The sequence below is a fragment of the Bacillus cereus group sp. BfR-BA-01311 genome, from assembly GCF_022664295.1.
GTDB classification, from domain to species: domain Bacteria; phylum Bacillota; class Bacilli; order Bacillales; family Bacillaceae_G; genus Bacillus_A; species Bacillus_A cereus.
Window position 1 is genome coordinate 230,687 of the sequence record NZ_JAKUHC010000006.1, and the last position, 56,687, is coordinate 287,373.

Below are 56,687 nucleotides of genomic sequence, written 5' to 3' on the forward strand. Positions count from 1 at the left end.
ACGATGTATTTACTGTCATTTGGTTTAATATCGACCAATTTGATACAGAAAAGGGAAACTTAAAATCTTGGATGATTGGTATTACTAAATTGAAGGCATTGGAATATAAAAAGAAAGTATATAAAGAGAATACAATCGATAAAGACGTAGAAATAGATACAGGTGTACATGATAGGTATGAAATAGAACAAGAAGAAGAGATTATGGAAATAGTTCAAGATTTAAATAAGAAAGATCGATATATTTTTTTAAAGAGGTATATTGATGGATATTCCATTGACGATATTGCGAAAGAATTAAAAGTAACGGCGGATTATATATACAATCGAATTTCTCGTGGGAAGAGGAAACTTCAAAAACTGTGGAAAGGGAGTGTGTAATATGGATAAAAGATTATTATCGATGTTAAATGAGCTCCAATATTCAGAGGAAGAAATTACACGTTTAGAGAAAGAAGCAAATGAGTCCATCAATATAGATAAGTATTATGTGAAAAACGGGGAGTTATTGAAGAAATTAACGATGCAAATGTTGGAAGAATTAGTTCGTAAAGAGTTACAAGAAGGAGAAAAAATCGAATGTGAAATATTAGTAGAAGAGGGGAGTCTTGTAAATTCTAAAGTTATACCGAATATATTCACGACAGGTGCTACTTTTTATTATTACATTGTTTTAACGAATACAAGATTACGAATTAAATCGTTAGATTGTTATTTCAAAAAAATAAATGAGTACAATGTGCTAATTAGCTCAATTCAAGCAGTTTCGAGACATAAAAAAATGAAGAATGTATATGGAATTACTATAGATAATAACTATATACAATTAGGAAGTACCGAGCATGAACAAGAATTAAAAAACGTAATTGAGAAGCTAAAACAACGTGGAGTGAAAGAAGAGAGATATAAAGATATTGAAAAAAGTTGGCTGATTTTTTTCAATATGTTTGTAATAGCGATAGGTGGGCTTCTAGTTTTAAAATATTTAATTTGAAAATAAAAAGCGGCATAATAGCCGCTTTTTATCGTTATCATGTTTAAAAATATAACGATACTTCATTTGAAACCTATCTGTTATGGCACAAACTAAAGCACCTTTTATAACAAATGCAAACTTTCAATAAGAAGATATATACCTGTGCAGCTCAAAAGAATATACGTAAATATTTTAAAAATTCGTTGATTAAGCCATTTGAAAATAATTTGACCTATAAACAAACCTAAAAATACAATTGGAATGGCATAAAGACTTGATTCCCAAATGGTTTTGTTTGTGCCAGTAAAGAGTATTTGGGTTACTAGACTAATGAAATATATAAACAAATAAAAAGCTAATGTAGTTGCTCTTAACTTCTCTTTTTCAGTATCAGTTCCTGTAAAATAAAGTAACAGGGGTGGGCCGGGCATACCGATACTTGTCGTTAAAAGACCAGATAATCCACCAACTATGAAATCTCTAGATTGTGTTGATCTAATCTTAACGTTGCATATTAGCAATAATGTTAATAGTAAGAGTAGGATGCTAACTGCTAATTTAAAAGTGTTTATGTTAACGGAAATGAAAATTAAAATGCCAAAAGGAACACCAACTATACTTCCAAAAATAAACCTTTTCAGTAGAACAAAATCAACGTCCATTCTTATTTTCCAAATGAGTGAAATGGAAATAATTAAAGATAAAATAATGTTTATTTGTATAGCTTCTTGTGGTAGAAATAACATAAGTAAGAAAGGGGTTGCCATTATGGAAAAGCCAAAACCTGTACTTGCTTGCAGAATAGAAGCCACTAATATAATACATACGAAAATGAATGTGATACCCAAAACAGCCCTCCTATTTAATCAAGTTTAACTAGTTAAAGTCTATTATTTAAGTGCAATATTTCACAAACTCATTTGTATTTTAACATAAATATCTAGTTTTTTCTCAAATAGTATTGCCATATAAGGCTCTTTAACTAAAAAATCCGACTTACATTTTGAAACAATTTTATTATGGGGAAACAAATAATGAATGGGATCCAAATGTATTGATTATCATTAAATTATTCACTGAGATCCCCGCGATAAAATAAGAACATCCATATAAAACTTACAAAAATACAGCATGTAGCTAATAAACTGCCAATCATTTGAGGAGAAAGAATTTCTAACAGCCCTCCTGTAAAAAACATCGATAACTGAATAAGAGATCCGTAAATAGAATAATGGAATGAAAAAACTTTACCTATCATATTTTCGTGTGTGTAAGTTTGAAGTAATGTCGTATCAAGTGGAACGATGATTCCTCCTGCTATACGCATACAGAATAAAGTAATGATACCGATAATAAGTTGATCGGATAGAATGAATCCGAGAAAGAAAATTCCTTGTAATAAGTAGGCCCAACCGAATACTTTTTTCATTTTTTCTTTATTATGGGATATATAAAGATTAACGAGAAGGCTTCCTATCATAAGCCCAGCCCCTTGAACCGTATATAAAATCCCAATGTTCGTATGGAAAATTTTTTCGGCATAGATCGTTAGAAGTAGTTGATAAGCGCCTCCAATAATGCCCCATGAAATGCCGACAAGAATTAATGTTAAAATGATTTTTGTTTGTAATATGTATGTATAACCACCTTTTATATCAGTGAAAAATGCTTTGTTCTTGTTACAAGTATCATGAGCAGGAATACTCATGTTATAAATAAAATAGGCTGAAATAAAGTATGATAGGCTATTTACTAAAAAAGCGAACTCAATATGTAAAGATTGTGTAAGTATCCCGCCCAAAGAAGCACCTATAATAGACATAAAACCAGTAATTGTACTAGAAAGAGAGTTAGCAGTTACGAAATGATTTTGGTGTACGATATTTTTTAAGGTTGCTTGTTTAGCTGGTTCAAATAAACAAGCAAGTACAGATAAACATATATTAGCAATGAAAATAATCTCAATTTTATAGCCTGCGAGTAAGTATGTAAGAACTAGAATTCCCCGTGTAATATCGGTGAAAATCATAATATTCTTTTTAGAGAAACGATCTACAATTCCGCCTATGAATGGACTAAGAAGAAGCTGTGGTAAACTTTTACTTATAAAAGTAAGTGCGATCATAAACGGCGATTCCGTTATGCTGTAGACAAATGTTAATAAAGCTACCGTATGGAACCAATCCCCAAGTACACTTAATGTTTGCCCATAAAATAGTTTATTGAAGTTTTTATTTGTTTTAAGAAGTGTGGAATAAGAAACTGACATAAATAGATTATTCCTTATGTAATGACGATGTTTGAATTTGTTCTTTCCACTCACTTAAATACACTTTTTCCGCTGTAGGAAGTCCAACAGGTAATTGTGCAATCAATTCTAAACTATTTCCATCAGGGTCGTTAAAGTATACGGCTGCATGTGCTAATTCCGGAAAAACAATCGGTTCAATTGGTTCCATTCCAAAGTCTTTTCGTGCTGAAATTCTTTTTTGATTTAGCCAATGAATCGCATTTTCTAAATCATGTAAACTTACTTGAAAGGCGATATGTCGTAAAGAGGGGTGATAATTCACTTTGTATTCTGTACCTTCCCAAAGGCCGAGCCAACTCTCATTTTCTTTAATCCAAAAGAAAGCAATATTATCTCCTCTTTTATATAATTTTAGCCCTAGTGATTCATAAAAAGGTATTGATACTTTTAAGTTGCGGACAGGTAAATGTGCTTCGTAAAGACCTCTAATCATTGTAATCCCCCCTTAGTAAAAATGTTTCTTATTCCATAGTAAACAATATGTTGTTAGTTGAAATCGCAAATAAGAGGGATATAAATTCATACGAAAGTATGAAAAAAACAGCTCAAATATGAGCTGTTTTTTTTATAGTTTTTCGTTCATTTGTCAAGGGTAGGATATATTAATATCCGTATCCGCCGCCACCCCAACAGCTACATCCGATGATGATTAGAAGGATGAATAGTACGATAAGCAAAGCAAATCCACCGCCGAAACCAGCGCAACTTCCACCATAACTCATATGTTTTCCTCCTTTTTAGTAAGTTAATCTATATGGTTCATGGACTACTATATACAGTATGTTTTTTGTATAGAAAACGAGCCAGTCTCATTTATAATTAGACAAATGCCTGTAGATTCATTAGGATTGCATGTTAGTGATTTGTAAATAAACCTTTACGTAATTCATAATTTAGGCATAAAAAATAAAAAATTGTAAAAAAAACCATTTTCTTATTTTTTTATGAGAGAATATGTACTATAATTTTACAAGTAATATTATGGGAAAAGGGAGTTTTAGTATAGAGATGGAGATGGGACAATTAAAAAATAAAATAGAAAACAAAAAGAAAGAGTTAATTCAACTTGTTGCGAGACACGGATTGGATCATGATAAAGTTTTGTTATTTAGTCGTGATTTAGATATACTTATTAATAAGTTTATGAACATAAAAGACAAAGTGCATAAATAAAAAATTTATAGTTTTTTATATTAAGATGTTTCACAGAAAGGAGAGGACAGTAATTGGAACATTTACAGGAAGAATTGTATAAACAAATAAAAGAAGAAAAAGGTACAGTTACCATTTTCTTAAAGAGTGGCGTTAGAATAGTAGGAGAAGTTGTTGGAGTAGATAAATTTACAGTTTTAATCTTAGTGGATGGAAAACAACAGCTTATTTATAAGCAGGCTATATCAACAATAATGAAATAAGACACTCTTGTTGAGTGTCTTATTTCATTATTGCTTGCATGCCTCAACATCAATGCCGGCAGCAATTAACTTCTTTTCTCCATCTTGTTCAATGATTTTTTGTAATTTAGATAGGAAAGAATCAAAGTTTGTATGCTTTGCTACTTGGAATGTCATTTTATGTTCAATTGGTAGCCACGTATCAATATCAGCTTCGTTATGCTGGATTTTCACCTCAAGTTTATCGAGTGCATTAGCAACTTTTGCTTCGTACGTTTCTTTCGCTTCAAACTCCATCCATAAGTCATATAATTCCTCACCGAGAGAACCTGTTAATGTTTGTTTAATATTTAAAATAGCTTCTAGTTCATTTTTTTGTTTTTGTAGCTGTAAGTCATGACTATTCATTGTATCAAATGCAGGGATATCACCAGCTTCGGCTTCGACTAGATCGTGAATAATAACCATTTTAAGTAATTTCTCAATATTTACTTTTTGATCCAAATAAGGTTCAACTAAAATGGCCATTAGAGACATACGCCATGTATGTTCGGCAACACTTTCTTGACGTCCGTTGGAAAGCCAGCTATGTCGCATTTCATATTTTAGTTTTTCTGCTAATGCAATGACTTGTAAAATGTTGTGTTCCATCGTGATCCTCCTCATTTATTCATACCATAATTCTAATATAGAAATGAAATGTGTCAATTTCATGAGTATATTGCGATAAACAGATGATAAGCGTATAATACATGTTATATGTGAAAACGTATTATTAAAATAAAAAAATGTTATATAAAAATGGAAAGGAAAGGGCAGAAATATGGGAGAGAAAAATCAAGTATTAGCTAGACCACAAAGAAGAAAAAGGAAGTTTGATATTTCTAGCCCAGTGGGCATTATAGTAGGTTTCATTATAGTGATAGCGGCAATTATGCTTGGCGGCGGTGGAATAAAAGCTTTCAAAAACTTTTTAGATGTTTCATCTATTTTAATTGTCATAGGGGGAACAACAGCGACAATTGTTGTGGCATATCGATTTGGAGAAATAAAAAAATATACGAAAAGCATTTTTACTGTTTTACATAGAAGAGAAGAAGATTTAGAACAGTTAACAGATTTGTTTGTCGATTTTTCGAAAAAGTCTAAAAAGAACGGCTTGCTTTCTTTAGAGGTAGATGGAGAGCAAGTGGATAATCCTTTTATTCAAAAAGGAATTCGATTAATGTTAAGCGGTTACGATGAAGATGAATTAAAAGAAGTGTTATTGAAAGATATTGAAACGGAAGTGTATGAGTTAAGAAAAGGAGCAGCATTATTAGATAAAATTGGTGATTTTGCTCCAGCTTGGGGCATGATAGGGACTTTAATTGGTCTTATCATTATGCTCCAAAACTTACAAGATACATCGCAAATTGGTACAGGGATGGCAGTTGCGATGTTAACGACATTATATGGGTCTGTACTTGCGAATATGATTGCAATCCCTCTTGCGGAAAAAGTATATCGTGGTATTGAAGATTTATATACAGAGAAGAAGTTTGTAATAGAAGCAATTTCAGAATTGTATCGTGGACAAATCCCTTCTAAATTAAAGTTGAAACTGGATACATACGTATACGAAACAAAGGTAAAAAAGGTAAAAGGAGCAGCCTAATATTTCAAGGAGTGGTATGATGAGTAAAGGACCGCAAAAGGGATCGCCTCGTTGGATGACGACTTTTACAGATTTAACGATGTTATTATTAACTTTCTTTGTATTACTAGTTGCTACATCAAAGCAAGATGCAGTAAAATTGTCAAAGATGCTTGAAAAGTTTAGTGATACGGGGCAAGTAGATGCAAAAGTAATGGAAAATACAATACCAGATATTTCACATGAAAAAAATGATGAAAAAATGATCTCAAAAAAGAGAATGGATGAATTATATAAGAAGTTAAAAGCGTATGTAGATAATAACGGTATTAGTCAAGTGAATGTATATCGGGAGGATACAGGGGTAAGCGTCGTTATAGTAGATAATTTAATATTTGATACAGGCGATGCAAACGTTAAGCCCGAAGCGAAAGGGATAATAAGTCAATTAGTTGGATTTTTTCAATCCGTACCTAACCCAATTGTTGTAGAGGGACATACAGATAGTAGACCTATTCATAACGAGAAATTCCCTTCTAATTGGGAGTTATCTTCAGCACGAGCGGCAAATATGATTCACCATTTAATTGAAGTGTATAATGTGGATGATAAAAGGCTAGTTGCGGTAGGATATGCAGACACAAAGCCAATTGTACCAAATGATTCACCGCAAAACTGGGAAAAAAACCGTCGCGTTGTTATTTATATAAAAGAGTAGTATATTATTATTTTAATAATAAAATAATAAAAATACGAAAATTCTTTTAAAAAAATATTAAATTTTATCATTTTATTTTGTATAATGAGTGAGAATGATAAGGTGAAATATTAAGATATATTTATACATAGAAGGAGAGAATTAAAAAGAATGGCACATAAAATTTTAGTAGTAGACGATGCGATGTTTATGCGAACGATGATTAAAAACTTATTAAAAAGTAATGCTGACTTTGAAGTTATCGGCGAAGCAGAGAATGGGGTAGAAGCGATTCAAAAGTATAAAGAACTTCAACCTGATATTGTAACATTAGATATTACTATGCCAGAAATGGACGGGCTTGAAGCATTAAAAGAAATTATTAAAATTGATTCAAGTGCAAAGGTTGTTATTTGTTCTGCAATGGGACAACAAGGTATGGTATTAGATGCAATTAAGGGCGGGGCAAAAGACTTTATTGTAAAGCCATTCCAAGCCGATCGTGTAATTGAAGCTTTAACAAAAGTAGCAAATAGTTAATATAGAAGGGGTGCCACAAGGAATCAAAACAGTGATAGCGGATCGACGTGTGGCCCCCTTTTTTCTCATTGTAAAACACTAAATTGTTATACATAAATGAAATGTTTGTTAGACAGGTAGGGGATAAAAATGCAAACAGATCTATTAAATATATTTTTCGAAGAGTCAGAAGAACATTTACAGTCGCTAAATGAAAATGTGCTAGTGTTAGAGCAAAATCCTGCTGATATGGATGTTGTGGGAGAAATATTCCGCTCCGCTCATACATTCAAAGGTATGTCTGCGAGTATGGAATTTACGGAGATGGCTGATTTAACGCATAAGATGGAAAATGTGTTAGATGAAATTCGTCATGGAAATATAGTTGTAAATGCGGATATTATTGATGTGATTTTTGAGTGCATTGATAATTTGGAGAAGATGGTTGCAGATGTGCAACAAGGTGGAATGGGCAATATTGATGTAGCCTCAACTAAACAGAAATTAGAAGCGTTATTGAACGGCAATGTAGAAACTCCTACGGAACATATAGAGCAAAATCATATAGACAACGATGATGCAGTTTCGCATGAAGTGCATATAACAGTTGAACAGCAAGCGATTTTAAAAGCAGTACGTGCCATTATGTGTATTGAAGCATTGCAAAATGTAGGGAATATACAAAAAACAGCTCCGAGTATTGAAGAAATTGAAGCAGATGCTTTCGGATTTGAATTTACAGTATTTATGGATACGGATTGTAGTATAGAAGAGTTGAAACAAGTAGTACTTCATGTTTCTGAAATTGAGAAAGTGGAAGTAAAGCAAGGAGAACCTATATCGAAGGAAGTAGCTTCTAAAAAAGTTGTTACACAAGAAGTTGTGCAAGTAGAAGAAAAGCTACAACCAGCTGTGGCTACTCAGGTAGAATCACCGATAGAGGCAACGAATCAACCTTCAAGTACTATGCCAGCTAAAAGTACTACAAAAACGAAAAATGCTAAAGTGGAGAATCGTTCAATTCGTGTTCAATTAGAGAAAATCGAAAGATTAATGAATATGTTTGAAGAAAGTGTAATTGAACGTGGGCGTATTGATGAATTGGCTCAAACGATTCAAAACAAGGAGCTAATTGAACATTTAAATCGATTAGGCGATATTTCAAAAGATATTCAAAATGTACTATTAAATATGCGTATGGTGCCGATTGAAACTGTGTTCAATCGTTTCCCGCGTATGGTACGTATGTTAGCGAAAGATTTAGGGAAAAAAATCGATTTACAAATTACAGGTGAAGATACTGAAGTAGATAAAATTGTTATTGATGAAATCGGTGATCCGCTCGTTCATTTAATTCGAAATGCAATCGATCACGGTGTTGAAACTGTTGAAAAACGACGTGATGCAGGTAAAAATGAGACAGGTACGATTAAATTAGAAGCCTTTCATAGTGGAAATCATGTCGTTATTCAAATTACGGATGATGGAAACGGTATTAATAAAGGGAAAGTATTAGAAAAAGCGATTAAAAATGGCGTTGTAACTGAAGCAGATGCGAATAGATTAACAGATCGTGAAGTGTTTGATCTTATTTTCCAACCAGGATTTAGTACAGCTGAAGTTGTATCAGATCTTTCTGGACGCGGTGTCGGATTAGATGTTGTAAAACATACGATTCATAGTTTAGGTGGGCATTTAATTATTGATTCTGAGGAAGGAAAGGGAAGTACATTTAGAATTGAACTTCCATTAACGTTATCTATTATTCAATCTATGCTTGTTCAAACGAATGATAAGCGTTATGCTTTACCTCTTGGAAATATCGTTGAAGCAATTCGAATTAAGAGAGAAGACATCCAATCCTTACAAGGAAAAGATGTGTTAAATTATCGTAATCAAATTATTGAAGTGAAACATTTAAGTACTGTATTTGGTGAAAAAACAGTAGATGAGGCGTTTGCGTCATATGATGGTCAAATGGTTCCTGTGTTAATTGTTCGTAATACACATCGCAGCTATGGACTTATTGTAAACACAATTATCGGTCAAAGAGAAATAGTCTTAAAGTCATTAGGTGACTTCTTTGCAGAGAGTTCTAACTATTTCTCTGGTGCGACGATTCTCGGTGATGGACGAGTGGTCCTCATTTTAAACCCAGAAGGTTTATAATAGGAATGAAGGAAAGCTCCCCACTTGTATACAATTGGGGAGCTTTTTGGCTAATCGCTACGAATCTAATAATGGGAATACATACATATTAACGTTTTATATAATAAGTTTGTTAAAATTAAATGAGAGTTTATATTATTTGATAGAAAAACAGAAATGAGGAGGCAGGGAAAATGCCTGAGCAACACACAAAAGGGGATACGAGCACGATTGTGCTAGAAAAAGAAAATGAGCATTTAACGCCTCAAGAATGCGATATTCTTGGCGAAATTGCAAATATATCATTTGGTTCAGCTTCGACTGTATTATCAACAATTTTAAATAGGCAAGTAAGCATTACTGCTCCTCGCATAGAGTTGGTAGATTTATATGATTCAAGAGATGTCGAAGTTCCACATGTTGTATTAAACATTCATTTTACAAAAGGATTGGATATGGAAAACCTTCTTGTCCTTAAGCAAGATGTTGCATTATCCATTGCTGATTTAATGATGATGGGAACAGGTGAAGTGGAGGATGGAAAAGAACTTGGTGAATTAGAGCTAAGTGCTGTACAAGAAGCGATGAATCAAATGATGGGATTCGCAGCTACATCTATGTCGGAATTCTTCCAAGATACAGTAGATATGTCTCCGCCGACGATTAAAGTTGTAAAGTTATCAGAAGAAATGGAGAAAATCTCTGAAATCGATGGGAATCATACGATTGTTAAAGTGTCGTTTGATTTAAAGATAGATAATCTTGTAAACTCTAAACTTGTACAAATTGTTTCAGTTGAGCATGCGAAACAAATGGTAAATAAATTAATGCAATTATCTGGTGAAGTAGAAGAAACAGTCGAACCAGCAGAAGTAGTGGAAACTGAGATTGTAGAAGAACAAGTTGAAAAAGAGCATTTAACACAAGAAGAGAAAGATGTGCTTGGTGAAATTGCAAATATTTCAATTGGTTCCGCTTCAACAGTATTGTCAACGCTTTTAAATCAGCCAGTTACAATTAGTACACCAAATGTGGAAGCAATTAATGTTCGTCATTATGATGGAGTACCAGTACCATTTGTTATTTTAAATGTCGACTTTGTTGAAGGGCTAAAGAATGAGAATGTATTCGTATTTACGAAAGATGTTGCTTTAACAATGGTAGATTTAATGATGATGGGAACAGGGGAAGTTGACCCAGAAAAAGAGCTTACTGAATTAGAACTGAGCGGTATTAAAGAAATTATGAACCAAATGATGGGTCATGCTGCTACGGCGATGTCAGAAATGTTTCAAGAAAAAATGGACATGACGCCGCCAAATGTTAAATTTGTAACGTTAAAAGAAGAAATGGAATATTTGGGAGAGTCAATGGAAGTGGACGAACTCGTTCAAATTACGTTCAATCTTGAAATTGGCGATTTGCTTCAATCGAAGATGTATCAAATTTTGCCAATTTCCGAAGCGAAAGAAATGGTAAGGCGACTTCTGTATCCGATGGTGGAAGAAGAAGAGATTGCCACAGAAGAAATTGAAGAAGAAAAAATTGTAGAACCAGTTGTGCAACCTATTGAATTTAAAGAAGTAAAACAAATGGAACCAGTATATATGGACACGTCCATTCTACAAAATGTAGAAATGAACGTGAAATTTGTATTTGGAAGTACAGTGAAAACGATTCAAGATATATTAAGTTTACAAGAAAATGAAGCAGTTGTACTAGATGAGGATATTGATGAACCGATTCGTATTTATGTAAATGATGTATTAGTAGCGTATGGTGAACTTGTAAATGTAAATGGATTTTTTGGAGTAAAAGTGACGAAATCACTATAAGGCATTGAAATAGGAGTTTGAACTAGTAGATGAAAAACGTAAAGTTTTTTCTAATGAGTTGGCTATGCATACATGTGTGCTTGTTCTTCCCCTTGCAAAGTCAGGCTGAGGAACAAATTGAGCCAGATCAAAAAATAAATGAAGTGAATGTACAAGAAGAAAATAAGGAATCTCAAGAATCGTCAGAGCAAGTGGAAACGAAGCAAGATGAAGAGAAACAAAAAGAAGCAGAACAACAAGAAGTAGTAAATAAACAATTGAGTGAAAGAAAGATAGAAACAGAACAGGGAATTATTACAGTAAATAAGCCGGAGCTTAAAGTTGGCGAAGAGGTGCGAATTGCTGTAGAACCAAATGGGAAAAACATTCAAAGTATGAAAGGTATATTGCAGTTACAAAAAAATGGGGAGCAATATGCGCAAGAAAGAATGTTATCTTTTGAGTATGATGAAGAAACGAAGAGCTGGGTTGCTAACTATAAAGCAGGGGATTTTGATTTGCAAGGTGATTGGAATCTTCAGCTCGTTCAAAGTTACAAAGAGAATGAGAAAGAAGAGCTCATAAAAAATGAAGTGAAAGTCCCGCTCATTCGTATTAAAAATGAAACGCCAACTATAGATAAAGAATTGCCAAAGTTACAGAAAGTTACTATTGATGAAGTAAAAGAGAACTTAGTTGAACGAAAACAGGGAGATTCTATACATATACGAGTAAAAGCATCAGATATAGAATCGGTTGTAAAAGAAGTACGCGTTACATTAAAAGGGAAAGAAAATAAAGAGCTTTCGTTTTTATTAGACTACAACAAGCATGATATGGATTGGCAAAAAGTATTTGAAATAACAGAAGCATTGCCGGCTGGGCCATACGAATTACTTGTAGAGATAATAGATGCAGCAGGTAATAAACTTGTTGAGGAAAGTGAATATACCATTTCTGTTTTGGTGCCAAAAAATGAAGATGATAAAAAGATAGAAGAGAAAGAAGATAAATTAGATAATAAACTAGAAAATGAATTAGAAGAGAAGAAAGAAAATAAGAAGCAAGAAGATTCCAAAGTCAAAAACCCGGTTCCAGAAGAAAATTTGCCAGTTGTTCAAATTCCGAAGCGAGATGAGAAAGTAAATAAGTTTATAAAAGAACCGTTGGAAGAGAAAGAGGAATTTACTTACGTTATAAAAGAGCCGTTCGAAGACAACAAGGAAGTACATAAGGCGAAGGACCAAAAAGAGAAAAATAACAAACAAGTTGCCTCTAAAAAGAAAGAACAAAAAGAAGAACCGAAAGACAAGAAAGAAGAAAAAGGTGAACAGGGAGTGCAAGCTTCTGATGTGTTTACTATCATGTCAGGTTTATTCGTACTGTTTTTAGTTTTAAAGAGTAATAAAGAATGGGGCTAATTATTTCATAGTAGTGGAGGCGCTTAAATGGAGATTAAACGTACGACAATTGAAGATAAGGCGTTACAACCATTAAAACAGCCTGCAGCTATTTCGGAGCATGAAATCCAGAAAGAACGAAAGCGTAGCAATTTAGTGTTTACTGGACAGTCTAAAATTATTTCGAAAAATAATGAAATAGGTATTTTACTTGCAAGTTTAAGTGATGGAAAGATTATGAAGGAAATGCTTTCTAAAGAGATGGATACAGTGTTACAACTTTTTAAAAAGTTACACACGTTATCTGGAGAAGGAAAGCAAACAGAAAAAATATTTGAACAAGTAATTAGAAGCCTACAAGGGCTTGTTAAGCAGGCGCATATAAAAGAACTTCCTTTGTTAGATGGAACATATGATTTCGCTGAAGTACAACTATCATTTGGTAGAAAAGTACATATTCCGTTACTAGATGTGAGTGCACTTATCTCTAGAGTGGAAAGTGATTCTTCAGAAGGAAATATAAATTTGATGGTAACGGTTATTACTGCTTATATAACGAAATTGTCTAACGAAACAATTTTAATTAGTGTTACAGACCGCATTGCTAAAGATCGGGATGTAAGTGTATGGAGAGCGCTTGCGGAAATGAACATGACACAATTATCACAGGCATTGAAACAAACGATGCAAGAACATAAATGGTCTATGACGTTTCTTTTTCTCTTTGTATGGATTGTCGGTATTATTTTAATTCGAGTTATGTAAAAAGGTCGTCACTCCATTGTGACGACCTCTTTTATATTTTTTCGTAGAAGAATGTATCAAATCGCTGAAGATTGTAACGCTCGGGTGTTAAAATTTGTTCCGTACTACCAACAAATAGTACACCGCCTTTTCGTAAAGAACGACTAAATTTTTCGTAAAGTTTTACTCTTGCTTCTTCTGTGAAATATATCATTACATTGCGACAAATAATCAAATCATAATTTGTATCGAATGACTGCATTAAAAGGTCATGTTGTTTAAACGAGACGTTTTGTTTAATGTTTTGATGCAATGAATATAGATCATTCTCTTTTGTGAAATGACGTTCTTTCAAATCATTAGGTAATTCCTTTAACGAACGTTCTGTATATTGACCGCGTTTTGCGGTTTCTAAAATATGAAAATCAAGATCTGTTGCTTGAATTTCAAAACGAAATGGAGCAAGATGCTTCGATAAAATTAAAGAGAGTGTATACGGTTCTTCACCAGCAGCGCAAGCGGCACTCCATACCTTTAATTTTCCGCTATTTTGTTCGAGTAATTTTGGTAGTGCTTTCGACTCTAAAGTTTGCCATCGTTCTTTATTTCTAAAAAACTCTGAAACGTTAATTGTAATATAGTCAATAAAATTTAAAAATAAATTTTGATCAGCGCGTAATTTGTTTAAAAAATTAGTGTAGTTTTCGAAGCCTTTTCTCGAAATGAAAGCATCGATTCTACGGCGCATTCTATCTTGTTTATATGAAGCGATGTCCATATTGAATTGTTGTTTAAAACTCGCGATAAAATGATCATAATCTTGTTCAATTATCATATTTACAATGGGCACAATAATGATATTGTGCCTCCCCCTTTACATCATACGAATTTTTTGTTCAAAGCTTTTTTTCATTTGCTTTTCATGTAATCCTGGTAAATCATAAATGACAGCATCAATACCTGCTTCTTTTGCAACATCGACAGGGATGACAGATGTATGTTTGTCCCCATTATAAAAACAGAGAACTAAATCAGTGTCTTCAATAATTTGTTTAACAAAAAACATATAATCTGATCGGTAAATGGAGTCAGAAGGATGATCAAAAGCAACATATTCGGCTCCGTGTTTTTTTAAGTAATCAACGACTTCTTGGAATTCATCTGTAATTGCTTGCAATGGTTGCAGCGTGTAAAGGCATAAATTTTGAGCGAGTCTTTCATTCTCAACGAAAAAACGAAGAACCTCATTTTCAATAGATTTATAACATAATATGTAAATTTTATGTTTGTGAGCATAGTCAGTTAAAAATTTTTTAATTTCTTCTTGATCTAATGCTGTTAATTGATTTGAACCACAAAGGAAAATATTCATAGAATTGTGCCACCTCATGCTAAATTGTAACATATCTTTTATAAAAAATAACTGCAAAATATTACTGTTCAGAGTATAATTATAAATAACTGGATTTTACGATTAAGTTTAGGAAGAAATAAAAAAATAAATAGGTGATATATATGCTACGTTCTATCTCGCATAATCCAATTTTATCGCATATACCGCCTGCTACTCAAATGCCGAAAGAAGCAAATGTCAGGACAGGACTTGCATTTTCGGATAATTTGCATGCAGATCCGAAAAAAGATAAATTACTAGAACAAATGGAAGCGTTTGTCGATAATATTGGAGAAATTAAAGAGAAAATTGAAATGGAATTAACGCTTGATAATGTAATGGAATACAAAAACACAGTAAAATCATTTTTGAATTTCTACGTTGATAATGTATTGCAGTATAAAGATGTCATGTCTCGTCACCCACGTTACGGATATTCACAGAAAATGACGATTGTGAAACAGGCAGAAATGGGATTGAATGAATTAGAAGATGTGATGAATCTAATTAATACGAAAACAGGACATTTAGAAATGTTAAATCAAATTGGAGAAATCCATGGTTTAATTGTGAATTTAGTCTTGTAAAAGGAAGGAAGCTATATGTACATACAATTATATGAAAAACTCGTTATTATTCAAAAAGCGTATGAAAATATTCAAGCGCTTGGAGAGCAAATATATGAGAATTTAAAAAATAAAAATGTAAATGCAGTTCAAAAGTTGCAAGTAGAGCAATTGCAGTACATTGATGGTTTAAAAGGGTTATCAAGCTCATTTGAAGAAATGGTTGTTCAGTTCTGTAAAGAACAAGGAGTTGAATCGTTTCGTGTCAGTGCGTTATTTTCGTATTTTTCTCAAGAAGAAATTGAAAAAATGAAAGAATTACAAAAAAATGTAACTGAATTAGAAGAGAATGTAAAAATGATTCTTTTGAAAAATCAATATTACTTAAACGTACTATTAAAAACTACAGAAAGTATTGTGGATTCTGTTTCTGAATACAACTTAGAGCGAAACAATAATTCGCAAATCTTTATGAACGAACTATTGTAAAGGAGAAGTGAAGCTTTATGAGATTATCTGATTATAATACACCGCTATCGGGTATGTTAGCGGCTCAAATGGGGTTACAAACAACGAAACAAAACTTGTCTAACATTCATACACCGGGTTATGTGCGTCAAATGGTGAATTACGGATCTGTTGGAGCAAGCAATGGTCATACGCCAGAACAGAGAATTGGTTACGGTGTACAAACGCTAGGTGTTGACCGTATTACTGATGAGGTAAAAACGAAGCAGTTTAATGATCAATTATCTCAGCTCTCTTACTATAACTACATGAATTCGACTTTATCCCGTGTAGAGTCTATGGTTGGAACGACAGGAAAGAATTCATTATCTAGTTTAATGGACGGTTTCTTTAATGCCTTTCGTGAAGTGGCAAAAAATCCAGAGCAACCAAACTACTACGATACATTAATTTCTGAAACGGGGAAGTTCACAAGTCAAGTGAATCGTCTTGCGAAAAACTTAGATACAGTGGAAGCACAGACAGCAGAAGATATTGAGGCGCATGTTAATGAATTTAATCGTCTTGCTGCTAGTTTAGCAGAAGCGAATCATAAAATTGGACAAGCAGGTACACAAGTGCCGAATCAACTTTTAGACGAAAGAGATCGCATCGTTACAGAGATGTCTAAGTATGCAAACATCGAAGTATCTTATGAATCTATGAATCCTAATATCGCGAGTGTTAGAATGAATGGTATTTTAACAGTAAATGGACAAGATACATATCCACTTCAATTAAATAAAGAAAAAGACCCAATGTCAGTTGAGATTTACGGTTCAGAGATCTCTGTAACTAGCGGGGCGATAAAATCAGCGATTGATACGAAAGCGAAGATTGTTGAATATAAAAAAAATCTCGAAGACTTAATGAGTTCGATGAAAAATCAAGTGAATACAGTGATGGGAAAAGATTTCTTCGTTGGAGATTATGCGAAGGATATGAAGTTAAATCCAGAATTCCAAAAAGATGTTTCGAAAATGAAAATGTCTGCTGAAACAGCAAATAAACTAGCAGCAGTTACAGATGACGATTATAAAGAAGGTCTTTCTTATAAACAAGCATTAGACCAATTTATAGTTCGTGTTGCATCTGATAAAAGTGCAGTAAATGGTTATCAAAAAATTCATGGCGACTTACTAGAAGGTATTCAACAAGAAAAAATGAGCGTTGAAGGTGTAAATATGGAAGAGGAAATGGTAAATTTAATGGCCTTCCAAAAATATTTTGTCGCAAACTCTAAAGCTATTACTACGATGAATGAAGTGTTTGATAGTCTATTTTCGATTATTCGATAAGTGATAATAATTGATTGGAAATATATAAGGAGGAGATAGAAATGAGAGTATCTACATTTCAAAATGCAAACTGGGCAAAGAATCAGTTAATGGATTTGAATGTGCAACAACAATACCATAGAAACCAAGTAACTTCAGGGAAGAAAAATCTTCTTATGAGTGAAGATCCACTTGCAGCGAGTAAATCATTTGCGATTCAACATTCATTGGCGAATATTGAACAAATGCAAAAAGATTTAGCTGATTCGAAAAATGTATTAACACAAACTCAAAATACTTTACAAGGTGTTTTGAAATCTTTAACAAGAGCAGACCAATTAACAGTACAAGCATTAAATGGGACAAATAGTGAAAAAGAATTGCAGGCTATTGGTGTAGAGATTGATCAAATTTTAAAACAGGTCGTCTATTTAGCGAATACAAAAGAACAAGGTCGTTATATTTTCGGTGGTGATAGTGCAGAAAATCTGCCATTTACAGAAGATGGTACGTACCAAGGTGGAAAAAATGATGTTAACTGGCAACTAAATGACGGTTATGAATTCAAAGCGTTCCGTAACGGAGAAGCATTATTATCACCCGTTATAAAAACGTTAAAACAGATGAGTGAAGCGATGAAAAATGGTGACCAAAAAGCATTGAAACCGTTATTAGAAGGAAATAAGCAAAACTTAGATGGCATCATTAACCGTACAACTGAAGTTGGTTCGACAATGAACACAATGGAGACGTTTAAAACAATTTTAAGTGAGCAAAATGTAGCACTTCAAGAAAACCGTAAAGAAATTGAGGATGTTGATTTAGCTGTCGCAATTTCTGATTTATCTTATATAAACGCAACATACGAAGCAACATTAAAAGCTGTTAGTACGATGAGTAAAACAAGTATTTTAGATTACATGTAAATGATAAGGAGTGAAAAATATGGCAGGGACAATATCTAATTATGGTGACAGACAACAAATATGGAATTTAGGAAATAGCATAATAGATACAAAGAAGTTAGTAGATTTAGAGTTACAAGCATTGGAAATGAAAAAATCACCATACACTACACAAAAACAAACGTTAACAAATGAAAACAAAGTTTATGCGAGCATGAAAAAAGAGTTTGCAAATTTTGTGCAAGTATTCAAAGATTTAAACACATTCAAAGGTGATGAAAAGAAAACAACTCTATCCAAAGATGGTTTTATGATAGCGCAGGCGGATGCTGCTGCAATTCCTGGAACATATACAATTACAGTAGAGCGAGTAGCAGAAAGGCATCAAATAACTACAGCTCCACTTACTCCCCCAAAAACTCCCGAAGGTACGGAGCAAAAATTTAGTTTAGATTTAAAACTTGGAGTAGATGATGTATTTCAGATAAATGGAAAAGAAGTTAAAATCTCAAAAGATATGACGTATAAAGACCTTGTCAATAAGATAAATAATGGGAATTATGGTGCATCAGTATATACATTAGGAGATCAACTATTTTTCACATCAACTACTGCAGGAAAAGAGGGAGAGTTGAAATTAACAGATGGTGCCAATGGCTTTTTACAAAATATAGGGCTAGTTACTTCTGCGAAAAATACGGATGGAACGAATGCCATTGCACATCAAGTGACAGGAGCAGTAAATGCAGAATATACAATAAACGGAATTAAAGGAACTAGTAAAACAAATAAGATTGATACAATTCCAGGATTAACTATTAACTTAGAAAAGGTAACTACAGAGCCAATTAAATTAACTATCGAAGATTCAGATATAAAAAATTCAATAGACTTAATCAAAAAAATGAAAGATGAGTATAATAACGCTGTTAAAAGTTTAGATTTATTTTCTGGTGAAAATGGAGTAATGCAAGGGAATAATGTTTCATTTGCTATCAGTAATGCAATGACAAGCATTTTTAGATTTTCACAAGATGATAAGTATTTATTTTCTTTTGGAATTCAAATTGATAAAACAGGAAATATGACTCTTGATGAAGAAAAATTGAAAATAGCTTTTAAAGAGAATCCAGAATCTACAAAACAATTTTTCTTTGGCTTTAATGGTATTGGTCATGATATAGATAAAAAGCTCGAGGGAATCTTTGGAGATGAAGGGATTATCGGAAAACGCTCTAAAAGTATTGAAAAGCAAGTGACTGATTTAGAGAGAAAAATTCAAGATATTGATACAATTAATAAGAAAAAACAAGAATCAATTATTGATAAATATGCAAAGTTGGAAAGCCAGCTAGCATTGCTTGATAGTCAGCTGCAGACAATCAAAGCAATGACAAAAACCAAAAGTGATGATTAATGAAAGTTGAGGAAGTGATTATATGCAAGCATGGCAACGTTATATGCAAAATGATATTATGACGAGTAATCCAATTAAAAATACAATATTTATTTATGAAAGATGCATCATTGAATTTCGTAAATTGGAAGAACTTTTAAATACATTCAAACTTCAAGATGGTGATGAACTTCTTGACAAGTTAGAACGTATATTTGAAGAGTTGAAGCTCCAGTTAAATCCTGATATTACGAAAGATTTATACGATAGTTTATTTGGTTTATATGATTGGATTAGCATTCAAATTCAAACGATGAAAGTCACGCGTGAAGTAAAAGACATTGATGCCATTGTGCAAGTGTTACAAGATTTAATAGACGGATACCGTGGAGCGCTTGAAAATGAACAATGATATTTATCGAACGTTTGTCAGCTGTTTTAATGAAATCGGTGAATTACAAGTGTCAGATGAAGAGTTTGCTGAGAAGAGTGAGATGTTAAATCGTTGGATGATGACACTAGATGAAGAAAGACGTGCACAAGTTGCAGCAGAAGTAAGCCCATTCATTATTAAGGCAGCGCAGCATATTCGAGATAAGCAAAAGATTTTGGAAGAAATGATTATGGAAAATGATAGGAGAATGAAGGCTAATTCATTTTACGGTAAATATTAATAATAACGTTTGGAAACAGATTCCCCTTTTAAAAGGGGGTCTATTCCTTCTTTTAAATAAAGAACTCCGCTGACTGAGGTTTCATTTTATGACTGTGATGAAAAAATAGTAATCTAAATAATAGAAAAATGGACTTTAGTTTATAGTTTATATATCGAAATGTTGTATAGATTGCTGTGTATATACAGTTTTTTGCATTCTTTTTTATATTTTTGTATTTTTCTAAAGACAACAATGAAAAAATGGAATAAAATATGTAAGGGTACATAATAGTAAATATTTTAATAAACGCATATAAGAAAATAAATAATGAAGTGAAACTTCTATCAGTGGATCATTAATTTAGAAAAGAAAGGGTGTGGAATATGCCAGATTTAGTGAGTGATGTAAGCCATTATATGAATTATTTAGTGACGAAACGAAATACTGTTTCTAGTAATATTGCAAATGCAAATACACCTGGCTATAAAGCACAAGATGTAACATTTGCTGAGCAGATGAATAAAAGTAGTGCGTTATATAAAAATAATGCGGCTGATTTAAAGAGCAATCCAGATTTATATCAAACGAATGAAATGCACTTACCGACAGTAAATACGAAAAATACATATGCAAAGATTCAAACAAAATCAATGCAAACGAATAAAGACGGAAATAGTGTGGATGTAACGACAGAAATGCTAGATTTAATGAAAGCAAATCAGTTATACGGTATTTCAATTAACGCAATTAATACACAATATGCAATTAACCAAGCGGCACGCGGACGTTAAAAGTAGAAGGAGAGACAACGGATGTTTCAGGCAATTAATGCAAGTGGCTCAGGGCTAACGACAGCGAGAAAGTGGATGGAAGTTACTTCTAACAATATTGTAAATGCAAATACGACAGCGGCTCCGGGGACAGATTTATATGAGCGTCGTAGTGTGGTGCTAGAATCAAACAATAGTTTTGCAAGTATGCTAGATGGGGCTCCTACTAACGGAGTAAAAATAAAAAGTATTGAAGCAGACAAAACGGAAAATTTAGTGTATGATCCGACGCATCCGCACGCAAATGAAGAAGGATATGTACGTTATCCAAATATTGATGTAACTGCTGAAATGACGAATGTAATGGTTGCTCAAAAAATGTATGAAGCGAATACGAGTGTATTAAATGCGAATAAAAAAATGCTTGATAAAGATTTAGAAATCGGCCGAGGATAAGGGGGAAGATCGTAATATGAAAATTCAACCAATGTTACATACACAACCATTTGGAGCAATTCAGTCAATTGGTGCACCGAAAACTTCTCAAACATCTGTAGTTGAGGGGAAAAAGTTTATTGATTTATTGGAAGATATGAATCAAACGCAAAACAATGCACAAACAGTAGTATATGATTTACTAACTAAAGGGGTAGGAGAAACACATGACGTTTTAATTCAGCAAAAGAAAGCTGAGTCTCAAATGAAAACGGCTGCTCTCGTACGTGATAATCTTATTGAAAATTATAAGTCACTAATTAATATGCAAATTTAGGAAAGTGGACGGGTGTGTTTAAATGGAAAAGATGAAAAATGTTATCCAATCGTTAAAAACGTGGCATAAGTTAGTAATCGGTGCTGCGCTTTTAGCGATTGTAACAGGAGCACTTTTATACTTCACCTTGCCAGATAAATATGTTGTTGTATATCAAAATTTAAATGATGCAGATAAACAAGAGATTACAGCAGAATTATCGAAGTTAGGTGTCGATTACCAATTAGCGACCGATGGTTCAATTCGTGTGCAAAAGAATGATGCTCCATGGGTTCGAAAAGAAATGAATGGGATGGGCTTACCGTTTAATTCGAAAAGCGGTGAAGAAATTTTATTAGAAAGCTCGCTCGGTTCAAGTGAACAAGATAAAAAAATGAAGCAAATTGTCGGTACGAAGAAGCAATTGGAACAAGATATCGTAAGAAACTTTGCGACAGTTGAAACGGCAAATGTTCAAATTACATTGCCTGAAAAAGAGACAATTTTTGATGAAGAAAAAGCGAAAGGAACAGCGGCGATTACGGTTGGAGTAAAACGTGGACAATTGTTAACAGCTGATCAAGTTGCAGGTATACAGCAAATGATTAGTGCAGCGGTTCCTGGTGTGAAAGCAGAAGAAGTAAGTGTTATTGATAGTAAAAAAGGTGTTATCTCAAAAGGAGCAGATGAAGCACATTCTAGTAGTTCCTCTTCTTATGAGAAAGAAGTAGAGATGCAGCACCAACTTGAAGGTAAATTAAAGCAAGATATTGATGCAACGTTAATGACGATGTTTAAACCGAATGAATATAAAGTGAATACGAAAGTATCTGTAAACTACGATGAAGTTACACGTCAGTCAGAGAAGTATGGTGATAAAGGTGTACTTCGTAGTAAACAAGAGCAAGAAGAAAGCTCTACTGCGCAAGAAGGGGCAGATACGAAGCAAGGTGCTGGTATTACAGCGAACGGTGAAGTGCCAAACTACGGTACGAACAATAATCAAAATGGTAAAGTTGTCTACGATAATAAAAATGGCAACAAAATCGAAAACTATGAAATAGATAAAACAGTTGAAACAATTAAGAAACACCCAGAATTAACGAAAACAAATGTTGTTGTATGGGTAGATAATGATACGTTAGTAAAACGAAGAATTGATATGACAACTTTCAAAGAAGCAATCGGAACAGCGGCAGGACTTCAAGCTGATCCGAACGGTAACTTTATAAATGGACAAGTTAACGTTGTAACTGTTCAGTTCGACCAGCCGAAAGCTGAAAAAGAGAAAGAGCCAGAAAAAAGTGGTATGAACTGGTGGTTATTCGGTGGAATTACAGCTGGCTTATTAGCAATCGGTGGTCTAGTATGGTTCTTATTAGCAAGACGTAAGAGAAGGAAAGAAGAAGAGGAATATGAAGAATACTTAGCAGAAGAGGAAGTGGCTGCAAGTAATGAAAGTATCTTGGAAATTCCTGAAGAAAAAATAGTGCCAGAGCCAAAACCTGAACCAGAAGAACCGAAAGAACCAACGTTAGATGAACAAGTGCAGGATGCTACGAAAGAACATGTAGAAGGTACTGCAAAAGTAATTAAAAAATGGTTAAACGGACAGTAAGGGAGGAACAACGATGTTAGATGAAATCTCCTCCAAAGAAAAAGCTGCCATCCTTATTCGTACATTAGACGAAGGGGTGGCAGCAAAAGTCATTGAATATATGACAGCTGAGGAAAAAGAAGTATTACTTCGTGAAATTGCGAAGTTTCGTGTATATAAACCAGAAACGTTAGAGAATGTACTAGGAGAGTTCTTATATGAATTAAATGTAAAAGAATTGAACTTAGTCACTCCAGATAAAGAGTATATTCGTCGCATATTTAAAAACATGCCAGAAGACGAACTGGAAAAATTATTGGAAGACCTTTGGTATAACAAAGATAATCCATTTGAATTCTTAAATTCACTTACAGATTTAGAGCCACTTCTTACAGTGCTTAATGATGAGTCACCACAAACAATTGCAATTATCGCTTCTTATATTAAACCGCAACTTGCGTCTCAATTAATTGAGAGATTGCCAGATCATAAGCGAGTAGAAACGGTAATGGGTATTGCGAAGTTAGAACAAGTTGATGGTGAATTAATTAATCAAATTGGTGAATTGTTAAAAACGAAATTAAATAATATGGCATTTAGTGCAATTAATAAAACTGATGGCTTGAAAACAATCGTAAACATTTTAAATAATGTTTCACGAGGTGTTGAAAAAACAGTCTTTCAAAAACTGGATGAAGTCGATTATGAGTTATCTGAGAAAATTAAAGAAAATATGTTTGTCTTTGAAGACTTACTTGGTCTTGAAGATCTTGCGCTTCGCCGTGTATTAGAAGAAATTACAGATAACGGCGTTCTTGCGAAAGCACTTAAAATTGCAAAAGAAGAAATTAAAGAGAAATTATTTACATGTATGTCTTCAAACCGTAAAGAGATGATTCTAGAAGAATTAGATGGCTTAGGACCGCTTAAGATGACGGATGCTGAAAAAGCGCAGCAAACGATCACTGGTACAGTGAAAAAGCTAGAGAAAGAAGGAAGAATTATCGTTCAAAGAGGTGAAGAGGATGTCCTTATTTAAAAACAGAATTCCGAAGAATTCTGTTTCTTTTTCTGAAGAAACGTATGAATTACAATTTCCAAAACCAGCTTCAGTCCAAATAGAAGAGGAAGAATTACAAGCTGATCATGCAGAGCTTCGCGCCCAGCAAGAATCATTACATATGGAAATGAATCAGCTAAGGCAAGAGCAGCAAATGCTAGAACGAGAGCGTCAGCAGTTATTACAAGATAAAGAACAATTTCAAATGCATATTCATGAGCAAATGGAACAGATGGAAGCAGCGCGTGTGCAATTTCAAAAAGAACAACAAGAAACAGCGCATGAATGGACAGAGTTATTATGGGATCAATCATTTCATTTAGCAGAAAAAATCGTGAATCAAGCGGTAGATTCACGATTGCTTGATGTGTTACCTATTTTAACTGGCATCGTGCAAACATTGCCAACTTCGTTTGAAAAATTAATCATTACAGTACATCCAGAAACGTTTGAACGTATTCAAGAAGAGAAGGAAAATACGAAAGAATATTGGTTACTACAATTAGTGGAATGGAAATATGATTTCTCCCTGCAGTTTGGTGAATTTGTTCTGGAAGAAGAGAAAGAGTTCTTTGAATTTAAATTTGCACCTATATTTGCGAAACTTCGTCAGAAATGGGAAGAAGAGAAGTTATTTGAGGAGCAAAATGTATGAGCCGCCTGTTAATGAATGAGAACGAAAAATGGAATAAATTCATTGAAACACCGCTGTATACGAAAGTAGGCAAAGTTCATAGTGTACAAGAACAGTTTTTCGTAGCAAAAGGGCCGAAAGCGAAGATCGGAGATGTTTGCTTCGTTGGAGAACATAACGTCTTATGTGAAGTGATTGCCATTGAAAAAGAAAATAATATGCTACTTCCATTTGAACAGACAGAAAAAGTATGTTATGGAGATTCAGTGACATTAGTTTCAGAAGATGTTGTTGTACCACGTGGTAATCACTTGCTCGGAAAAGTGTTAAGTGCAAATGGTGAAGTGTTAAATGAGAAAGCTGAAAACATTCCATTACAGAAAATAAAACTAGATGCACCGCCTATACATGCATTTGAACGTGAAGAGATTACCGATGTATTTGAAACAGGAATAAAATCAATTGATTCTATGCTAACAATTGGTATCGGTCAAAAGATTGGTATTTTTGCTGGGTCAGGTGTTGGTAAATCTACTTTACTTGGAATGATAGCAAAAAATGCAAAAGCTGATATAAACGTTATTAGTTTAGTAGGAGAACGTGGCCGGGAAGTAAAAGACTTTATTCGAAAAGAGTTAGGCGAGGAAGGTATGCGAAAAAGCGTCGTTGTTGTAGCGACGTCAGATGAAAGTCATCTTATGCAACTTCGTGCAGCGAAACTCGCAACGTCTATTGCTGAATACTTCCGTGATCAAGGTAATAACGTATTACTTATGATGGACTCTGTTACTCGTTTTGCCGATGCACGAAGAAGTGTTGATATTGCTGTTAAAGAGTTACCGATTGGTGGTAAAACACTATTAATGGAAAGTTATATGAAGAAGCTGTTAGAGCGGTCCGGTAAAACACAAAAGGGATCTATAACAGGTATTTATACGGTGCTTGTTGATGGGGACGATTTAAATGGTCCTGTACCAGATTTAGCACGTGGTATTTTAGATGGACATATTGTATTAAAGCGTGAGCTTGCAACGCTTAGTCATTATCCTGCAATTTCAGTATTAGATTCAGTAAGTAGGATTATGGAAGAAATCGTTTCACCACATCATTGGCAACTTGCAAATGAAATGAGAAAGATTTTATCAATTTATAAAGAAAATGAATTGTATTTTAAGTTAGGAACGATTCAAGAAAATGAAGAAAATGCTTATATTTTTGAATGTAAAAATAAAGTAGAAGGCATAAATACATTTTTAAAGCAAGGCCGATCGGATAGTTTCCCATTTGATGATATCGTTGAAGCGATACACCATATAGTATAAGGCCTCTGCCCAAGAGGTCTTATTTTTTTGTTTTTTAATATTTCACAGATTTTTTTGGAAAAAAACTATATAATAGAAAAAGAGAACGTTATAATAGGAAGGGGCTATGAAAACAGGTGGATAAACAGCAGTACGACACAATAAAATTGCAAATAAATCAAGAAAAAGAGCATATTTTAAAAGAAGTGTATGAATTAACAGCTGAAAAAAGAAAAATAGAACAAAAAAAAGAATATGATTTATATGTTGTGAAATCGCGTAGTAAAGTCGTACAAACTGGGCAACGTATTATGGCTGGCATGCTTTCTTCACATACGTTTTCACCTGAAAGAATAGAAGAATGGAATCGAAAAATTAAAAAAACAGAAGGTTTTATTCAAAAAAATGAAAGCCTTTTAGAGCAAGTAAAAGAAAAAGAACGTGTCATTGATGAGATGTATCAAGAAGATTGCAGAAAGCTTGCGAAAGCACAAGAAAAGCTGGAAGAAAAAATGCTTCTGGATTTGAAAATGTGTATGAATGGATGAGGTGAATGTAGTGATACAGTCTGTATTACCGGTGCAACAAAGTTTACCTCCGCAAAAAGAAAAAGGGCTAGAAGTACAATCGAAAAATGAAGATTCTTCATTCGATCGTACGATGAGAATCGAAAATAAAAAGCAGCCGAAAACGGAGAAAATGAAACGAGAAGAAGCACCAAAAGAAGAGAAAAAAGAATATAACCTTTCTAAACCATCGGTAACGAAAGAAGAACCAATTGTAAAGAAAGAAGAAAAAAAAGAGACAGAACAGTTGTTATTAGCTGTATCTGAGCAAATGGTTGCAATTGAGCAATTACATGTGCAACCGGAATTGTTATATCAATACATACAAAAAATACAAGAGCTATATAAAGAATATGGCAATATTAAACTTAATGAATTACCTGCAGCTGAATTACAACAATTACAAGAACTTCTTTCAAATATGAATATCAAAAATGCTATATGTTTAGAAGATACAATGCAAATGGTATTAGACAAAATGAAGATGCCAGAGCAAACGATGCAAGCATTGAAGGTTGTAGAAACAGAAACTTGTAATATTGCAAAGGAACAAGAAGAGTCTAAAGAGGTAGATCTTCCGAAACTTGAGAGCGATGATGCAAAGGTAGAGTTGCCAGAAGTTGATGCATTAAACGATTCGAGCTCTGCAGGTGCAGAATTATTAAATAAAACGACGAGTACCGAACAAATAGGGAAATCAAATAGTGGTGCTGAGAAAGTTTCATTACCTGACTTAGGAAAGAAAATGGAAGCGCAAGTAGAAGCGCTGCAAAAATTTGTAGTGAAACAAGAACGTGTTTTATTCCAGTTAAATCCAGAAAAACTTGGTACATTAACAGTGTTTATGAAAAAACACGGAGATCAAATTGACGTTCACGTAGAAATGGAGAAACACGATGCGAAAAAACGTGTTGAAATCATTTTTGATGAATTGAGATTAAAGTTAAAAGAAAAAGAAATCAATATTCAAATTAGCTATTCAGATAAAGATGAAAATCGTAAAGAACAGCGAGAACAAGAGCAAAGGCAAAAACAGAAATTAGCAAATACAAATCATGAAAAACAACAATCAACAGAATTTGCGGGATTATTGGAGGAATAAAGCGTGCCAACAGTTGGATTAAATACAACGAGTACAAATCATATTCCGTTACAAGCAGGAGCGCAAAAAAGTAATGTACCTGTTAATGGTGTACAATCGCCAGTGCAACAAAGTAATGGAGTTTCGGCAGGAGCGCAAAAGACTCCTGGGGTAATGGGGAAAGATGATTTCCTAAAATTATTTTTATCAAGTTTCCAACATCAAGATCCATTTAATGCGATGGATATGAATCAAATGATGAATCAGACAGCGCAGTTATCTCTTATGGAACAAGTACAGAATATGACGAAAGCAGTAGATAAGCTGCAATCAACGATGTATTCAACAGCACTTGATGGTGGAATGAAGTTTTTAGGGAAATACGTAAGAGGTGTTGACGGCGAAGGAAACAAAGTAACTGGTCAAGTAGAGACAGTTCGCCTTGCAGAAAATAACGATGTGCAGCTCGTTATTAATAATAAAGTTGTATCTCTTCGTTTCGTTGAGAGAGTGTCTGATAAACCGATTGGAGAAACGAATCCAGAAGACGCAAAGAAAGACGATCAAAAAGTAACTGAAGAAGTAAAAACTACAAATTCATAAGGAGTGTCCATACGTTATGATTAAAGCGTTATATACAAGTATTACAGGAATGAATGCAACACAAAATGCATTAAGTGTAACTTCAAATAATATTGCCAATGCACAAACAGTAGGTTATAAAAAACAAAAAGCAATGTTTGATGATTTACTATATAACAATTCGATTGGTGCAAAAGGTGACGGTAAATACGCCGGAACAAATCCGAAAAGTATTGGTAACGGTGTGAAAATGAGTGGTACGGTTACGGATTATAGTGATGGTACAATTACGTTAACAGGTGGTAAAACACAAGCGGCAATGGAAGGTAATGGTTTCTTCGTTGTAGGTGATTCAAAAGGCGGAAATATGGAATTTACTCGTAAAGGTACGTTTGGGATATCTTCAGATTACTATATTACGAATACTGAAGGTCAATACGTATTTGCATACCCTGCAAATGAGGCAACTGGTGAAGTTGATTTATCTGGAATTCCAGGACCGTTGCAAATTCCAATGGGAACAGCAATTGGTGGTATTCGAACATCAAAAGGGACAATTAAAGGGAATATTCCAACTGGAGAAAAACAAATTACACAAGATTTACCTGTATATGATAATGCGGGGAATACATGGACAATGCGTGTAGAGTTTAAACAAACGAGTGAACATAACTATACATATAAAGTACAAATGCGCAATGACTCGAAAAAAGAAACAGAGTTTAAAGATGTTCCAGGTGCAGGTGGTAATATGACATTTGATGCTGTTGGAAATCCAAATCCGAAAGAGCAAGGAGCCAATATTCCATTTGATGGCGGTTCTATAAAATTAGACTTAAGCCATTTAACAAATCATCCAACAGATAAAACATTATCAGTAACAGACGTAGATGGTAGAGCAGCAGCGACGGTTAAAGATTGCTTCATTGCTGATGGTGGATATGTGATGGTAAAATATTCTGATGGAAGTATGAAATCTGCAGGTCAATTAGCTGTTGCGATGTTCCCGAACGAAGGCGGACTAATGAAAACAGGTAATGGTAACTATACAGCAACGAATACAACAGGTATTTTAGCTCTTGGTACATCTGGTCAAAACGGTGCAGGTAAAGTACGCGGTGGTGCACAAGAAGGTGCTAACGTAGATTTATCTGTAGAATTCGTTGACTTAATGTTATACCAACGCGGATTCCAAGGAAATGCGAAAGTAATTAAAGTTTCAGATGAAGTATTAAATGAAGTTGTAAACTTAATTCGATAATATATCGCATGGAAAAAATGTAATGGAGTAGAAAGGGTTTTTTATTCGTATGACAAGACAAGAACGAATTTTACAATTGCCTTTTTTCGAAAATAAACGTGAACTTGCCGAGCAAGTATTAAAAATAGAACGAGAAGAGCATGTATATTTACCAGATCAATTTGAAATTAAGCAAGTGCCTCCGTATTCATTTGGCGAAAAACAAGCAATCATTGGCCGTATCCATGAGTTTTATTTCATAAGTGTTGGTAGCGATAGCGTTTGGAAGTATCAACTGTTTAAGGATGAGATGAAGTGTCGTGAGTTTTTTGTTATGTTGCCAAATATTACGGATCAGCAGATAGCGTTTTGGTTTAATAACATAGAGTTATTGAAAGGTTCTTAAAAGCACTTTTTAGGTTTTGAGAGAGGACCTGGCGATGTTTTGGAGCGGTTAGTGCCTAATAGAGTCCCGACCGACGTGTAAGACCAGAGATATGTAGAGTTACTAGAGTAGTATGGTAGTGTAAGAAGTGGTAATATAAAAGAGTTTTAAGTTAATTTAAGGTAGTTGTAGTATACAATTAGACTGAATTTCTATAAAAGGAGAGGTGAGGAGGATGGCGCAAAATAAGTATCGCGTTACATTCATTTCGCCGAGTGAGGTTGAGCAGCGGACTGTAATGGCGGCGAATAGTTTGCCAGATTTAATTCGTAAAGTAGAAAGTATTATCGCAGATCCAAACGGTTATTTTGTGAATGATAAAAAAAATAATTGTTATTTTAAAGTGATTAAAGAAAATGTTACGTTTATTCAATATGAGTTACTATTTTCGGATAAGGAAATTCATATTGAAAAATTAAAACATATAGCACCGGTAGTATTAAAGCGATTATTCGAAAAAATAAATGACCCGGAATTATATGCACTTGCGCTACTTGATGTTGATATAGCAACGAAAGAATATGTGTTAGCAGAAATGAATTCTGAACTGAGAATAAGAGTAGAGACAGAGCTTTCGAAAAAATGGGAAGCAATGCCGACGGAAATTGTAGGTGCACAAGAAGTTTTATTAGAGGCACTTGCTTCGTTTATACAAGATTAATTGTTTTTTTTATAAAATGAATCGTTCGACTATCTATATTTTTTATATAGGTAGTTGACTTTTTCTCTTTTATAAAGCTTAATAATTAGATATACGGAATTAATGGAAGGGGAGCGACACCTTTATGTCACAAGCACAAAGTATTTTATTAGAAAGCGGAACAAATGAATTAGAGATTGTTACGTACACTGTTGGTGAAAACCTATTTAGTATTAATGTAATGAAAGTACGTGAAATCATTAATCCATTCCCTGTTACAACTGTGCCAGAATCTCATCATGCAGTTGAAGGTGTTGTTCAAGTACGTGGTGAAATTTTACCTGTTATTAACTTAGCAATGGCTCTTAATTTAAAGTCAACAAAGCCACTTGATCAAACGAAATTTATCATCTCAGAATTAAACCAAATGAAAGTTATTTTCCGCGTTGATGAAGTGCATCGTATTCAACGTATTTCGTGGGAACAAATTGATGAACCAGCTTCATTATCTATGGGACTAGAAGAAACGACATCTGGTATTGTAAAACTAGATGGAAAAATCATCTTACTATTAGATTATGAAAAAATTGTATGTGAAATTAGCGGCACTGGTTATGACAATAAATCAATTGCAGGATTAGAACAAAAAACAGATCGAGCTGAAAAAGTAATTTATATTGCAGAAGATTCAGCGATGCTTCGTCAAATATTAGAAGAAACATTATCATCAGCTGGATATACGAAAATGAACTTCTTCAGCAATGGTGCAGAAGCGTTAGCGCAAATTGAAAAATTAGCGAAAGAGCAAGGCGAAAAAATGTTTGAACATATTCACTTGCTAATTACGGATATTGAAATGCCGAAAATGGATGGACATCATTTAACGAAGGTGGTTAAGGATAGTGAAGTAATGAATCGTTTACCAGTCATTATTTTCTCTTCATTAATTACAAATGAATTATTCCATAAAGGTGAAGCTGTAGGAGCAAATGCCCAAGTAAGTAAGCCAGATATTCAAGAGCTAATTGGTTTAGTTGATAAGTTAGTGTTGTAAGAAAAAAGCTTTTTTAGCTGGAATAGAGGAACTAGCTATGTGTGGCAGCGGTCAGTGCCTAATAGAGAACCATGCGATGTAAGACTAGAGATATGGAGTATTTTTTAGGTAAATGGGACGAGAGAGCCGCCGAGATAGTTTTAGAAGAAGCGAGACTTCGGTTGAGGATTTGAAGACTGGGTTTATAACTCTATTCTGTTAGAGAGAGGAAGGAATTAGCCATATGTAGCATTGGCTAGTTCCTTTTTAGTATTCTATACTTTAAGCTGGCAGAAAAATGAAAGGTTTATGAGGTGTTTGTCGCTGTATGTAAGTATAATCTTCATTTGAAGATTTTTGATTTAAAAATATAAGAGAACGTATTTTTTGGATTATTTTAGTAATATTTTCGTGGTAACGCAAATTTTTTCGGTGAAAAAACATTTAAAATACCATATAATATAATTAAATGTAATTAATATGCAATTTTACATATTAATTAAAAAACATTTTCCGAATTTTTATACTTTCTATACATTTTTGTATGTTTATTATTTGACAGATAATTTCGAACTGTTATAATATGGATATGTAAAAATTGCTATTTTCTTAAAAGACATGGGAGTCAGATGAGAATTGTGAAAGGATGAGGGGGAGTGGCACAGAGTATGTATCACCACACAGCAATTAATGTATTAGGTCTTTTACAAAACATGTCAAATAATAAAATGAACGATATGCAACTAGAGGTGGAATTAAAAAAAATAGAAAAAGAATTCCAAGTAAAGTATGAAGAATTAGTTGATTTACATAATAGAATGGTATTATTCCAAATAGATATAGAAAAAAATGGCGGGATGCGTGCATATGAAAAATCAACAATTACATGGCTGAAGTCTGAACTAGAGCTACTGTATGAAGTGTATCAATTTTGTCAACGTCACGGTTTAAACATTTTAAATATTTCAAAATACGTAAGTAAAAATGAACTAAATCTTTTTCCTAAAACGGAAAGTCAATTGCAAAATACGTATTATAAATTGAAAAAACGTGAAATACCGTTTGAAAATATTGAAAAACAAAAACCAGGACGAAAGCGAAAATATATACCAGTAAAAGAGACAATCGTTGCAAGAAAACAAGAAAACGAGTACGAATTAAAAGAAGAAATCCAGCATAAAGAGGATGAAAAAAATCTTGTAACAGTTATATCTGGTATCGTTGATAACTTTGAAACAATTAATCAATGTAGTGAAAGGAAAGAAGACGAACTACATCAGTTTATGGAAGGTATTTATAAGCTTTCTAGCATGGCAGCAGGGCGTTCTAGAGAAGCAAAGAATACACGTAGTCTAGAAGATGAATTGCAGTCGTTACAACTAGAAAATAAAAGGCTAAAACGAGAGAAAGAAGAGCTTGTACAAGATATTAAAGGTATGACGCAGCTTTTAATCCATTTCATTACAAGTTCTGATATCGATCAAATTCGTAAATTACCAACTTTCGTACAAGATTGTAAAATGGAATTACATAAACTTGGGCTATATAATGCACAAGACGGAAAAATGAAAATAATGGTTGACCGTAGCGGACAAGTTATGACGGTAACACAGTAATAAAATTTGGGTACAAAATAAAAGGGAGATACATAGTTTATATGTATTTCCCTTTTGTTTTGTATGGAATCGTTCCAAAAATGGAAGATTAATTTTTATGATTGTAGTAGTTTAAAGACCATTTTCGGAATTTGGTTCGCTTGTGAAACCATACTAATTGCAACTTCAGTCAATAATTTGAACTTTAAAAAATCACTCATCTCCTGCGCCATGTCTGCATCTTCAATTCGTGATGCAGCATCTGTTAACGCCATACTTTGGTTATTTAAATTTTCAATATTAAACTGTAAACGATTTATCATTGCACCAAGGTCGGCACGATGAAGTGACACACTTTGCAAAGCCTCTTCAATTTTAAGGAGCGCCGCTCTGGCTTCTTGTTCTGTTGAAATCTTGATGTCGTGTTGTGTAGGAGAAGGAGGAATATGTTTCGTCATATTTATCGTATGATCGATATCGTCTAATGTAACACGGCGGTTTTGACCGTCAAATACGGATAAATCATTAAATTCAGTCGTCTCGCCAATATAGCCAATTTGCTCTGTTAAAGATTGAAACTCTTTATTCAGAGAATCACGATTTGCATTTGAATTTGTACCGTTTGAGGATTGAACAGCTAAATCACGCATACGCTGTAAAATATTCGTCACAGTTTGAAGAGCAGCTTCTGCCGTGCGAAGCATCGATATCGCATCCTCATTATTACGAATCGCCACGCGCATACCACTTGCTCTCGCATGCATACGAGTCACAATCGCAACATTCGCAGGATTATCAGAAGCAGTATTTAACTTCTTACCAGTCGCCAAATGCTCCATCGCAACATTCATACGTTTCTCATTCTCATACAACGATTGCCTAGCATTCATACTTAAAACATTCGTACCAATACGCATAATAGAAACTCCTTATAGATTGATATAGTCAGTGTTCTAAAGCTAATAAAAGGTCATGAAAAGATAAAAAGGCTTATGCTTATTTGCTATTTGTGTTTTCACATAAGAGGGGATCAAGATAAGCACTAACCGCTTCTATGCACCGCAGATGCTCTCTTCCATCAAAAAAGAAAGTTTTATAAATAATCTATCTATATAGAAAAAATAAACCTCTCTGCAAGCAGAGAGGTTTATTCAGGAAACTAACTCAAATGGCTTATTGTAATAATTTAGAAACCATTTGTGGAGTTTGGTTTGCTTGAGAAAGCATGCTGATACCAGCTTCGTTCAAGATTTTGAACTTAGTCATTTCAGACATTTCTTTCGCCATGTCAGCGTCTTCGATTTGAGAAGCAGAAGCTGCCATATTAGTAGCTTGGCTCGTTACGTTGTTTAAGTTATGGTCTAAACGGTTTAATTGAGAACCGAAAGTTGCTCTAGCGTCAGCAATATTTTGAATAGCAGTGTCAAGAGCTGTGATTTCAGCTGCTGCAGTTGTAGCATCTAATTTCTTTGTTCCATCAGTTGCTAGAGTATCAGTTGTTAATTTCTTTGTTTCGATAGATGCGATTGTCATTGTATCACTTGAAGCATCAGAAAGTTGAATCGTGATATCTTTACCCTCACCAGGATTAGTGCCTTTATTTAAAAATGCGTTACCATTGAAATTTGTTTTGTCAGCAATATGATTAATTTCTTGTGCTAATGCTTGATACTCTTTGTCCATAGATGCGATATCTTTATCGTTGTTAGTACCGCTTGATGCTTGTGTTGCAAGATCACGCATACGAAGTAAGATGTTTGAAACTGAACCTAATGCAGCGTCACCAGTACGTAAAGCAGACATAGCATCTTGTGTGTTACGTGCTCCAACGTTTAATCCGCCTTCTTTCGCACGCATACGAGTAGCGATAGCTAAACCAGCTGCATCGTCAGCTGCACTGTTAATTGATTTACCGCTAGATAAACGGTTCATAGATGTATTCATTTTGTCTTGGTTTTGTCGCATGTACTCTTGTGTACGCATGCTGTTAATGTTTGTATTAATTCTCATGTTAAGAACCCCCATTAATTTTTAATTATTTAAAAGAAAACTCTTTATATACTACAGAGAGTATATGTTCAAATGGCTTATTGTAATAATTTAGAAACCATTTGTGGAGTTTGGTTAGCTTGGGAAAGCATGCTGATGCCTGCTTCGTTTAAAATTTTGAATTTTGTCATGTTAGACATTTCTTTTGCCATATCAGCATCTTCAATTTGAGAAGCAGAAGCTGCCATATTAGTAGCTTGGCTCGTTACGTTGTTTAAGTTATGGTCTAAACGGTTTAATTGAGAACCGAAAGTTGCTCTAGCGTCAGCAATATTTTGAATAGCATCGTCAAGTTTTGTGATTTCACCTGCTGCAGTTGTAGCGTCTAATTTCTTTGATCCATCAGCTGAAACTGCTAAAGTATCAGTTGTTAATTTCTTTGTTTCGATAGCTGCGATTGTCATTGTATCACTTGAAGCATCAGAAAGTTGAATCGTGATATCTTTACCATCAGTACCTTTATTTAAAAATGCGTTACCGTTGAAATTTGTTTTACCAGCAATATGATCAATTTCTTGTGCTAATGCTTGATACTCTTTGTCCATAGATGCGATATCTTTATCGTTGTTAGTACCGCTTGATGCTTGTGTTGCAAGATCACGCATACGAAGTAAGATGTTTGAAACTGAACCTAATGCAGCGTCACCAGTACGTAAAGCAGACATAGCGTCTTGTGTGTTACGTGCCCCAACGTTTAATCCGCCTTCTTTCGCACGCATACGAGTAGCGATAGCTAAGCCAGCCGCATCGTCAGCCGCACTGTTGATTGATTTACCGCTAGATAAACGGTTCATAGAAGTGTTCATTTTGTCTTGGTTTTGTCGCATGTACTCTTGTGTACGCATGCTGTTAATGTTTGTATTAATTCTCATGTTAAGAACCCCCATTTTTTTATATTGATTTTTCTGTTAATTGTTAAACGTAAATATGCAAAAAAATCAATTTCGAGATTTATTGTAATCCTTGCTACAACGGGTGTCAACTAAAAATTCGAATTAATAAATATAAAAAAATAACAGTTTAACAATATATTCATTTTTTTATTACATAATTATTAAAAGGATTATTGCAAACTTTAAAAAAAAACTCTAATATTAGATTATCTTTGTTTACCGAAAAGGTGATATTATGATAGTTGGAAATATAGTAAAAGAAGTGCTTGCATATAAAAAAGGACAAATTCAGCAAAAGCTAAGTAGTCCACAAGCATTTGTTAGTAGTCGTTTTCAAGAGAAGTTGCAGAGTGAACCTGCGAAGGAGACGAAGGCTACTACGCAGCCGGCAAAAGTAGAAGATATGAGTCAGCCGGTACAATCTACGAAAATAGAAGCGGTTGTTAATAAACCGACAGAATCTATTAATAAAGTAGAGGAAGCGAGTAAGCCTGAAGAAAAGGTTGAAACGAAGAAAGCAGATGAAGTGCAAGTTGCGCAAAAAGAGTTTGAACGACGTTTCCCAGAAACGAAAAATGAGGCTGCTGATACGTGGGAATTAACGAAGAAGTATAATATTCAAAAAATACGTTCTTCCAATGAAGGGAAGTATGAGGATATTATTGATCGTGTAAGTCGTACATATGGAATTCCAAAAACGTTAATTCAAAAAATGATTGAAGTAGAGTCTAATTTTAATCCGAAAACGGTGTCACATGCAGGTGCGATGGGTCTTATGCAGCTTATGCCAGCGAATGTGAAGGAGATGGGTGTGAAGAATCCCTTTTCACCAGCTGAAAGTATTGAAGGTGGCGTGAAAGAGTTAAGTGGTTATTTAAAGAGAAATAACGGTGACTTAGTATTGGCACTTGCTTCTTACAATGCTGGTCCTGGCAATGTGAAAAAGTACGGAGGCGTGCCGCCATTTAAAGAAACGCAAGGATATATTAAAAAAATATTAAATATCGACGTTTCAAAATAAGAAGTTTCATATATAGAGAGAACATGAAATTTTCGTGAACATGATATGGGAGTTGGCTAGATTTGAAATTACAAGATGATATTCCGTTAACAATTTATTTTGAAATCGGAAATACGAAAAAGAAAATTGAAGATCTGCTTCATATTACGAAAGGTACATTGTATCGTCTTGAAAATTCAACGAAAAATACGGTGCGTCTTATGCTTGAGAATGAAGAGATTGGAACCGGAAAGATTTTAACGAAGAATGGAAAAATGTACGTTGAAATCGTTGAATTGAAAAGGTAGGGAAGGGGATTGTCATGAGTGGCGAAAAATTAAGCCAAGAGCAAATTGATGCCCTGCTGAAGGCGGTAAATGAAGGCGAGGAAATGCCAGCTTTCGCACAAGAAGCAGGAAAGCAAGAGAAATTTCAAGAGTATGATTTTAATAGACCAGAGAAGTTCGGTGTTGAGCATTTACGTAGTTTGCAAGCGATTGCTTCTACGTTTGGAAAGCAGACGTCACAGACGTTATCAGCGCGTATGCGTATTCCGATTGAACTAGAGCCTTCAACAGTTGAGCAAGTTCCATTTACGAGTGAGTATGTGGAGAAGATGCCGAAAGATTATTATTTATATTGCGTAATTGATCTCGGTTTACCAGAGCTTGGAGAAATTGTTATTGAGATTGATTTAGCATTCGTTATTTATATTCATGAATGTTGGCTTGGCGGAGATAGTAAACGTAACTTTACGATGCGCAGACCGTTAACAGCGTTTGAGTTTTTAACGCTTGATAATATATTCTTGCTTCTTTGTAAAAATTTAGAGCAATCATTTGAAAGTGTTGTTGCGATTGAACCGAAATTTGTAACGACAGAAACAGATCCGAATGCACTAAAGATTACGACAGCGAGCGATATCATTTCATTACTTAACGTAAATATGAAGACAGATTTTTGGAATACGACGGTGCGTATCGGGATTCCATTCTTATCTGTTGAAGAAATTATGGATAAGTTAACGTCTGAAAATATTGTCGAACATTCTTCAGACAAGCGCAAAAAGTATACGTCTGAAGTGGAAGTGAAAGTAAATCAAGTGTACAAACCTGTTCACGTTGCAATTGGTGAGCAGAAAATGACAATGAGTGAAATTGAACAAATTGAAGAAGGCGATATTATTCCGCTTCATACGAAAGTTTCGGATGAATTACTTGGTTATGTAGATGGAAAGCATAAATTTAATTGTTTTATTGGAAAAGATGGAACGCGTAAGGCGCTCCTATTTAAAAGTTTTGTAGAGTAGGAGGATCCATATGAAGCATGAAGTATCTCCTGTGTCATTAATGGGATTAGAAGATTTTGCAGGAAAGCGAAATGAAGCAGGTAAAGCACATATTGATACTGTTTCAGATATTTCGATTGAACTTGGTGTAAAGCTTGGAAAGTCATCTATTACGCTTGGTGATGTGAAGCAGTTAAAAGTTGGCGATGTTCTTGAAGTAGAGAAAAACTTAGGACATAAAGTAGATGTGTATTTAAGTAATATGAAAGTCGGCATCGGTGAAGCAATCGTAATGGACGAGAAATTCGGTATTATCATTTCTGAAATTGAAGCTGATAAGAAACAAGCGGCGCTTATGAAAGCGCAAAGTCAAATGCAAGATAAAGAGTAGAGGAGGAGTCATATGTCGTATATGACGACCTTATTTCAAGTCGTTTTACTGTTTGGTGCGCTCGGTTACGGTGCATATTATATGACGAAAAAGACGCGCAAACAGCAGTTTTTTAAGCAGGGTGAAAATGGCCATATACAAGTAAAAGACGGCGTTTATTTAAATCATCAAACGAGTGCCTTTTTATTTGAAGTGGACGGCAAGCAAGTGTTCACTGTTATTAGTAATAACGGTGTACAGTCTGTGCAATTAACCGGAACAGGAAATCAGTTTCAACAAGCACTAGAAGACGCGGTGAAGAGTGAAACGAAAAAAGTAGAGGATCCATCATGAGAATAAAGAAACAGTTATCATTATTAGCCGTTATTTTCGTATTTTCTATCGTTTTTTCAATTATTTTTGTAAATCCAGCGTATGCAGCCCCGAACGGTTTTATTAATTTCGAAAATGGAAAAGAGTTTACGAGTAATTCAAGTGTACAACTATTTGCGCTCGTTACCCTTTTATCATTATCATCTTCTATCGTTCTATTATTTACACATTTTACTTATTTTATGATCGTTCTAGGGATTACACGTCAAGGACTTGGGGTAATGAATTTACCACCAAACCAAGTGCTTGTTGGACTTGCATTATTTTTATCACTCTTTACGATGCAGCCTGTACTTGGGCAACTGAAGAGTGATGTGTGGGATCCGATGACGAAAGAGAAAATAACAGTAAGTCAAGCTGCGGAAACGACAGCTCCTATTATGAAAGAATATATGTCAAAGCATACGTATAAGCATGATTTAAAAATGATGTTGAAAGTACGCGGAGAAGAGTTGCCGAAAGATTTAAAGGATCTTTCACTATTTACGCTCGTACCATCCTTTACGTTAACGCAAATTCAAAAAGGTTTACTAACAGGGATGTTCATTTATTTAGCGTTTGTATTTATAGATTTGATTATTAGTACACTTTTAATGTACCTCGGGATGATGATGGTACCGCCGATGATTTTAAGTTTACCGTTTAAAATACTCGTTTTCGTATATTTAGGTGGATATACAAAAATCGTCGACATTATGTTTAAAACGGTCGCCTGAAGCGTTTGATGCTATGTGATAGGAGTCATATAAATGAATACGTCACCAATTATAGATATTTTTCAAACCTTTTTTTATAAAGGGGTTATGATTTTAATGCCGGTTGCCGGCGTAAGTATGATTGTCGTTATTATCATCGCTGTCATTATGGCGATGATGCAAATTCAAGAGCAAACGCTGACGTTTTTACCGAAAATGGCGAGTATCGTCCTCGTTATTATCATTTTAGGTCCGTGGATGTTCCAAGAGTTAACGACGCTTATTTTAGATTTATTTGATAAAATCCCATCGCTATTGCGTTCGTACTAAGATAGGTGAACTGAAATGAATATGGAATTATGGGCGGCGACGTTTTTTGCGTTTTGCCGCATTACTTCATTTTTATATTTTTTACCGTTTTTCTCAGGACGATCCATTCCAGCTATGGCGAAGGTTACATTTGGGCTCGGTCTGTCGATTACAGTTGCCGATCAAGTTGATGTTTCTCACATAAAGACGGTTTGGGATGTAGCTGCTTATGCAGCGACGCAAATTGTAATTGGATTATCTCTTTCAAAAATTGTAGAAATGCTGTGGAACATTCCGAAAATGGCTGGACATATTTTAGACTTTGATATCGGTTTATCACAGGCAAGTTTGTTTGATGTGAATGCAGGATCACAGTCTACTTTACTTTCAACACTTTTTGATATGTTCTTCCTCATTATTTTTATTTCACTTGGCGGCATTAATTATTTCGTTGCCACTATTTTAAAGTCGTTTCAATATACAGAGGCGATTTCAAAATTGCTGACGACTAGTTTTTTAGATAGTCTACTCGCAACGCTATTATTTGCGATCACATCAGCGGTTGAAATTGCTCTGCCGCTGATGGGAAGTTTATTCATCATTAACTTTGTTCTAATTTTAATTGCAAAAAACGCTCCGCAATTAAACGTTTTTATGAATGCATACGTAATTAAAATTACATGTGGTATTTTGTTTATTGCGATGAGTGTACCGATGCTCGGTTATGTGTTTAAAAATATGACGGATGTATTACTTGAAGAATATACGAAACTATTTAACTTTTTCTTAACGAAGTAGGGGGACGCGCATGGCAAAGGATAATAAAACAGAAAAGGCCACCCCGCAGAAGCGTAAAAAATCGCGTGAAGAAGGGAATATTGCCCGGAGTAAAGATTTAAATAATTTATTTTCCATTCTCGTATTAGCAGTTGTCGTTTATTTCTTCGGAGATTGGCTAGGGTATGAGATTGCGAATTCCGTAGCGGTGCTGTTTGATCAAATTGGAAAAAATACAGATTCAACCGAGTATTTTTATTTAATGGGGATTTTATTACTGAAAGTATCGGCTCCGATATTAATACTCGTATACGCTTTTCATTTATTCAATTATATGATTCAAGTCGGTTTCCTATTTTCTTCTAAAGTCATTAAACCGAAGGCGTCACGTATTAATCCGAAAAACTATTTTACGAGACTGTTTAGTCGTAAAAGTTTAGTTGATATTTTGAAATCACTATTTTATATGGGATTAATCGGTTACGTCGCTTATGTTCTTTTTAAAAAGAATTTAGAGAAAATCGTCAGTATGATTGGATTTAACTGGACTGCATCACTTACTGAAATTATTAGGGAAATTAAATTTATTTTCTTAGCAATTTTAATTATTTTAATCGTTCTTTCTATTATTGATTTTATTTATCAAAAATGGGAGTACGAACAAGATATTAAGATGAAAAAAGAAGAAGTGAAACAAGAGCATAAAGATAATGAAGGGGACCCGCAAGTAAAAGGGAAACGAAAAAACTTTATGCATGCAATCTTGCAAGGAACAATTGCGAAGAAGATGGATGGCGCAACATTTATTGTAAATAACCCGACTCATATTTCGGTCGTACTTCGTTACAATAAACACGTTGATGCAGCACCAATTGTCGTTGCAAAAGGGGAAGATGAGCTCGCATTATATATACGAACGCTTGCCCGTGAACAAGAAATACCAATGGTGGAAAACCGTCCGCTTGCTCGTTCTTTATATTATCAAGTCGAGGAAGATGAGGCGATTCCAGAAGATTTATATGTAGCTGTAATTGAAGTTATGCGCTATTTAATTCAGACGAATGAACTTGAAGTATAATAGCGCGTTTGGAGGAGATCTCTTTGTTTAAGATAGATTCTGCAAGAACCTATTTTTCTATCTTTTTAGCAGCGTCATTCGTAGTGGCGCTCTTAATTCCACTTCCACCATTTATACTTGATATTATTATCGTTTTTCTACTAAGTATGTCAGTGCTTATTTATATGCGAGCGACAAGTATTAACGAGTGGGATGAATTAAAGTCATTTCCAACGATGTTGTTATTAATCGGGATTTTCCGCGTATCGATTAACGTTTCGACGACGCGAGCGATTTTGACAGACGGAAATGCCGGTCATGTTATTGAAGAGTTCGGCCAGTTCGTAATTGGCGGAAACTTATTAATTGGTATCGTTATTTTTACAGTATTAATCATATTCCAGTTTATCGTTGCAAACGGTGCATCGCGTACAGCTGAAGTAGCAGCTCGTTTTACACTTGATTCTTTACCAGGGAAACAAATGTCTATCGATGCTGATTTAAACCAGCGTATTATTTCAGAAAAAGATGCACAAGCAAAACGAAAAAAATTAAATATGGAAACAGAGTTTTACGGAGCGATGGATGGTGCCGGGAAGTTCATTAAAGGGGACGTTATTTTCGGGATTGTCATTTTATTCGTAAACATTATTTTCGGTTTAATTGTCGGAATGATGCAGCAAGGAATGAGCTTTGCAGATGCGGCTCTTCATTATACACAGTTAACTGTCGGTGACGGAATCGTAAACCAAATCGGATCGCTTATGCTTGCGATTTCAACAGGTATTATCGTAACGCGTGTATTTGATGGTTCACCGGATACGGTAACGGAAGGAATCTTTAAAGAGTTATTAGCACATGAAGTTGTTGTATATGCGCTCGGTGGCTTGTTTATCGCAATGGGTATTTTTACTCCGCTACCGTTTCTACCATTCGCACTCGTTGGCGGAACGATTATCTTCTTGGGCATTCGTAATAAAAATCGAATAAAGAAAGAAAAAGAAGACGAGCTTCAAAAAGAAATAGAAATGATTCAAGGTGAAGATGAGCAACTGCAACAAGTAGAAGATTCATTTGGAGTATTTACGGATAAATATCCAATTATAGTAGAACTCGGTTTAGATTTAGCAGCACTTGTAAAGCAGAAAATTAACGGGGAAACAGCTCGTGATAAAGTTGTTCTTATGAGGAAGTCAATTATTACTGACCTCGGTATTAATGTTCCTGGAATTAACTTTAAAGATAATACGAGTTTTAGACCACGCGGACGTTACATTATTCGTATTAAAGGTGCGAAGGCGGCTGAGGGTGTTTTAAAATCAGGTTATTTATTAGCATTGAAAACGCCAAACGTAATGGCTGATTTAGATGCAGAGCCAGCGAAAGATCCAATTTTCGGTGAAGATGGATATTGGATTTTAGAGCATATGGTGCAAGATGCACAAATGAAAGGCTATCAAGTGTTAGAGCCACTTAGCATATTAATTACACATTTAGATGTTGTCGTTAGACGTAATCTTCACGAATTAATTCAGCGCCAACATGTAAAAGATTTAATTAATTCGCTTGAAAATGATAATGGCGTTCTATTAGAAGAGATTAAGAAGAAAGAAATTGATTTATCACTCGTTCAAAATGTTATTAAACAACTTCTAAAAGAAGGTATTTCTATTCGTGATTTACCAACAATTATTGAAGGTATTATTGACGGCAAAGAAATTTATCAAAACCACGTTGATGGTGTGACATCATTTGTTCGTGAATGTATTTCAAAAGTTATTTGTGAAAATGCGAAAAATCCAGACGGAAAAATATATGCAGCGCTCTTCTCTGATTCAATTGAGTTAGATGCGGATGTTGTGAATAATTCATATCAAGGTTACTTATTAAACTGGGATTTAGATTTAGAAACACGTGTCGTTGAGCAAGTGCAGCGTGTCTTTAAACAAGCACGTTTAATGGGAAGAGAACCAGTGTTATTAACACGTAGAAAAGATTTTAGATTTGCGATTGTAAGACTGCTAGAACGTTATCAAGTGGAAGCACAAGTACTTTGTATTAGCGAATTAGCACCAGAAATTGTTGTGGATCAAATTGCCTATATTGAATAGTAGGGGGTGAAGTAATGGAAAGTACAGAAAAGAAAGAAGCGTTAATGCGAATAAAAGCAGCTTCGAAAAATGAATTGTATCGAAAGTTATTTGACCAATATGGTACAGATTATTATTACGTTGTCGATGAAAGTGTAAAACGAAATATACCGTTTTTCTGGAAAAAGGATTATGAAATGTTAGTTGCTTTTCCAGAAGAAAAACAGGAAGAAGTGAATGAAGGTACAGCACAATTTCATGAACAGTTAATGGATGTCGTGAATGATCCTTCAGAACAAATTGTGAAGGCGAATGGAATTCAATCAGTACTGCACAATTTAGAAAACGTAACGACTTCTATGTCATACGCGGCAATGCAAACAGGAAATAGTGAAGAATGGGCAAGAAAAAAAGAGAAACTATTAAAGCTGTTTGAAAAAGGAATTGTTGTGGTGAAACAGACGAAAGAAACGGAAGTAACGAAAAAGAAAAAAGTTGTGAAACAAGTCGTTCCACTAAAGAAAGAAGAAGTGGTTACAAAGAAAGAAAACCAAGAATCTGTACCGTTTATTATTCAAAAAGTAATTCGGATGCTAGAACAAAACGATGTGGAACAATATTTCATTCATGCATATGCTGAAAAGTTAAAAATAAAGTTTGAAAATGCAACGATGATTACCGAAGAAGAAGTTATCAGGTACATATTGGAAGATATGAAATCTCATTTTAATACGGAAAACGTCTTTGAAAAAGAAGTACAAACAATTGCATTAATAGGTCCAACTGGCGTTGGTAAAACGACGACACTTGCGAAAATGGCATGGCAATTTCACGGTAAGAAAAAAACAGTTGGTTTTATAACGACAGATCATTCGCGCATAGGGACAGTGCAGCAATTGCAAGATAACGTAAAGACAATTGGATCGGAAGTAATTGCTGTGCGTGATGAAGCTGCCATGGCAAGAGCGCTTACGTATTTTAAAGAAGAAGCACGCGTCGATTATATTTTAATTGATACAGCCGGAAAAAATTATCGTACGTCAGAAACAGTAGAAGAAATGATTGAAACGATGGGACAAGTAGAACCAGATTATATTTGTTTAACGTTATCAGCTTCAATGAAAAGTAAAGATATGATTGAAATTATTACAAACTTTAAAGATATTCATATAGATGGTATTGTGTTTACGAAATTTGATGAAACAGCAAGTAGTGGCGAATTGTTGAAAATTCCAGCAGTATCATCAGCTCCTATTGTATTAATGACAGATGGCCAAGACATAAAGAAAAATATACATATCGCTACAGCTGAACATTTAGCAAAACAAATGTTACAAACATCGTAGAAAAGAGGTGAAGAATAAGGCGCTTGCCTTATTCAAACGAATATGAACGGTCTTTATATAGGTTCTATGGGCATGATGAATTACATGCAGCGCATTAATGTTCATTCGAATAACGTTGCAAATGCTCAAACGACAGGATTTAAAGCAGAAAATATGACGTCTAAAGTATTTGATGTACAAGACACATATCGCCGCGGAGATGGGGCGGTAACAAATATCGGTTCGGTCGATTACGCTGTAGTACCAGCTGCAACGCATGTGAATTTAGTACAAGGAAATATACAAATGACAAATAGCGCTACAGATTTCTTTTTAGATGACGGCGCGGCCGGCACAACATCATTTTTCGTTACTTCTAAAAATGATGAAACGTTTTTAACGAGAGATGGTAGTTTCACATTAAATAGTGATCGTTATTTACAAACATCTTCAGGTGCTTATGTTATGGATGTTAATAATGAGCGTATTCGTATTCCTGAAAATGTTGAGTTCTTCGTATCTAATAATGGAGAAATTTATAGAGAAGTTAACGATGGAACTTTGCAAAAAACAGATATTAAGAGAATAGTAATTGCACAGTTACAAACAAAAACAGTAGATGCAGAAACGAATGCTCGTCTCGTGCAACGTGAAAACAAAAGCTTTACACTAGCAGAAGGAAACATTGCTAATTTACCGAACGGAACAGGAATAGTAAAAAATCATATGCTAGAAAATTCAAATGTAGATATGACGAAAGAGATGGCCGATCTTATGACAGATCAAAAGATGATTCAAGCATCACAGCGCGTTATGACGTCATTTGATAAAATTTATGAAAAAGAAGCAAATGAAATATTGAGATAGTGGACTCCTAATAAAGGGGTCTTTTATTAATTTTAAATTTCAGAATTATCAATTGACTTTGTGGAGCTTCTTTTTTATATTAGTAGGTATAACTATAACTACTAAAGAGGTGAGAGTATGACAACGGCATTATATTTAGAAGATGCATACAAAACGAGTTGCGAAACAGAAGTGATAAAAGTAGAAGGGAATAAAGTATTTGTAAAGGAAACAGTTTTTTATCCAACTGGTGGAGGGCAAGAATGTGATACGGGTGTCATTGTACAAGATGGGTCTGTATTTGAAGTTGAAAAAGTAAAGAAGGGGCAAGGAGAAATAGTTCACTATATAAAAGATGAAGCTCAAGTAAAATTAGGTCCAGTTAAATTAGAGATAAATTGGGAAAGACGTCATAATTTAATGCGTCATCACTCTTTACTGCATCTTATCGGAGCTGTTGTTTATGAAAAGTATGGAGCTCTATGCACCGGAAATCAAATTTATCCTGATAAAGCACGTATCGATTTTAATGAGTTACAAGAGTTATCGAGCGTGGAAGTAGAAGAAATTGTTGAGGAAGTGAATAAACTTATTAAGCAAAATAAAGAAATTTCCACTCGTTATATGAGCCGCGAAGAAGCAGAAAATGCTGTAGGAATGATTAAAACAGCAATAAATCTCCTGCCAACTACCATCCAAGAAATCCGCATTGTTACAATTGAAAATTTAGACGAACAAGCTTGTGGAGGCACACATGTGAAAAATACGAGTGAAATAGGAACACTTGTTATTGATAAAGTAAAAAGTAAAGGGAAGCAAAATCGTCGTTTTGAAGTAAGGGCGATTTAGATTGTGAGGGGTTACCGATGGATGAAATTATAAAGGAGTTACAAAAGTTAGGATTTTCTCAATATGAATGTAAAGCGTATATTGGATTGTTAAAACATTCGCCAGTAACGGGCTATGAAGTGAGTAAACAAACAGGAGTACCTCGTTCTATGATTTACGAGGTACTCGGTAAGTTAATGGATAAAGGAGCGGTGCATATTGTACCCTCTGAACCAGTTAAATATGTACCAGTACCAGCTACCGAATTAATGAATCGAATGCGAAAAGACTTTGAAAAGTCATTTGAATTTTTAGATGAGAAATTAAATTGTTTAGAACAAGAGCGACAAATAGATGTAATTTCGCATATTCGCTCAAATGATCGTGTTTTAAAAGAGATATGCAATATAATTAATAGGGCAAAGGAAGAGTTATGGATTTCTGTATGGGAAGATCAAGTGCATGAAATTGAGCCATACATTCATCAAAAGGAAGAGGAAGGCGTGAATATATTCTCAATCTTATTTGGAGCTCCAGAAACAAAAATAGGAGCGACATTTCACCATAATTATATGACGCCCCACGTTGTTGAAAAGAGAATGGGTGGTCATTTAACTGTTATTGCTCGTGATGGAGAGGAAGTATTAATTGCGAACTTCTCAAATGATAGCACTTCATGGGCCGTTACAACGTATGACCCAGCGCTAGTTCTCGTTGCTACAGAGTATGTGCGACACGATATTATGGTTGAAGAAATCACAAAGGAATTTGGAGCTGATAAGTTAGATACGTTATGGCGTGAAAATATAGATTTAGTTCATGTCGTAACAGGAAAACGAACTTTAGAAGGAATGGAGGATGATAGAGATGAGTAAAGCTGAGGCACATGTAGCTTTGCAGAGCGATGATACATTTCAGCAAGGAGTAAAAGATTGTTTACCAACTGTATTTGGTTACTTGAGCATCGGTATAGCAGCTGGTGTAATTGCAAAAACAGCAGGTTTTTCTATCATTGAAATTGCATTTATGTCGACTTTAATTTATGCAGGTTCTGCCCAATTTATATTAGCTGGTATGTATGCAGCCGGTGCTCCTGCTTCCGCAATTATTTTTACTGTGTTTTTTGTTAATTTACGCCATTTATTAATGAGTGCTGCCCTCGCGCCGTACTTTACGAAACTACCTCTATTAAAAAACGTCATTATTGGTTCGCAAATTACAGATGAAACGTTCGGCGTCGCAGTGCAGCATGCAGCGCAAAAAGGATATTTAGGCGAAAGATGGATGATTGGGCTAAATGTAACGGCTTATTTAAACTGGATTCTTGCTACTATCATTGGCGGGCTATTTGGTGAGTGGATACCAGATCCACATACATACGGGATGGATTATGCATTACCAGCGATGTTTATCGGATTATTTGTACTTCAGCTCATAAGTAGTAAACCAAAGCTAGCAATTCATTTAAGTGTTGCAATTGTAGCGATTATACTTGCATACGTTTCACACTTAATTATGCCAGATAGTATAGCGGTTATTATCGCAACATTACTAGCTGCGACGATTGGAGTGGTGATTGAAAAATGGAAATGAGATTAGACGTATTATTACTTTTACTAGCAGCAGGAGCTGTCACACTCGTGCCACGTATTTTACCTCTACTCGTATTTAGTAAACTACAAATTCCAGACTGGGGTTTAAAATGGTTAAATTACATACCAATTGCGATATTAGCAGCGCTTTTAGCACAAGTTTTATTTATGCATGAGACGATACAGTGGGATTATCTTATTGCAGCAATTCCAACATTTCTTGTAGCGATATATACTCGTAGTTTATTAGGTACAGTATTAACAGGAGTGATTGTGATTATTTTGTTACGTTTCTTTTTCTAAAAAGGATTACGTTCATATCATAGCGAAAAGTGTAATAACATAAAAAATATAGGGGTGGTGTTATGATACTTTTAACGATAGGAGCAATTTTGTTAACGTTGTTTATTTTCTTTATTATCGGTTTCGTTACGTTTATGATGTTTGTTGATAAGGCGACACCTCAAATATATTATACACCTTGTGAATCAGTGACAGTGAAAACTAAAGGTAAACATAGAAGGAAGAAAAGTTGAAAGTTGGCTTTTCTTCCTTCTTCTATTACATTCCGGAAAGAACTAACAACAATAACCCAAATAAAAAACTAATAAAGGAAAGAAAACCAATACATATCGAGAACACACGATTATTTCTCCATTCGTGCCAAAAAGCGATAAATCCTAAAATACAAAGGAAAAACCAAAGGGGCAGGAATATGAACTCGCTAACTTTCTCGAGGAGTAACGAATAAAAAGTTGTTACATATAAAATCCAATTTGTAAAAAATAAAATGCAAATGATAATAGATTGTAAGTAGGGGCGGTTGAAAAATCTCCCTTTTTTTACGGTTTTAAAAATGATAGTTAGCGCTGAGATAAAGGCAATGAGTATGAAAATAAGTAAGAGTAATGTCAGCGTCATTTTGAGTCTCCTTTATAAGATTGTTTTTATCACGCATGGGCAGTAAGACCCACACCTTAAAACTCAACGTAAGAAAAGAGATTAGGTGGGGGATAACCCCCCACTGATTAAAGTTTCACTTTACAAGAAATGAATCTATTAAATTGTATGCTTGTTTTGTAGAGTGCTCGTTATATTTTTCAGTGTACGGATTTAGAAATCCATGTTCACCGTGTAGTTGTTTTATTTCTAATAAAGGGTTATTCTGTTGCTGCAATGTTTGAATGAAAGAGGATACTGAAAAACTAGCTTCTTTTTCAGGGAATATAAGTAGTGTAGCGCATGTAGGCTTTATGTGAACATAGTCGCGTATACGAGAACCGTAACATCCGATAATAAAATTTATTTTCGGATCGTTACTACATAGCCATGAGATGGTAGCTCCAACACTAAAGCCGATAAGTCCAATATGTGTATAACTACTAGAAAGATGAGAAATGAATTCTTCAATTTGCTTTTTTCCATAATCAAATCCAATATGATTTACAAAATGTTCATATGCTTTTTCTTCATCACTGTAATGAAATGCATGTTGTAAGTGTAGAAGATTAGGACAGAATACATCTATATGAGATGAAGTAAAGTGCTGGGTAACGTGATGCATATGGTCGTTCACACCATATATTTCATGAACAATAACGAGAGCTAATTTTTCCTTCATAGTTATAAAGTACCTCTATGAAACTTAAATTCTTTCTCAACAAGACAAATACGCAGGTGGAAGTTTTCATACCATTGCTCACGACCTCTTTTTTTCGCTTCTTTATGTAAGGTGTTCTTCTTCCAATTTTCAATCGCATCAAGTGATTCCCAATAAGAAATTGTTATTCCGAGTCCAGAATTACCTCGTGCACTTTCTACACCTAAAAATCCAGGTTGTTGCTTTGCAAGTTTCTCCATTTCTTCGGCAACGGTATTATAGTCAGTTGTATTATTTGATAAATTAGAAGTGAATATAACTGCATAATAAGGCTTGTTTTTTTCTAAAGTAGATGCCATTATTTTTCCTCCTTAATGTATAGTACGAATAATTAATCCATAGTTTGTATTTTAGCAGGTCACAAAAAGAAAAGAAGTAGAAAATTCTTATTTTTTCAGCTCATGTAAAATAAAGGGTTGAAGAAATTTATAATAAGTAATCTGAAAGAAGAAAAATGCCACTTCAAAAGAGAAGTGGCATTTCTTATATTTCCTCTAAGCTATTAACTGGAACAGTTAATTCGCGTTCTGGGTTTTTTACTTCATATATGCGGGCGGTTTCATTGCTTTCATCGACGTGTTGAATCATAACAGGCATGCCTTGAAAACTGACATTGGCTTGTTCCGCTGACACAGAAAGCTCTATTGCACGTTGTATATTCATTTATATTCCTCCCATCATTATTATCTTTGCTAAAAAAGAGGAATAATATACCATTTAGAGACATTCTTAAAGTTTTTGTATTATTTGTAATGTTTCTTTAATAAATGAAGAAAAGATGGAATCAGGATAACCATCTATCGTTTGAACTGCTTCTTTTGCTTCTTTCAGAGCAGCTGGTTTATCTTGAAGTTTTATATGACACAGGGCACGATAAGACCCAGCTGTTAATACCCACGATTGATCAAGTGGATGACTCATATAATCTGGTATGGTAGCGTGTTTTAATATTGCCAAAGCTTCCTTATAACGTTTTAAGCCATACAAAGATTTTCCTTTTTCAAGATAATATAATCCATCGTCTTGAAAGATTGGTTCATCTTTTAGTTTTTCTCGGAATTGTTCTAGATGTTCTAATGCGATTGTATATTCATTAGTAATTGTGTTGTAGTAGTAAGCTTTTAAAATATCAATAATCGCAATGGATAGAATATCTTCTGTAAAAATGGCAAATTGCTCCGATTTTTTTATGTAATATAAATACTGTTCTTTATCAGCTGTAATGACTTTTTGGTAAGATAAAATGCGATAAAATTCATCTGTTTTATAATACACTTGATGTTTTTTTGAAAATGCAAGTGCATCTAAAATGACTTTTTCACATTTTTTATAATTGCCGTATGCGAGTAAAATAATGGCTTCTTTTAAGTATAGTTGTATATGTGTAATGAGATCCATTTCTAAATTCTTCGCTTTATATTCATCACGAATTGTAGCAATCATCTGTAAACATTCTTTATATTTTTTACGTTTGAAGAGCATATAGTAAAACAGTAGTTTCGTTTCAGTGCTTTCTCGATATAAAGTATATTTTTCAAATATAGAAACAGCTGTTTCAACGTAATATTCAATATTATAATCGTTCATAATGGCCGCTCCAGTTATGAACTGTTTATATAAACGTGCTGTGTTTAAAGTAAGGGGTAGTTCTTTTTGAACGATAGGTAGTAAAGTCTTGTATACTTCATCGCATTTATTTGATTTTATTAATGGCTCCATTTTTTGAATGAGTTCCACAATTTCTTCTTCATCTTCTTCTAATAAAAAGCTCATTTCACATTCAAGTTTGTCAGCGATATATTGTAGTGTTTTCATAGAAGGTGTAGCTTTTCCATTTTCAATTTGACTTAGCATACTTTTTGTGAGTCCTGAACCTGCTAGATCAGTTTGAGTAAGCTTTTTTTCTTTTCGTAACGTTTTAATTTTTTCACCGAGAGTAGCCATATAATTGCTCCTTTATAGTTAGGAAGTTAAATGTCATTAAACTTTTTATTGTAAAAATTGGAAAGTTAATTATATAATAAGTTTAACACAATTTAACTTTTAAGGGGAGAGTGTCATAATGGGGGATGTAAGTATAGGCCAAAATGATTCAAGAATGAAGATTGCAACGAGAAATATTATTTTAATGATGATTGGGAAAATGACGTCTTTGCTAGGAGCCGGTATTTATACGTTTGCAATGGGATTATACGTATTAAAGACTACGGGTTCAGGAATGGGGTTTGCAACTACGCTCGTTTGCGGATCGATTCCAAGGTTGATCTGTGGACCGATTGCTGGTGCTGTAGCTGACCGTGTCAATCGAAAATGGCTTGTCATCGGTACTGATTTGCTAAGTAGTTTAACAATGTTTATTATGTTTATCCTTGCAATTACTTTTGGGCCATCACTTCTGTTTATTTATATTTCAGCAGCATTATTATCAATTTGTGCGAGTTTTTATTCTGTTGCATTAACTTCGTCTATTCCGAGTTTAGTAGATGAAGGACGTATTCAAAAAGCGAGTGCTTTAAATCAAACGGCAGCTTCTTTATCAAATATTTTAGGACCGATTATTGGCGGAGTTGTATATGGTTTCTTTTCAATTAAATCGTTTTTCCTATTAAATAGCATTACGTTCTTTTTAGCGGTTATTTTGCAATTATTTATCGTATTTGATTTATATAAAAAAGAAGTGGCTGAAAGTACAGAGCATTTCTTGACGAGTATAAAAGAAGGGTTTTCATATGTAAAAAGACAGCATGAAATATATGGTTTAATGAAAATTGCAGTAGGGGTAAACTTTTTTGCGAGTGCACTTTTCGTTTCACTTCCATATATTATTGTTCAAAATTTGCATCTATCTTCGAAGCAACTCGGTGTTGTAGAGGGAATGTTAGCAGTTGGGATGTTAATTGGTGCAATTGCGTTATCAGTACGTAAAGAAGTGAATAATCCGTTTCGCTCTGTTTATATTGGGTTGTTTTTATTTGCGGGCTTGAGTTTATGTACAGTGTTTCCATTAGTAGTCACCATACCGAAAGTAGCAAGTTTTATTTACTATATCGCTTTTATGATGTTAACTGGTATATCAATGATGGTTGTCAATATCCCGATGCAAGTACATTTGCAAAAGACGACAGATCCAAGTTATTTAGGTCGCGTTTTCGGCTTACTTGAAACAATTTCTACTGCAATCGCACCGCTCGGTATGATTGTGTATGGATTATTATTAGATATGTTGCCAACTAGCATTGTTATGATGACAATAGGCGGAGGTTTATTGTTAGTTGTATTAGTAGGAGTAAAGAAGCATGTAATGAAAAAGCAAGTGGATGTGTCTGTCTAAAAGGAAATTTGACTTAATAAAATAAAAATGACTAAATTAGTATTTTAGTTTTTGAAACTCTTTTTCATGTATGTTAAAGTAAAGTGAGCTTGCAAAGAAAAGGAGACAACAGCATGAAAAAATTAAGTTTTGTTATGCTTTTTCTATTAGTCGTAATGGCTGGATGTAGCAATTATGACACATATATTGAAACAGGTATGCAATCATTGAAAGATGAAAAGTATAGTGATGCAACAATGTGGTTCGAAAAAGCAGAAAAAGAGAAATCAGGAAACGAAGCGAAATCATATAAAGAAGTTGCTGAGAAAATGGATCATGGAGCAACAGCATTAAAAGACGGTAAGTATTTAGAAGCGAAAGACATTGCAAATGAAGTGTTACAAAAGAAAAAAGATGATGAACTTGAAAAAGCTGTAACATCAAATGCAGAGAATATGCTTCAAAAAGCAAAAGATGTGGAAGAGAAAGTAAATGAAAGAGTGGCAAAGCGTAGAAAGGTAGAAGAAGAAGGAATCGATAAACTTATTAAAGCTGTCGATAGTATAGATGAAGTGAAAGAAAAAGAGAAGAAAGTATCAGAAGCATTAGATAAGGCTGAAGAGGCGCAAGCAAAAATTGAGGCAAAGAAAAATAAATAGATTTATAGTTTAAAAGGCTGTCGTGCATAACGACAGCCTTTTAATTTTTTGTTGCAAATGAAGTGATGCTCTGTAGTAAAAAAGAAATGATTTTAGAATTCCATCTGTCCTCATGATGAATCGTATAAATATTACGCTGAAATTCAAATTCAGGGATTGGTATATAGCATAGCTCATTTCGTTGTATTTCTTGCTCGATAGCAAGTTTAGAAATAAAGGCAATTCCATTACCATATTTTAAAATTTGTTTCATCGTTTCTAATGAGTCTAATTCAATTTCAGATTGGAATGTAATGTTGTGCGCCAACGTCCATTGTGTAAGTAAATCTCTCGTTGTAGATGGATTACGATGCAATAGTATGCGTTCCTTTTCGATATTTTGTAACGATACATTGTCTTTCTTTGAAAAATGATGTTCTTTGGAAAAGGCAAGAACAAGTGTATCGGGCATTATATTCGTTTGTTTTAAAAGTGGTTCATCAAATGGAGCAGCGGAAATTATCCCAAGATCGATTTCGTGATTTTGTAGCATCATTCGAATTTCAGGGGCTGTTTTCACTAGTAGCGTTATTTTTATATTGGGAAATTCGCATTGAAATTGATGAACGACTTCTGGCAAAAGATAAGTCGCTGGTACATAACTAGCGCCGATTGTTATAGCACCTTTATGAAAATCTTTAAACTCTTGCGTGACACGTCTAGCTTCTTTCATAAGCGCATCTATTTTACAAGCATAATGGTGCAAAGCCTCACCAGCCTCTGTTAAGAAATACCTTCCAGAACGTAATTCAAATAAAGACACACCGAGTTCTTCTTCTAAGCTTTTTATATGAAATGTAATAGTTGGTTGTTTAACGCCAAGTTTTTCTGCAACGATTGTAAGCTTTTTGTATTTCTTAATAAGTACTACAATTTCTAATTTTAAGAGATTCATTATGAATTGCCGCCTTTTTTATTTTAACTATAGAAAAAATCTATAGAAATAAATAGTTTATTAGAAGTTTTTTAATTTAATCTTTACAGTACATTAACATTGAGTATAAATCTTCCATATAGAATGAAAGCAGGTTAAGAATGAGGGGAGAGAGGTGAAGCAATGGATATTACAATTAGTGGATTAGAAAAGACATTTGGAAAAATACAGGCGTTAAAGCCGTTGCAGATTGTAATGAAACAAGGGGAATTCACTACACTTTTAGGACCTTCGGGGTGTGGGAAAACGACTTTGCTTAGAATGATAGCAGGGCTTGAAGAACCGGATAAGGGAGAAATATATTTTGGAGACCAGTGCATGTATTCTGCTGCAAAAAAGATAAAGACATCTCCTCATGAACGGAATATCGGTATGGTATTTCAAGATTTTGCTTTATGGCCGCACATGACTGTTTTTGAAAATGTTGCATTTGGTTTAAGGGCTACAAAGCAAACGAATCAATTGCGAGAAAAAGTAGAAGATGCGATAAAGCGAGTTCGCCTGCAAGGTATGGAGAAAAGGTATCCACACGAACTTTCTGGTGGACAGCAACAACGTGTCGCATTCGCTAGAGCAATTGTAACAAAACCTCATTTTATTTTGTTTGATGAACCGCTAAGTGCACTCGATGCAATTTTGCGAGAAGAAATGAGAATAGAGCTTATGGATATCGTTCATTCCATTGGTTTAACTGCACTGTATGTCACTCACGATCAAACAGAAGCAATGTCAATGTCAGACCAAATTATTGTTATGAAACAAGGAGAAGTATTACAAAAAGGAACACCGGAAGATATTTATGTGAAACCGTCTCATGAATTTGTTGCCAAATTTGTTGGTAAGGCGAATTGGCTTGTAGAGGGGGAAAAAATGATTCGTCCAGAGCATGTGAGTTGGACAAAAAATGATGTGTGCGAAATGTATACAGGTGAAATTCAGC

69 protein-coding genes (2 of these 69 running past the window's edge) are annotated in these 56,687 nt (G+C 34.3%); 53 read left to right on the plus strand and 16 right to left on the minus strand.

The annotated features are described in order from the left end of the window. Nucleotides 1-380 carry the 3' portion of a sigma-70 family RNA polymerase sigma factor gene (locus tag MR136_RS16755; RefSeq protein ID WP_017672982.1) on the plus strand. It extends 160 nt beyond the left edge of the window, so only the last 380 of its 540 coding nucleotides appear in the window; the start codon falls outside the window, past its left edge; its stop codon occupies nt 378-380. A gap of 1 nt (nt 381) precedes the next feature. Continuing rightward, a complete protein-coding gene (locus MR136_RS16760) occupies nt 382-993 on the plus strand; it encodes a flagellar motor switch protein FliG (RefSeq protein WP_103622780.1) in 612 nt (203 codons plus the stop codon). Between the two features lie 104 nt (nt 994-1,097). On the opposite strand, the gene MR136_RS16765 is transcribed toward MR136_RS16760, so the two are convergent. From MR136_RS16765 to MR136_RS16780, 4 genes are all read right to left on the minus strand, one after another. Beyond that, nucleotides 1,098-1,823: a sulfite exporter TauE/SafE family protein gene (locus MR136_RS16765; RefSeq protein WP_017672981.1), complete on the minus strand. Its 726-nt coding sequence runs from the start codon at nt 1,821-1,823 to the stop codon at nt 1,098-1,100. 221 nt (nt 1,824-2,044) lie between these two features. Then, nucleotides 2,045-3,244 (minus strand): MFS transporter, encoded by a 1,200-nt coding sequence (locus MR136_RS16770; protein WP_017672980.1) that lies wholly within the window; start codon nt 3,242-3,244, stop codon nt 2,045-2,047. A 7-nt stretch (nt 3,245-3,251) separates the two neighbouring features. After that, nucleotides 3,252-3,719 carry a VOC family protein gene (locus MR136_RS16775; RefSeq protein ID WP_017672979.1) on the minus strand — a complete coding sequence of 156 codons (468 nt, stop codon included), beginning with the start codon at nt 3,717-3,719 and terminating at the stop codon, nt 3,252-3,254. Between the two features lie 169 nt (nt 3,720-3,888). After that, nucleotides 3,889-4,008 carry a YjcZ family sporulation protein gene (locus MR136_RS16780; protein WP_000120179.1) on the minus strand — a complete coding sequence of 40 codons (120 nt, stop codon included), beginning with the start codon at nt 4,006-4,008 and terminating at the stop codon, nt 3,889-3,891. Nucleotides 4,009-4,240: 232 nt separating this feature from the next. Here MR136_RS16780 and MR136_RS16785 point away from each other — a divergent pair, with 232 nt between their 5' ends. Together MR136_RS16785 and hfq are read left to right on the plus strand one after the other, a co-directional pair. Continuing rightward, complete coding sequence (locus MR136_RS16785) at nt 4,241-4,459, plus strand: aspartyl-phosphate phosphatase Spo0E family protein (RefSeq protein ID WP_000291688.1); 219 nt, start codon at nt 4,241-4,243, stop codon at nt 4,457-4,459. A gap of 53 nt (nt 4,460-4,512) precedes the next feature. Then, nucleotides 4,513-4,701, plus strand: a complete 189-nt coding sequence (hfq, locus tag MR136_RS16790) for an RNA chaperone Hfq (protein WP_000400665.1) — start codon at nt 4,513-4,515, stop codon at nt 4,699-4,701. 27 nt (nt 4,702-4,728) lie between these two features. Here hfq and MR136_RS16795 read toward each other — a convergent pair whose 3' ends face one another. Next, a complete protein-coding gene (locus tag MR136_RS16795; protein ID WP_000400752.1) occupies nt 4,729-5,331 on the minus strand; it encodes an HD domain-containing protein in 603 nt (200 codons plus the stop codon). A gap of 172 nt (nt 5,332-5,503) precedes the next feature. Between MR136_RS16795 and MR136_RS16800 the strand changes: the two genes are divergently transcribed. From MR136_RS16800 to MR136_RS16830, 7 genes are all read left to right on the plus strand, one after another. Next, a complete protein-coding gene (locus tag MR136_RS16800) occupies nt 5,504-6,337 on the plus strand; it encodes a flagellar motor protein MotP (protein ID WP_000504192.1) in 834 nt (277 codons plus the stop codon). 19 nt (nt 6,338-6,356) lie between these two features. Further along, nucleotides 6,357-7,034, plus strand: coding sequence for an OmpA family protein (locus MR136_RS16805; RefSeq protein WP_242259531.1), 678 nt, complete (start codon nt 6,357-6,359; stop codon nt 7,032-7,034). A 150-nt stretch (nt 7,035-7,184) separates the two neighbouring features. Continuing rightward, entirely contained in the window at nt 7,185-7,553 is a 369-nt protein-coding gene (locus tag MR136_RS16810; RefSeq protein WP_000940565.1) for a response regulator, read from the plus strand. 129 nt (nt 7,554-7,682) lie between these two features. Beyond that, entirely contained in the window at nt 7,683-9,701 is a 2,019-nt protein-coding gene (locus tag MR136_RS16815) for a chemotaxis protein CheA (RefSeq protein WP_061456998.1), read from the plus strand. A 173-nt stretch (nt 9,702-9,874) separates the two neighbouring features. Further along, a complete protein-coding gene (locus MR136_RS16820; RefSeq protein WP_017672978.1) occupies nt 9,875-11,515 on the plus strand; it encodes a flagellar motor switch protein in 1,641 nt (546 codons plus the stop codon). A 29-nt stretch (nt 11,516-11,544) separates the two neighbouring features. Beyond that, the gene (locus MR136_RS16825) at nt 11,545-12,915 is read left to right on the plus strand and encodes a hypothetical protein (RefSeq protein WP_061456999.1); all 1,371 of its coding nucleotides are present in this window, start codon (nt 11,545-11,547) and stop codon (nt 12,913-12,915) included. A 27-nt stretch (nt 12,916-12,942) separates the two neighbouring features. Beyond that, a complete protein-coding gene (locus tag MR136_RS16830; protein WP_017672977.1) occupies nt 12,943-13,659 on the plus strand; it encodes a hypothetical protein in 717 nt (238 codons plus the stop codon). Nucleotides 13,660-13,690: 31 nt separating this feature from the next. Here the strand turns inward: MR136_RS16830 and cheR are convergent, their stop codons facing one another. Next, the gene (gene cheR / locus MR136_RS16835; protein ID WP_000582876.1) at nt 13,691-14,473 is read right to left on the minus strand and encodes a protein-glutamate O-methyltransferase CheR; all 783 of its coding nucleotides are present in this window, start codon (nt 14,471-14,473) and stop codon (nt 13,691-13,693) included. Nucleotides 14,474-14,512: 39 nt separating this feature from the next. Further along, nucleotides 14,513-15,010: a flagellar motor switch protein FliG gene (locus MR136_RS16840; protein ID WP_001020110.1), complete on the minus strand. Its 498-nt coding sequence runs from the start codon at nt 15,008-15,010 to the stop codon at nt 14,513-14,515. A gap of 143 nt (nt 15,011-15,153) precedes the next feature. Between MR136_RS16840 and MR136_RS16845 the strand changes: the two genes are divergently transcribed. The 22 genes from MR136_RS16845 to MR136_RS16950 all read left to right on the plus strand — a co-directional run bounded on the left by MR136_RS16845 (nt 15,154) and on the right by MR136_RS16950 (nt 33,654). Further along, nucleotides 15,154-15,618 carry a YaaR family protein gene (locus MR136_RS16845; protein ID WP_000946323.1) on the plus strand — a complete coding sequence of 155 codons (465 nt, stop codon included), beginning with the start codon at nt 15,154-15,156 and terminating at the stop codon, nt 15,616-15,618. Between the two features lie 15 nt (nt 15,619-15,633). Continuing rightward, nucleotides 15,634-16,086, plus strand: a complete 453-nt coding sequence (locus tag MR136_RS16850) for a hypothetical protein (RefSeq protein ID WP_000275879.1) — start codon at nt 15,634-15,636, stop codon at nt 16,084-16,086. A gap of 17 nt (nt 16,087-16,103) precedes the next feature. Further along, nucleotides 16,104-17,402, plus strand: coding sequence for a flagellar hook-associated protein FlgK (gene flgK / locus MR136_RS16855; RefSeq protein WP_001239715.1), 1,299 nt, complete (start codon nt 16,104-16,106; stop codon nt 17,400-17,402). Between the two features lie 41 nt (nt 17,403-17,443). Then, nucleotides 17,444-18,307, plus strand: a complete 864-nt coding sequence (locus MR136_RS16860; RefSeq protein ID WP_017672976.1) for a flagellar hook-associated protein 3 — start codon at nt 17,444-17,446, stop codon at nt 18,305-18,307. A gap of 19 nt (nt 18,308-18,326) precedes the next feature. Next, on the plus strand, nt 18,327-19,703 hold the full coding sequence (locus MR136_RS16865) for a flagellar hook-associated protein 2 (RefSeq protein ID WP_061457000.1): 1,377 nt from the start codon (nt 18,327-18,329) through the stop codon (nt 19,701-19,703). A 22-nt stretch (nt 19,704-19,725) separates the two neighbouring features. Then, nucleotides 19,726-20,094 carry a flagellar export chaperone FliS gene (locus tag MR136_RS16870; RefSeq protein WP_017672975.1) on the plus strand — a complete coding sequence of 123 codons (369 nt, stop codon included), beginning with the start codon at nt 19,726-19,728 and terminating at the stop codon, nt 20,092-20,094. Beyond that, on the plus strand, nt 20,084-20,356 hold the full coding sequence (locus tag MR136_RS16875) for a hypothetical protein (protein ID WP_017672974.1): 273 nt from the start codon (nt 20,084-20,086) through the stop codon (nt 20,354-20,356). The genes MR136_RS16870 and MR136_RS16875 overlap by 11 nt, the downstream gene beginning before the upstream one ends. A 365-nt stretch (nt 20,357-20,721) precedes the next feature. Continuing rightward, the gene (flgB, locus tag MR136_RS16880; RefSeq protein WP_001113108.1) at nt 20,722-21,129 is read left to right on the plus strand and encodes a flagellar basal body rod protein FlgB; all 408 of its coding nucleotides are present in this window, start codon (nt 20,722-20,724) and stop codon (nt 21,127-21,129) included. 21 nt (nt 21,130-21,150) lie between these two features. Continuing rightward, nucleotides 21,151-21,564, plus strand: a complete 414-nt coding sequence (gene flgC, locus MR136_RS16885) for a flagellar basal body rod protein FlgC (RefSeq protein ID WP_000484685.1) — start codon at nt 21,151-21,153, stop codon at nt 21,562-21,564. Between the two features lie 16 nt (nt 21,565-21,580). Continuing rightward, nucleotides 21,581-21,880: a flagellar hook-basal body complex protein FliE gene (gene fliE, locus MR136_RS16890; RefSeq protein ID WP_242259532.1), complete on the plus strand. Its 300-nt coding sequence runs from the start codon at nt 21,581-21,583 to the stop codon at nt 21,878-21,880. Between the two features lie 22 nt (nt 21,881-21,902). Beyond that, a complete protein-coding gene (locus tag MR136_RS16895; RefSeq protein WP_017672972.1) occupies nt 21,903-23,477 on the plus strand; it encodes a flagellar M-ring protein FliF C-terminal domain-containing protein in 1,575 nt (524 codons plus the stop codon). Nucleotides 23,478-23,490: 13 nt separating this feature from the next. Further along, entirely contained in the window at nt 23,491-24,495 is a 1,005-nt protein-coding gene (gene fliG / locus MR136_RS16900; protein ID WP_000883356.1) for a flagellar motor switch protein FliG, read from the plus strand. Further along, on the plus strand, nt 24,482-25,171 hold the full coding sequence (locus MR136_RS16905; RefSeq protein ID WP_017672971.1) for a FliH/SctL family protein: 690 nt from the start codon (nt 24,482-24,484) through the stop codon (nt 25,169-25,171). Before fliG ends, MR136_RS16905 begins: the two co-directional genes overlap by 14 nt. Further along, nucleotides 25,168-26,472, plus strand: a complete 1,305-nt coding sequence (gene fliI / locus MR136_RS16910; RefSeq protein ID WP_017672970.1) for a flagellar protein export ATPase FliI — start codon at nt 25,168-25,170, stop codon at nt 26,470-26,472. The genes MR136_RS16905 and fliI overlap by 4 nt, the downstream gene beginning before the upstream one ends. 116 nt (nt 26,473-26,588) lie before the next feature. Further along, the gene (locus MR136_RS16915) at nt 26,589-26,999 is read left to right on the plus strand and encodes a hypothetical protein (RefSeq protein WP_000360859.1); all 411 of its coding nucleotides are present in this window, start codon (nt 26,589-26,591) and stop codon (nt 26,997-26,999) included. Between the two features lie 10 nt (nt 27,000-27,009). Then, a complete protein-coding gene (locus tag MR136_RS16920) occupies nt 27,010-28,119 on the plus strand; it encodes a flagellar hook-length control protein FliK (RefSeq protein WP_163061713.1) in 1,110 nt (369 codons plus the stop codon). A 3-nt stretch (nt 28,120-28,122) separates the two neighbouring features. Next, nucleotides 28,123-28,701, plus strand: coding sequence for a flagellar hook assembly protein FlgD (locus tag MR136_RS16925; RefSeq protein ID WP_001143463.1), 579 nt, complete (start codon nt 28,123-28,125; stop codon nt 28,699-28,701). A 16-nt stretch (nt 28,702-28,717) separates the two neighbouring features. Continuing rightward, the gene (locus MR136_RS16930) at nt 28,718-29,941 is read left to right on the plus strand and encodes a flagellar hook protein FlgE (protein ID WP_000588321.1); all 1,224 of its coding nucleotides are present in this window, start codon (nt 28,718-28,720) and stop codon (nt 29,939-29,941) included. Nucleotides 29,942-29,990: 49 nt separating this feature from the next. After that, entirely contained in the window at nt 29,991-30,326 is a 336-nt protein-coding gene (locus MR136_RS16935; protein WP_000198166.1) for a DUF3964 family protein, read from the plus strand. A gap of 214 nt (nt 30,327-30,540) precedes the next feature. Then, nucleotides 30,541-31,026 carry a hypothetical protein gene (locus tag MR136_RS16940; RefSeq protein WP_000068301.1) on the plus strand — a complete coding sequence of 162 codons (486 nt, stop codon included), beginning with the start codon at nt 30,541-30,543 and terminating at the stop codon, nt 31,024-31,026. A 124-nt stretch (nt 31,027-31,150) separates the two neighbouring features. Then, a complete protein-coding gene (locus MR136_RS16945) occupies nt 31,151-32,059 on the plus strand; it encodes a chemotaxis protein (RefSeq protein ID WP_000075943.1) in 909 nt (302 codons plus the stop codon). A 647-nt stretch (nt 32,060-32,706) separates the two neighbouring features. Further along, nucleotides 32,707-33,654, plus strand: coding sequence for a DNA-binding domain-containing protein (locus MR136_RS16950; RefSeq protein ID WP_061457003.1), 948 nt, complete (start codon nt 32,707-32,709; stop codon nt 33,652-33,654). Between the two features lie 95 nt (nt 33,655-33,749). Here the strand turns inward: MR136_RS16950 and MR136_RS16955 are convergent, their stop codons facing one another. The 3 genes from MR136_RS16955 to MR136_RS16965 all read right to left on the minus strand — a co-directional run bounded on the left by MR136_RS16955 (nt 33,750) and on the right by MR136_RS16965 (nt 36,554). After that, nucleotides 33,750-34,550 (minus strand): flagellin N-terminal helical domain-containing protein, encoded by an 801-nt coding sequence (locus tag MR136_RS16955; RefSeq protein ID WP_017672969.1) that lies wholly within the window; start codon nt 34,548-34,550, stop codon nt 33,750-33,752. A 256-nt stretch (nt 34,551-34,806) separates the two neighbouring features. Then, on the minus strand, nt 34,807-35,643 hold the full coding sequence (locus tag MR136_RS16960; RefSeq protein ID WP_017672968.1) for a flagellin N-terminal helical domain-containing protein: 837 nt from the start codon (nt 35,641-35,643) through the stop codon (nt 34,807-34,809). Between the two features lie 77 nt (nt 35,644-35,720). Beyond that, on the minus strand, nt 35,721-36,554 hold the full coding sequence (locus MR136_RS16965; protein WP_017672967.1) for a flagellin N-terminal helical domain-containing protein: 834 nt from the start codon (nt 36,552-36,554) through the stop codon (nt 35,721-35,723). A 256-nt stretch (nt 36,555-36,810) separates the two neighbouring features. Here MR136_RS16965 and MR136_RS16970 point away from each other — a divergent pair, with 256 nt between their 5' ends. The 17 genes from MR136_RS16970 to MR136_RS17050 all read left to right on the plus strand — a co-directional run bounded on the left by MR136_RS16970 (nt 36,811) and on the right by MR136_RS17050 (nt 49,681). Further along, nucleotides 36,811-37,596, plus strand: a complete 786-nt coding sequence (locus tag MR136_RS16970) for a lytic transglycosylase domain-containing protein (protein WP_061457004.1) — start codon at nt 36,811-36,813, stop codon at nt 37,594-37,596. A gap of 62 nt (nt 37,597-37,658) precedes the next feature. Beyond that, entirely contained in the window at nt 37,659-37,883 is a 225-nt protein-coding gene (locus MR136_RS16975; protein WP_000775712.1) for a flagellar motor switch protein FliN, read from the plus strand. 14 nt (nt 37,884-37,897) lie between these two features. Beyond that, complete coding sequence (gene fliM, locus MR136_RS16980) at nt 37,898-38,884, plus strand: flagellar motor switch protein FliM (RefSeq protein ID WP_000012360.1); 987 nt, start codon at nt 37,898-37,900, stop codon at nt 38,882-38,884. 10 nt (nt 38,885-38,894) lie between these two features. After that, nucleotides 38,895-39,254, plus strand: coding sequence for a flagellar motor switch protein FliN (gene fliN, locus MR136_RS16985; RefSeq protein WP_000680010.1), 360 nt, complete (start codon nt 38,895-38,897; stop codon nt 39,252-39,254). Between the two features lie 12 nt (nt 39,255-39,266). Beyond that, on the plus strand, nt 39,267-39,587 hold the full coding sequence (locus MR136_RS16990) for a hypothetical protein (RefSeq protein WP_000121176.1): 321 nt from the start codon (nt 39,267-39,269) through the stop codon (nt 39,585-39,587). Then, nucleotides 39,584-40,342, plus strand: coding sequence for a flagellar type III secretion system pore protein FliP (locus tag MR136_RS16995; protein WP_001220582.1), 759 nt, complete (start codon nt 39,584-39,586; stop codon nt 40,340-40,342). The genes MR136_RS16990 and MR136_RS16995 overlap by 4 nt, the downstream gene beginning before the upstream one ends. Nucleotides 40,343-40,375: 33 nt before the next feature. Next, entirely contained in the window at nt 40,376-40,651 is a 276-nt protein-coding gene (locus MR136_RS17000; RefSeq protein ID WP_001098085.1) for a flagellar biosynthetic protein FliQ, read from the plus strand. Nucleotides 40,652-40,666: 15 nt separating this feature from the next. Next, nucleotides 40,667-41,428, plus strand: a complete 762-nt coding sequence (locus MR136_RS17005; RefSeq protein WP_001055706.1) for a flagellar biosynthetic protein FliR — start codon at nt 40,667-40,669, stop codon at nt 41,426-41,428. 10 nt (nt 41,429-41,438) lie between these two features. Beyond that, nucleotides 41,439-42,485, plus strand: coding sequence for a flagellar type III secretion system protein FlhB (gene flhB / locus MR136_RS17010; protein ID WP_001030110.1), 1,047 nt, complete (start codon nt 41,439-41,441; stop codon nt 42,483-42,485). A 23-nt stretch (nt 42,486-42,508) separates the two neighbouring features. After that, entirely contained in the window at nt 42,509-44,575 is a 2,067-nt protein-coding gene (gene flhA, locus MR136_RS17015) for a flagellar biosynthesis protein FlhA (protein WP_000472534.1), read from the plus strand. Between the two features lie 14 nt (nt 44,576-44,589). Next, nucleotides 44,590-45,900 carry a flagellar biosynthesis GTPase FlhF gene (gene flhF, locus MR136_RS17020; RefSeq protein WP_000446183.1) on the plus strand — a complete coding sequence of 437 codons (1,311 nt, stop codon included), beginning with the start codon at nt 44,590-44,592 and terminating at the stop codon, nt 45,898-45,900. Between the two features lie 42 nt (nt 45,901-45,942). Further along, on the plus strand, nt 45,943-46,746 hold the full coding sequence (locus MR136_RS17025) for a flagellar basal-body rod protein FlgG (protein WP_017672966.1): 804 nt from the start codon (nt 45,943-45,945) through the stop codon (nt 46,744-46,746). A gap of 117 nt (nt 46,747-46,863) precedes the next feature. Continuing rightward, complete coding sequence (locus MR136_RS17030) at nt 46,864-47,574, plus strand: alanyl-tRNA editing protein (RefSeq protein WP_017672965.1); 711 nt, start codon at nt 46,864-46,866, stop codon at nt 47,572-47,574. A gap of 17 nt (nt 47,575-47,591) precedes the next feature. Next, the gene (locus MR136_RS17035; protein WP_000343354.1) at nt 47,592-48,428 is read left to right on the plus strand and encodes a TrmB family transcriptional regulator; all 837 of its coding nucleotides are present in this window, start codon (nt 47,592-47,594) and stop codon (nt 48,426-48,428) included. After that, nucleotides 48,421-49,146, plus strand: a complete 726-nt coding sequence (locus MR136_RS17040) for an AzlC family ABC transporter permease (RefSeq protein ID WP_000029973.1) — start codon at nt 48,421-48,423, stop codon at nt 49,144-49,146. The genes MR136_RS17035 and MR136_RS17040 overlap by 8 nt, the downstream gene beginning before the upstream one ends. Continuing rightward, entirely contained in the window at nt 49,137-49,448 is a 312-nt protein-coding gene (locus MR136_RS17045; protein WP_017672964.1) for an AzlD domain-containing protein, read from the plus strand. Before MR136_RS17040 ends, MR136_RS17045 begins: the two co-directional genes overlap by 10 nt. Nucleotides 49,449-49,510: 62 nt before the next feature. Continuing rightward, nucleotides 49,511-49,681 carry a DUF3951 domain-containing protein gene (locus MR136_RS17050; RefSeq protein WP_000602244.1) on the plus strand — a complete coding sequence of 57 codons (171 nt, stop codon included), beginning with the start codon at nt 49,511-49,513 and terminating at the stop codon, nt 49,679-49,681. A 25-nt stretch (nt 49,682-49,706) separates the two neighbouring features. Here the strand turns inward: MR136_RS17050 and MR136_RS17055 are convergent, their stop codons facing one another. The 5 genes from MR136_RS17055 to MR136_RS17075 form a co-directional block, all read right to left on the minus strand. Then, nucleotides 49,707-50,066, minus strand: coding sequence for a hypothetical protein (locus tag MR136_RS17055; RefSeq protein WP_128809245.1), 360 nt, complete (start codon nt 50,064-50,066; stop codon nt 49,707-49,709). A gap of 115 nt (nt 50,067-50,181) precedes the next feature. Next, a complete protein-coding gene (locus MR136_RS17060) occupies nt 50,182-50,766 on the minus strand; it encodes a dienelactone hydrolase family protein (protein ID WP_017672963.1) in 585 nt (194 codons plus the stop codon). A gap of 2 nt (nt 50,767-50,768) precedes the next feature. Further along, nucleotides 50,769-51,104: an antibiotic biosynthesis monooxygenase family protein gene (locus MR136_RS17065; protein WP_000168855.1), complete on the minus strand. Its 336-nt coding sequence runs from the start codon at nt 51,102-51,104 to the stop codon at nt 50,769-50,771. A gap of 184 nt (nt 51,105-51,288) precedes the next feature. After that, the gene (locus MR136_RS17070) at nt 51,289-51,468 is read right to left on the minus strand and encodes an H-type small acid-soluble spore protein (protein ID WP_001025733.1); all 180 of its coding nucleotides are present in this window, start codon (nt 51,466-51,468) and stop codon (nt 51,289-51,291) included. Nucleotides 51,469-51,534: 66 nt separating this feature from the next. Then, the gene (locus tag MR136_RS17075) at nt 51,535-52,749 is read right to left on the minus strand and encodes a helix-turn-helix domain-containing protein (RefSeq protein WP_242259534.1); all 1,215 of its coding nucleotides are present in this window, start codon (nt 52,747-52,749) and stop codon (nt 51,535-51,537) included. Nucleotides 52,750-52,867: 118 nt separating this feature from the next. Between MR136_RS17075 and MR136_RS17080 the strand changes: the two genes are divergently transcribed. Both MR136_RS17080 and MR136_RS17085 read left to right on the plus strand, forming a co-directional pair. Continuing rightward, nucleotides 52,868-54,136 carry an MFS transporter gene (locus tag MR136_RS17080; protein WP_017672962.1) on the plus strand — a complete coding sequence of 423 codons (1,269 nt, stop codon included), beginning with the start codon at nt 52,868-52,870 and terminating at the stop codon, nt 54,134-54,136. 113 nt (nt 54,137-54,249) lie between these two features. Then, a complete protein-coding gene (locus MR136_RS17085; protein WP_000736438.1) occupies nt 54,250-54,774 on the plus strand; it encodes a COG3014 family protein in 525 nt (174 codons plus the stop codon). A gap of 40 nt (nt 54,775-54,814) precedes the next feature. Here the strand turns inward: MR136_RS17085 and MR136_RS17090 are convergent, their stop codons facing one another. Next, nucleotides 54,815-55,708: a LysR family transcriptional regulator gene (locus MR136_RS17090; protein WP_001050611.1), complete on the minus strand. Its 894-nt coding sequence runs from the start codon at nt 55,706-55,708 to the stop codon at nt 54,815-54,817. Between the two features lie 162 nt (nt 55,709-55,870). On the opposite strand from MR136_RS17090, the gene MR136_RS17095 reads away from it, so the two are divergent. Further along, nucleotides 55,871-56,687 carry the 5' portion of an ABC transporter ATP-binding protein gene (locus tag MR136_RS17095; protein ID WP_017672961.1) on the plus strand. 176 nt of this gene lie beyond the right edge of the window, so 817 of the gene's 993 nt are visible here — the first part of the coding sequence; the start codon lies at nt 55,871-55,873; its stop codon lies off the right edge, out of view.

Bases quoted from the DNA above. Each gene is read 5' to 3' on its own strand.
- MR136_RS17030 (WP_017672965.1), top strand. From the start codon at position 46,864: ATGACAACGGCATTATATTTAGAAGATGCATACAAAACGAGTTGCGAA.
- MR136_RS17075 (WP_242259534.1), bottom strand. From the start codon at position 52,749: ATGGCTACTCTCGGTGAAAAAATTAAAACGTTACGAAAAGAAAAAAAG.
- MR136_RS17060 (WP_017672963.1), bottom strand. From the start codon at position 50,766: ATGAAGGAAAAATTAGCTCTCGTTATTGTTCATGAAATATATGGTGTG.
- MR136_RS17050 (WP_000602244.1), top strand. From the start codon at position 49,511: ATGATACTTTTAACGATAGGAGCAATTTTGTTAACGTTGTTTATTTTC.
- MR136_RS16815 (WP_061456998.1), top strand. From the start codon at position 7,683: ATGCAAACAGATCTATTAAATATATTTTTCGAAGAGTCAGAAGAACAT.
- MR136_RS16990 (WP_000121176.1), top strand. From the start codon at position 39,267: ATGTCGTATATGACGACCTTATTTCAAGTCGTTTTACTGTTTGGTGCG.
- MR136_RS16950 (WP_061457003.1), top strand. From the start codon at position 32,707: ATGTATCACCACACAGCAATTAATGTATTAGGTCTTTTACAAAACATG.
- flgC (WP_000484685.1), top strand. From the start codon at position 21,151: ATGTTTCAGGCAATTAATGCAAGTGGCTCAGGGCTAACGACAGCGAGA.
- MR136_RS16940 (WP_000068301.1), top strand. From the start codon at position 30,541: ATGGCGCAAAATAAGTATCGCGTTACATTCATTTCGCCGAGTGAGGTT.
- flgK (WP_001239715.1), top strand. From the start codon at position 16,104: ATGAGATTATCTGATTATAATACACCGCTATCGGGTATGTTAGCGGCT.
- MR136_RS17035 (WP_000343354.1), top strand. From the start codon at position 47,592: ATGGATGAAATTATAAAGGAGTTACAAAAGTTAGGATTTTCTCAATAT.
- MR136_RS17000 (WP_001098085.1), top strand. From the start codon at position 40,376: ATGAATACGTCACCAATTATAGATATTTTTCAAACCTTTTTTTATAAA.
- MR136_RS16810 (WP_000940565.1), top strand. From the start codon at position 7,185: ATGGCACATAAAATTTTAGTAGTAGACGATGCGATGTTTATGCGAACG.
- MR136_RS16930 (WP_000588321.1), top strand. From the start codon at position 28,718: ATGATTAAAGCGTTATATACAAGTATTACAGGAATGAATGCAACACAA.
- flhB (WP_001030110.1), top strand. From the start codon at position 41,439: ATGGCAAAGGATAATAAAACAGAAAAGGCCACCCCGCAGAAGCGTAAA.
- flhF (WP_000446183.1), top strand. From the start codon at position 44,590: ATGGAAAGTACAGAAAAGAAAGAAGCGTTAATGCGAATAAAAGCAGCT.
- MR136_RS17090 (WP_001050611.1), bottom strand. From the start codon at position 55,708: ATGAATCTCTTAAAATTAGAAATTGTAGTACTTATTAAGAAATACAAA.
- MR136_RS17025 (WP_017672966.1), top strand. From the start codon at position 45,943: ATGAACGGTCTTTATATAGGTTCTATGGGCATGATGAATTACATGCAG.
- MR136_RS16850 (WP_000275879.1), top strand. From the start codon at position 15,634: ATGTACATACAATTATATGAAAAACTCGTTATTATTCAAAAAGCGTAT.
- MR136_RS17045 (WP_017672964.1), top strand. From the start codon at position 49,137: ATGGAAATGAGATTAGACGTATTATTACTTTTACTAGCAGCAGGAGCT.
- MR136_RS17005 (WP_001055706.1), top strand. From the start codon at position 40,667: ATGAATATGGAATTATGGGCGGCGACGTTTTTTGCGTTTTGCCGCATT.
- flgB (WP_001113108.1), top strand. From the start codon at position 20,722: ATGCCAGATTTAGTGAGTGATGTAAGCCATTATATGAATTATTTAGTG.
- fliE (WP_242259532.1), top strand. From the start codon at position 21,581: ATGAAAATTCAACCAATGTTACATACACAACCATTTGGAGCAATTCAG.
- MR136_RS16870 (WP_017672975.1), top strand. From the start codon at position 19,726: ATGCAAGCATGGCAACGTTATATGCAAAATGATATTATGACGAGTAAT.
- MR136_RS16905 (WP_017672971.1), top strand. From the start codon at position 24,482: ATGTCCTTATTTAAAAACAGAATTCCGAAGAATTCTGTTTCTTTTTCT.
- MR136_RS17040 (WP_000029973.1), top strand. From the start codon at position 48,421: ATGAGTAAAGCTGAGGCACATGTAGCTTTGCAGAGCGATGATACATTT.
- cheR (WP_000582876.1), bottom strand. From the start codon at position 14,473: ATGATAATTGAACAAGATTATGATCATTTTATCGCGAGTTTTAAACAA.
- MR136_RS16840 (WP_001020110.1), bottom strand. From the start codon at position 15,010: ATGAATATTTTCCTTTGTGGTTCAAATCAATTAACAGCATTAGATCAA.
- MR136_RS16955 (WP_017672969.1), bottom strand. From the start codon at position 34,550: ATGCGTATTGGTACGAATGTTTTAAGTATGAATGCTAGGCAATCGTTG.
- MR136_RS16895 (WP_017672972.1), top strand. From the start codon at position 21,903: ATGGAAAAGATGAAAAATGTTATCCAATCGTTAAAAACGTGGCATAAG.
- MR136_RS17080 (WP_017672962.1), top strand. From the start codon at position 52,868: ATGGGGGATGTAAGTATAGGCCAAAATGATTCAAGAATGAAGATTGCA.
- MR136_RS16860 (WP_017672976.1), top strand. From the start codon at position 17,444: ATGAGAGTATCTACATTTCAAAATGCAAACTGGGCAAAGAATCAGTTA.
- MR136_RS16965 (WP_017672967.1), bottom strand. From the start codon at position 36,554: ATGAGAATTAATACAAACATTAACAGCATGCGTACACAAGAGTACATG.
- MR136_RS17085 (WP_000736438.1), top strand. From the start codon at position 54,250: ATGAAAAAATTAAGTTTTGTTATGCTTTTTCTATTAGTCGTAATGGCT.
- MR136_RS17065 (WP_000168855.1), bottom strand. From the start codon at position 51,104: ATGGCATCTACTTTAGAAAAAAACAAGCCTTATTATGCAGTTATATTC.
- fliG (WP_000883356.1), top strand. From the start codon at position 23,491: ATGTTAGATGAAATCTCCTCCAAAGAAAAAGCTGCCATCCTTATTCGT.
- MR136_RS16805 (WP_242259531.1), top strand. From the start codon at position 6,357: ATGAGTAAAGGACCGCAAAAGGGATCGCCTCGTTGGATGACGACTTTT.
- MR136_RS16995 (WP_001220582.1), top strand. From the start codon at position 39,584: ATGAGAATAAAGAAACAGTTATCATTATTAGCCGTTATTTTCGTATTT.
- MR136_RS16830 (WP_017672977.1), top strand. From the start codon at position 12,943: ATGGAGATTAAACGTACGACAATTGAAGATAAGGCGTTACAACCATTA.
- MR136_RS16935 (WP_000198166.1), top strand. From the start codon at position 29,991: ATGACAAGACAAGAACGAATTTTACAATTGCCTTTTTTCGAAAATAAA.
- MR136_RS16760 (WP_103622780.1), top strand. From the start codon at position 382: ATGGATAAAAGATTATTATCGATGTTAAATGAGCTCCAATATTCAGAG.
- fliM (WP_000012360.1), top strand. From the start codon at position 37,898: ATGAGTGGCGAAAAATTAAGCCAAGAGCAAATTGATGCCCTGCTGAAG.
- MR136_RS16775 (WP_017672979.1), bottom strand. From the start codon at position 3,719: ATGATTAGAGGTCTTTACGAAGCACATTTACCTGTCCGCAACTTAAAA.
- MR136_RS17055 (WP_128809245.1), bottom strand. From the start codon at position 50,066: ATGACGCTGACATTACTCTTACTTATTTTCATACTCATTGCCTTTATC.
- MR136_RS16845 (WP_000946323.1), top strand. From the start codon at position 15,154: ATGCTACGTTCTATCTCGCATAATCCAATTTTATCGCATATACCGCCT.
- MR136_RS16865 (WP_061457000.1), top strand. From the start codon at position 18,327: ATGGCAGGGACAATATCTAATTATGGTGACAGACAACAAATATGGAAT.
- MR136_RS16945 (WP_000075943.1), top strand. From the start codon at position 31,151: ATGTCACAAGCACAAAGTATTTTATTAGAAAGCGGAACAAATGAATTA.
- MR136_RS16875 (WP_017672974.1), top strand. From the start codon at position 20,084: ATGAACAATGATATTTATCGAACGTTTGTCAGCTGTTTTAATGAAATC.
- MR136_RS16960 (WP_017672968.1), bottom strand. From the start codon at position 35,643: ATGAGAATTAATACAAACATTAACAGCATGCGTACACAAGAGTACATG.
- MR136_RS17070 (WP_001025733.1), bottom strand. From the start codon at position 51,468: ATGAATATACAACGTGCAATAGAGCTTTCTGTGTCAGCGGAACAAGCC.
- MR136_RS16795 (WP_000400752.1), bottom strand. From the start codon at position 5,331: ATGGAACACAACATTTTACAAGTCATTGCATTAGCAGAAAAACTAAAA.
- MR136_RS16770 (WP_017672980.1), bottom strand. From the start codon at position 3,244: ATGTCAGTTTCTTATTCCACACTTCTTAAAACAAATAAAAACTTCAAT.
- fliN (WP_000680010.1), top strand. From the start codon at position 38,895: ATGAAGCATGAAGTATCTCCTGTGTCATTAATGGGATTAGAAGATTTT.
- MR136_RS16785 (WP_000291688.1), top strand. From the start codon at position 4,241: ATGTACTATAATTTTACAAGTAATATTATGGGAAAAGGGAGTTTTAGT.
- MR136_RS16800 (WP_000504192.1), top strand. From the start codon at position 5,504: ATGGGAGAGAAAAATCAAGTATTAGCTAGACCACAAAGAAGAAAAAGG.
- fliI (WP_017672970.1), top strand. From the start codon at position 25,168: ATGAGCCGCCTGTTAATGAATGAGAACGAAAAATGGAATAAATTCATT.
- MR136_RS16780 (WP_000120179.1), bottom strand. From the start codon at position 4,008: ATGAGTTATGGTGGAAGTTGCGCTGGTTTCGGCGGTGGATTTGCTTTG.
- MR136_RS16825 (WP_061456999.1), top strand. From the start codon at position 11,545: ATGAAAAACGTAAAGTTTTTTCTAATGAGTTGGCTATGCATACATGTG.
- MR136_RS16820 (WP_017672978.1), top strand. From the start codon at position 9,875: ATGCCTGAGCAACACACAAAAGGGGATACGAGCACGATTGTGCTAGAA.
- MR136_RS16970 (WP_061457004.1), top strand. From the start codon at position 36,811: ATGATAGTTGGAAATATAGTAAAAGAAGTGCTTGCATATAAAAAAGGA.